This is a genomic window from Pseudomonas sp. SIMBA_067 (assembly GCF_046534675.1).
Lineage (GTDB): Bacteria > Pseudomonadota > Gammaproteobacteria > Pseudomonadales > Pseudomonadaceae > Aquipseudomonas > Aquipseudomonas putida.
In genome coordinates, this window is sequence record NZ_JAWRYH010000011.1 from 161,978 (window position 1) to 206,200 (window position 44,223).

Annotated in this window: 41 protein-coding genes; 20 read left to right on the forward strand and 21 right to left on the reverse strand. The window is 63.4% G+C overall.

Annotation, left to right across the window (positions count from 1 at the left end; genetic code table 11):
• Positions 1–27 precede the first annotated feature (27 nt).
• The 3 genes from SB765_RS22420 to zapE all read left to right on the forward strand — a co-directional run bounded on the left by SB765_RS22420 (position 28) and on the right by zapE (position 2,766).
• Positions 28–345, forward strand: coding sequence for a hypothetical protein (locus tag SB765_RS22420; protein WP_063425292.1), 318 nt, complete (start codon positions 28–30; stop codon positions 343–345).
• Positions 346–367: 22 nt separating this feature from the next.
• Positions 368–1,513 carry a PQQ-dependent sugar dehydrogenase gene (locus SB765_RS22425; RefSeq protein WP_410931968.1) on the forward strand — a complete coding sequence of 382 codons (1,146 nt, stop codon included), beginning with the start codon at positions 368–370 and terminating at the stop codon, positions 1,511–1,513.
• Positions 1,514–1,659: 146 nt separating this feature from the next.
• Entirely contained in the window at positions 1,660–2,766 is a 1,107-nt protein-coding gene (gene zapE / locus SB765_RS22430) for a cell division protein ZapE (protein ID WP_341798093.1), read from the forward strand.
• 80 nt (positions 2,767–2,846) lie between these two features.
• On the opposite strand, the gene SB765_RS22435 is transcribed toward zapE, so the two are convergent.
• The 6 genes from SB765_RS22435 to yegQ all read right to left on the reverse strand — a co-directional run bounded on the left by SB765_RS22435 (position 2,847) and on the right by yegQ (position 8,794).
• Positions 2,847–3,845, reverse strand: coding sequence for an alpha/beta fold hydrolase (locus SB765_RS22435; protein WP_341798094.1), 999 nt, complete (start codon positions 3,843–3,845; stop codon positions 2,847–2,849).
• 75 nt (positions 3,846–3,920) lie between these two features.
• A complete protein-coding gene (locus tag SB765_RS22440) occupies positions 3,921–4,358 on the reverse strand; it encodes a YqaA family protein (protein ID WP_410912093.1) in 438 nt (145 codons plus the stop codon).
• Positions 4,358–4,786: a DUF411 domain-containing protein gene (locus SB765_RS22445; protein WP_410931969.1), complete on the reverse strand. Its 429-nt coding sequence runs from the start codon at positions 4,784–4,786 to the stop codon at positions 4,358–4,360. Before SB765_RS22445 ends, SB765_RS22440 begins: the two co-directional genes overlap by 1 nt.
• Positions 4,787–4,800: 14 nt before the next feature.
• Positions 4,801–5,664 (reverse strand): copper resistance protein B, encoded by an 864-nt coding sequence (locus SB765_RS22450; protein WP_341798097.1) that lies wholly within the window; start codon positions 5,662–5,664, stop codon positions 4,801–4,803.
• A complete protein-coding gene (locus tag SB765_RS22455) occupies positions 5,657–7,378 on the reverse strand; it encodes a copper resistance system multicopper oxidase (protein WP_410931983.1) in 1,722 nt (573 codons plus the stop codon). Before SB765_RS22455 ends, SB765_RS22450 begins: the two co-directional genes overlap by 8 nt.
• A gap of 81 nt (positions 7,379–7,459) precedes the next feature.
• Entirely contained in the window at positions 7,460–8,794 is a 1,335-nt protein-coding gene (gene yegQ, locus SB765_RS22460; protein WP_341798099.1) for a tRNA 5-hydroxyuridine modification protein YegQ, read from the reverse strand.
• 133 nt (positions 8,795–8,927) lie between these two features.
• On the opposite strand from yegQ, the gene SB765_RS22465 reads away from it, so the two are divergent.
• Both SB765_RS22465 and SB765_RS22470 read left to right on the forward strand, forming a co-directional pair.
• Positions 8,928–9,992 (forward strand): AI-2E family transporter, encoded by a 1,065-nt coding sequence (locus SB765_RS22465; RefSeq protein ID WP_410931970.1) that lies wholly within the window; start codon positions 8,928–8,930, stop codon positions 9,990–9,992.
• A gap of 50 nt (positions 9,993–10,042) precedes the next feature.
• Entirely contained in the window at positions 10,043–11,452 is a 1,410-nt protein-coding gene (locus SB765_RS22470; protein WP_410931971.1) for a PLP-dependent aminotransferase family protein, read from the forward strand.
• On the opposite strand, the gene panB is transcribed toward SB765_RS22470, so the two are convergent.
• From panB to SB765_RS22485, 3 genes are all read right to left on the reverse strand, one after another.
• The gene (panB, locus tag SB765_RS22475; protein ID WP_341798101.1) at positions 11,440–12,255 is read right to left on the reverse strand and encodes a 3-methyl-2-oxobutanoate hydroxymethyltransferase; all 816 of its coding nucleotides are present in this window, start codon (positions 12,253–12,255) and stop codon (positions 11,440–11,442) included. The genes SB765_RS22470 and panB overlap by 13 nt on opposite strands.
• A 233-nt stretch (positions 12,256–12,488) precedes the next feature.
• A complete protein-coding gene (phnX, locus tag SB765_RS22480; RefSeq protein ID WP_410931972.1) occupies positions 12,489–13,316 on the reverse strand; it encodes a phosphonoacetaldehyde hydrolase in 828 nt (275 codons plus the stop codon).
• A 34-nt stretch (positions 13,317–13,350) separates the two neighbouring features.
• Positions 13,351–14,457, reverse strand: coding sequence for a 2-aminoethylphosphonate--pyruvate transaminase (locus tag SB765_RS22485; protein WP_410912083.1), 1,107 nt, complete (start codon positions 14,455–14,457; stop codon positions 13,351–13,353).
• Positions 14,458–14,569: 112 nt separating this feature from the next.
• Between SB765_RS22485 and SB765_RS22490 the strand changes: the two genes are divergently transcribed.
• From SB765_RS22490 to SB765_RS22545, 12 genes are all read left to right on the forward strand, one after another.
• On the forward strand, positions 14,570–15,433 hold the full coding sequence (locus tag SB765_RS22490; RefSeq protein WP_410912081.1) for a LysR substrate-binding domain-containing protein: 864 nt from the start codon (positions 14,570–14,572) through the stop codon (positions 15,431–15,433).
• A 57-nt stretch (positions 15,434–15,490) separates the two neighbouring features.
• Entirely contained in the window at positions 15,491–16,525 is a 1,035-nt protein-coding gene (locus SB765_RS22495) for an AraC family transcriptional regulator (RefSeq protein WP_410931973.1), read from the forward strand.
• Positions 16,526–16,682: 157 nt separating this feature from the next.
• The gene (locus tag SB765_RS22500; protein ID WP_410931974.1) at positions 16,683–21,173 is read left to right on the forward strand and encodes an NEL-type E3 ubiquitin ligase domain-containing protein; all 4,491 of its coding nucleotides are present in this window, start codon (positions 16,683–16,685) and stop codon (positions 21,171–21,173) included.
• Between the two features lie 124 nt (positions 21,174–21,297).
• On the forward strand, positions 21,298–22,944 hold the full coding sequence (locus SB765_RS22505; RefSeq protein ID WP_341798107.1) for an AMP-binding protein: 1,647 nt from the start codon (positions 21,298–21,300) through the stop codon (positions 22,942–22,944).
• A 13-nt stretch (positions 22,945–22,957) separates the two neighbouring features.
• Positions 22,958–23,725 (forward strand): SDR family NAD(P)-dependent oxidoreductase, encoded by a 768-nt coding sequence (locus tag SB765_RS22510; RefSeq protein ID WP_341798108.1) that lies wholly within the window; start codon positions 22,958–22,960, stop codon positions 23,723–23,725.
• 11 nt (positions 23,726–23,736) lie between these two features.
• The gene (locus SB765_RS22515; protein WP_341798109.1) at positions 23,737–24,930 is read left to right on the forward strand and encodes an acetyl-CoA C-acyltransferase; all 1,194 of its coding nucleotides are present in this window, start codon (positions 23,737–23,739) and stop codon (positions 24,928–24,930) included.
• A gap of 8 nt (positions 24,931–24,938) precedes the next feature.
• Positions 24,939–26,066: an acyl-CoA dehydrogenase gene (locus tag SB765_RS22520; RefSeq protein WP_410931975.1), complete on the forward strand. Its 1,128-nt coding sequence runs from the start codon at positions 24,939–24,941 to the stop codon at positions 26,064–26,066.
• A 13-nt stretch (positions 26,067–26,079) separates the two neighbouring features.
• Positions 26,080–26,853: an enoyl-CoA hydratase gene (locus tag SB765_RS22525; RefSeq protein ID WP_341798111.1), complete on the forward strand. Its 774-nt coding sequence runs from the start codon at positions 26,080–26,082 to the stop codon at positions 26,851–26,853.
• A 960-nt stretch (positions 26,854–27,813) separates the two neighbouring features.
• Positions 27,814–28,218 (forward strand): TraR/DksA family transcriptional regulator, encoded by a 405-nt coding sequence (locus SB765_RS22530; protein ID WP_341798113.1) that lies wholly within the window; start codon positions 27,814–27,816, stop codon positions 28,216–28,218.
• 178 nt (positions 28,219–28,396) lie between these two features.
• Positions 28,397–28,591 carry a hypothetical protein gene (locus SB765_RS22535; protein ID WP_049276091.1) on the forward strand — a complete coding sequence of 65 codons (195 nt, stop codon included), beginning with the start codon at positions 28,397–28,399 and terminating at the stop codon, positions 28,589–28,591.
• 345 nt (positions 28,592–28,936) lie between these two features.
• Positions 28,937–29,407 carry a hypothetical protein gene (locus SB765_RS22540; RefSeq protein WP_016500631.1) on the forward strand — a complete coding sequence of 157 codons (471 nt, stop codon included), beginning with the start codon at positions 28,937–28,939 and terminating at the stop codon, positions 29,405–29,407.
• Entirely contained in the window at positions 29,404–29,616 is a 213-nt protein-coding gene (locus tag SB765_RS22545; RefSeq protein WP_174371662.1) for a hypothetical protein, read from the forward strand. The genes SB765_RS22540 and SB765_RS22545 overlap by 4 nt, the downstream gene beginning before the upstream one ends.
• Before the next feature lie 12 nt (positions 29,617–29,628).
• On the opposite strand, the gene SB765_RS22550 is transcribed toward SB765_RS22545, so the two are convergent.
• From SB765_RS22550 to SB765_RS22580, 7 genes are all read right to left on the reverse strand, one after another.
• Positions 29,629–29,994, reverse strand: a complete 366-nt coding sequence (locus SB765_RS22550; RefSeq protein ID WP_016500629.1) for a Na+/H+ antiporter subunit G — start codon at positions 29,992–29,994, stop codon at positions 29,629–29,631.
• Positions 29,991–30,269, reverse strand: a complete 279-nt coding sequence (locus tag SB765_RS22555) for a K+/H+ antiporter subunit F (RefSeq protein ID WP_003250109.1) — start codon at positions 30,267–30,269, stop codon at positions 29,991–29,993. The genes SB765_RS22550 and SB765_RS22555 overlap by 4 nt, the downstream gene beginning before the upstream one ends.
• A complete protein-coding gene (locus tag SB765_RS22560; RefSeq protein WP_016500628.1) occupies positions 30,266–30,754 on the reverse strand; it encodes a Na+/H+ antiporter subunit E in 489 nt (162 codons plus the stop codon). The genes SB765_RS22555 and SB765_RS22560 overlap by 4 nt, the downstream gene beginning before the upstream one ends.
• Positions 30,751–32,430 carry a monovalent cation/H+ antiporter subunit D gene (locus tag SB765_RS22565; protein ID WP_410912674.1) on the reverse strand — a complete coding sequence of 560 codons (1,680 nt, stop codon included), beginning with the start codon at positions 32,428–32,430 and terminating at the stop codon, positions 30,751–30,753. The genes SB765_RS22560 and SB765_RS22565 overlap by 4 nt, the downstream gene beginning before the upstream one ends.
• Positions 32,427–32,771 carry a Na+/H+ antiporter subunit C gene (locus tag SB765_RS22570; RefSeq protein WP_003250128.1) on the reverse strand — a complete coding sequence of 115 codons (345 nt, stop codon included), beginning with the start codon at positions 32,769–32,771 and terminating at the stop codon, positions 32,427–32,429. Before SB765_RS22570 ends, SB765_RS22565 begins: the two co-directional genes overlap by 4 nt.
• A complete protein-coding gene (locus SB765_RS22575) occupies positions 32,771–35,686 on the reverse strand; it encodes a monovalent cation/H+ antiporter subunit A (protein WP_341798115.1) in 2,916 nt (971 codons plus the stop codon). Before SB765_RS22575 ends, SB765_RS22570 begins: the two co-directional genes overlap by 1 nt.
• Positions 35,687–35,835: 149 nt before the next feature.
• Positions 35,836–36,786, reverse strand: coding sequence for a DMT family transporter (locus SB765_RS22580; protein WP_410912678.1), 951 nt, complete (start codon positions 36,784–36,786; stop codon positions 35,836–35,838).
• A gap of 83 nt (positions 36,787–36,869) precedes the next feature.
• On the opposite strand from SB765_RS22580, the gene SB765_RS22585 reads away from it, so the two are divergent.
• Positions 36,870–37,433, forward strand: coding sequence for a helix-turn-helix domain-containing protein (locus SB765_RS22585; RefSeq protein WP_049276084.1), 564 nt, complete (start codon positions 36,870–36,872; stop codon positions 37,431–37,433).
• 164 nt (positions 37,434–37,597) lie between these two features.
• On the opposite strand, the gene SB765_RS22590 is transcribed toward SB765_RS22585, so the two are convergent.
• Positions 37,598–38,146: a cysteine hydrolase family protein gene (locus tag SB765_RS22590; RefSeq protein WP_410931976.1), complete on the reverse strand. Its 549-nt coding sequence runs from the start codon at positions 38,144–38,146 to the stop codon at positions 37,598–37,600.
• 141 nt (positions 38,147–38,287) lie between these two features.
• Between SB765_RS22590 and SB765_RS22595 the strand changes: the two genes are divergently transcribed.
• Positions 38,288–38,668 carry an antibiotic biosynthesis monooxygenase gene (locus SB765_RS22595; RefSeq protein ID WP_016500622.1) on the forward strand — a complete coding sequence of 127 codons (381 nt, stop codon included), beginning with the start codon at positions 38,288–38,290 and terminating at the stop codon, positions 38,666–38,668.
• Here the strand turns inward: SB765_RS22595 and SB765_RS22600 are convergent.
• Both SB765_RS22600 and SB765_RS22605 read right to left on the reverse strand, forming a co-directional pair.
• Positions 38,647–39,417, reverse strand: a complete 771-nt coding sequence (locus SB765_RS22600) for an alpha/beta hydrolase family protein (protein WP_410931977.1) — start codon at positions 39,415–39,417, stop codon at positions 38,647–38,649. The two genes, SB765_RS22595 and SB765_RS22600, sit on opposite strands and share 22 nt — an antisense overlap.
• The gene (locus tag SB765_RS22605; protein ID WP_410931978.1) at positions 39,401–40,519 is read right to left on the reverse strand and encodes a DUF3182 family protein; all 1,119 of its coding nucleotides are present in this window, start codon (positions 40,517–40,519) and stop codon (positions 39,401–39,403) included. The genes SB765_RS22600 and SB765_RS22605 overlap by 17 nt, the downstream gene beginning before the upstream one ends.
• Positions 40,520–40,739: 220 nt before the next feature.
• On the opposite strand from SB765_RS22605, the gene SB765_RS22610 reads away from it, so the two are divergent.
• Positions 40,740–42,548 (forward strand): aminopeptidase P family protein, encoded by a 1,809-nt coding sequence (locus SB765_RS22610; protein WP_410931979.1) that lies wholly within the window; start codon positions 40,740–40,742, stop codon positions 42,546–42,548.
• Positions 42,549–42,588: 40 nt separating this feature from the next.
• Here the strand turns inward: SB765_RS22610 and SB765_RS22615 are convergent, their stop codons facing one another.
• Together SB765_RS22615 and rhtA are read right to left on the reverse strand one after the other, a co-directional pair.
• Positions 42,589–42,870 carry a hypothetical protein gene (locus SB765_RS22615; RefSeq protein WP_016500618.1) on the reverse strand — a complete coding sequence of 94 codons (282 nt, stop codon included), beginning with the start codon at positions 42,868–42,870 and terminating at the stop codon, positions 42,589–42,591.
• Between the two features lie 191 nt (positions 42,871–43,061).
• Positions 43,062–43,949 carry a threonine/homoserine exporter RhtA gene (gene rhtA, locus SB765_RS22620; RefSeq protein ID WP_410912683.1) on the reverse strand — a complete coding sequence of 296 codons (888 nt, stop codon included), beginning with the start codon at positions 43,947–43,949 and terminating at the stop codon, positions 43,062–43,064.
• Between the last annotated feature and the right edge of the window lie 274 nt (positions 43,950–44,223).

A 44,223-nucleotide genomic window follows, 5' to 3' on the forward strand; every position in this document is an offset into this window, starting at 1 on the left:
GCGGCATTTTCGTACAGGAGGTGAAGCATGAACCCGACATTGCCCATCCTGGCCCTGGGCCTGGCCTTGTGCCTGCCTGCGCACGCTGCCCCGCAACAGCCTTTGCAGCTTGCCGCTGGCAACAACAACCCCTACAACAGCCCGATCCAGCGCGCCAACCCCAACAGCCGCCAGGGCAGTATGCCGGCCACGCCCCCAGTGCGCGGCCCGTCCACCGACCCGTACCAGCGCACGCCCAGCCTGGACAACCGCGGCATCGGCAACGGCGACAACCTGCGTCGGCAGCAACAAACCCCAAACCTGGAACCGAGCCGGCCGCCCCGCGACAGCACGCGGGCGCCGTGAGCCCATACGGAAGGAATCCTGCATGCCCAGAGCAACCTGGCTAGCTACCCTGACTGCCGCCGCACTCATGCCCCTGCTGGCACAGGCGGCGGCAGAGCAACAGTTTCGCAGCGAAGAAGGCACGTTGACCGTCAGCACCCTGGCCGACGGCCTGCGCAATCCTTGGGCGCTGGCATTTCTGCCGGGCGGCAAGGACATGTTGGTAACCGAGCGCGCCGGCAACCTGCGGGTGGTCAACGCTGAAGGCAAAGTCGGCCCGCCGATCAGCGGCGTGCCCAAGGTCTGGGGCGAGGGCCAGGGTGGCTTGCTGGACGTGGTGCTGTCACCGCAGTTCGACAAGGACCGTACCGTGTACCTGTCCTACGCCGAGGAGGGCAGTGACGGCAAGGCCGGTACCGCCGTCGGTCGTGGCCAGCTGTCCGAAGACCGCGCGCGGCTGGATAACTTCAGCGTGATCTTCCGCCAGCAGCCCAAGCTGTCGGTGGGCAACCACTTCGGCTCGCGCCTGGTGTTCGACCGCGACGGCTATCTGTTCATCGCGTTGGGCGAGAACAACCAGCGCCCCACTGCCCAGGACCTGGACAAGCTGCAAGGCAAGATCGTGCGCATCTTGCCGGATGGCGAAGTGCCCAAGGACAACCCCTTCGTCGGCAAGGACAACGTGCGGCCGGAGATCTGGTCGTTCGGCCACCGCAACCAGCAGGGCGCCGCGCTCAACCCCTGGACCGGCAAGCTGTGGACCCACGAGCACGGCCCGCGCGGTGGCGACGAAATCAACATCCCCGAGCCCGGCAAGAACTATGGCTGGCCGATTGCGACCCATGGCATCAACTACTCGCTGCTGCCGATTCCCGAGGCCAAGGGCAAGCATGTGGACGGCATGGTCGACCCACACCATGTGTGGGAGAAGTCACCGGGTATCAGCGGCATGGCGTTCTACGACAGCCTGACATTCAAGGCCTGGGACCACAACCTGTTCATTGGTGCACTGGCGACACAGGAGCTGATCCGTTTGCAGTTGAAGGGCGACAAGGTGGTGCATGAGGAGCGTTTGCTCGGTGACTTGAAGGCGCGTATCCGCGATGTGCGGGTTGGTCCGGATGGCTACATCTATGTGCTGACCGATGACAAGGACGGCGCATTGCTGAAGGTTGGCCTGGCCGACTGACGCGGTCCCTGTAGGAGCGGCCTTGTGCCGCGATGGGCCGCAGAGCGGCCCCAACAATCTATGCTGCAATGCCGAAGTCCTGGGGCCGCTGCGCGGCCCATCGCGGCACAAGGCCGCTCCTACAGGGACCTGTGTAGAATGCGGCCATGGCCATCACTCCCCAATCCCTTTACCAGCAAGCCCTGAGCACTCAGGGCTACGCTGACGACCCTGCCCAGGCCCGCGCCGTCAATGCCTTGCAGGCCTGCTTCCTGGCTGTCGAGCAGGGCCGCCCCACCCAGGGCATCTACCTCTGGGGCCCGGTCGGCCGGGGCAAGACTTGGCTGATGGACCAGTTCCACCGCTGCTTGTGCGTATCCAGCCGGCGCCAGCACTTTCATCACTTCATGGCCTGGGTCCACCAGCGCCTGTTCCAGCTCAATGGCACCGCCGACCCGCTGCTGGCGTTGGCCCGGGAGCTGGCCGGGCAGATCCGCGTGTTGTGCTTCGACGAACTGTTCGTCAACGACATTGGCGACGCGATCATCCTCGGCCGCTTGTTCCAGGTACTGTTCGACCAGGGCGTGGTGATCGTCGCCACCTCCAACCAGCCACCCGACCATCTCTACCGCGACGGTTTCAACCGCGAGCGGTTCCTGCCGGCCATCGCCGCCATTGAGCGGCACATGCAGGTACTGCCGGTGACGGGCGAGCAGGACCACCGCCTGCACCCCGGTGCAGAGCGGCAGCGCTACTGGGTTGCAGCGACAGGGCAGGCCAGCCCGCTGGGCGAGGTGTTCTGCCAGCTCAGCCCGGATCACACGGGTACTGATCAGCCCTTGGTTATCGGCTCCAGGCAGGTGCAGGTCGTGCGGCGCAGCGAGCAGGCTATCTGGTGTCGCTTCACCGACCTGTGCGAACAACCGCTGGCGGCCATGGAATTCATGGCACTTTGCGACCGTTTTCCGGCCATCCTGGTGTCGGGTATTCCGGCGCTGGGCGGTAAGCAGCAGGCCGGTCGCATTGCGCGTGGCACTGAAGATGGTGCGGCGCGGGTGGTGGCAGGCGACCGTGAGCTACCGGCGCTGTCGCCCAAGGACGATGCGGTACGCCGCTTCATCGCCCTGGTCGATGAGTGCTACGACCGCCGTGTGGCACTGTACCTCGAGGCCGAGGTGCGGCTGGAAGAGCTGTATACGCAGGGGTATCTGGCATTCCCGTACCAGCGGACCTTGAGCCGGTTGCGGGAGATGCAACTGCAACGGTTTGGCTGAACGGTGCAGGGGGCCGCTGTGCGGCCCATCGCGACGCAAGGCCGCTCCCACAGATACCGTGCTGGTCTCGAGCCGCCGTTTTACTTGGCCAGCCACTCGACCAGCGTGCGGTTGAACCGCACGGGTTCTTCGATCTGCGGCGCATGCCCCATGCCTTCGAAGGTGATCAGTTCACCTTTGGGGATCAGCTTGGCCACCTGCGGGCCAAGCACTTCATACTTGCCCAGCTTCGCCTTTACCTCCGGCGGTGCGATATCGCTGCCAATGGCCGTGGTGTCCTTGTCGCCGATCAGCAGCAAGGTCGGCATTTGCAGGTCCTTGAACTCGTGGTACACCGGTTGGGTGAAAATCATGTCGTAGATCAGCGCCGAGTTCCACGCCACCGCTTCATGCCCCGGCCCCTTGTTCAGGCCCGCCAGCATCTGTACCCAGCGCTCGTACTCCGGCTTCCAGCGCCCGGCGTAGTAGGTCTTGCGCTCATACTCGCGCACGCCCTCGGCATCCAGCTTGAGCTCGCGCGCATACCACTGGTCCACCGTACGGTAGGGCACGCCCAGCGCTTTCCAGTCCTCCAGGCCAATCGGGTTGACCATGGCCAGGCGTTCCACCTGCTGCGGGTACATCAGCGCATAGCGGGTGGCGAGCATGCCGCCCGTGGAATGCCCGAGCACGATGGTTTGCCTGATACCCAGCTGTTCGAGCAAGGCATGGGTGTTGTCGGCCAACTGCTGGAAGCTGTACTGGTAATGCGCGGGCTTGCTGGAAGTGCAGAAGCCGACCTGGTCGGGGGCGATGACCCGGTAACCGGCCTTGCTCAGGGCGTCGATGGTGGTTTCCCAGGTGGCGGCGCAGAAGTTCTTGCCGTGCATCAGCACCACGCTGTGGCCGTTGGCTTGGCCTTGTGCGGGGACGTCCATGTAGCCCATCTGCAGGGACTGGCCCTGGGACTTGAAGTCAAAGTGCTTGAGCGGGTGGGGATAGCTGAAGCCTTCGAGCTGGGGGCCGTAGGTAGGCGTTTCGGCGGCGATGGCCGGGCTGCCGGCAAGGCAGGCCAGGGCCAGGGCGGTTGCGCGCAGCATGGGGGCACTCCGTGTAGGGCCATATAGGAGAAGGCGACTTTAGCAGCCAGGCGCGCGCCGGGAACGTGAAAGGTGTTACCAGGCGTGAAACCAGCCCAGGGTAATCATCGCCAGCACCGCATAACGGCCAGCCTTGGCCAGGGTCACCAGCAGCAGGAAGCGCCAGAACGGCTCCCGCATGATCCCGGCGATCAATGTCAGCGGGTCGCCGATCACCGGCATCCAGCTGAGCAGCAACGACCATTGCCCCCAGCGCTGGTAACGCTGCTGCGCGCGCTGCAGTTGGGCAGCGGTGAACGGGAACCAGCGTTTGTCGCGCAGGTGCTCGACGGCGCGGCCCAGCAGCCAATTGACGACCGAACCCAGCACATTGCCCAGAGTGGCCACCAGCAGCAGGGTTGCCCAGGCCTCGGGCTGGCGCAGCAACAGGCCGACCAGCACGGCCTCCGATTGCAGCGGCAGCAGGGTGGCGGCGCCGAAGGCGCTGAGAAACAGCGCCCACAAGCTGAGCATCAGTAGTCGGCTACAACGGTGTCCTGGCCATCCTGGGTGACGCCGATGACCTGGTAGGCATCCTTGTGGTCACCCATTTCCATGCCGGGCGAGCCCATGGGCATGCCCGGTACGGCCAGGCCCTTGAGGTCGCTACGCTTTGCCAGCAGGCGCACCTGCTCGGCCGGCACATGGCCTTCGACGAACTTGCCGTCGATCACCCCGGTGTGGCACGACGCCAGGCGCGGCGCCACGCCCAGGCGCTGCTTGACCGCGCTCATGTTCGGCTCGACGTGGTCGTTGACGGTGAAACCATTGTCACGCAGGTGGCTGATCCAGGCCTTGCAGCAGCCGCAGTTGGGGTCGCGGTAGACGTCGATGGTCTCGGCGGCCTGGGCCAGGCCGGTGATGGCCAGCAGGCCCAGGGCCAGCAGGTGTTTGCGCAGCATGGTGAGGCACTCCTTTAGAAACGCAGGCGGATACCGGCAACCAGGCGGGTCTGGCCCAGGTCTTCGCCGTCTTCGCGGGCCTGGTCGGCACGCGTGCCGTGCAGGCGATTGAAGCTGACCCCGATGTAGGGCGCGAAACCGCGCGTGATCTCGTAGCGCAGCCGCAGGCCCACCTCGCTGTCGGCCAGCCCAGCGCCTTGCTCGCGCCTGGCGTCGTTGCGGCCGTAGAGGTTGGCTTCCAGGTTCGGTTCCAGTATCCAGCGGTTGGTCAGCAGCATAGCGTAAGCGGCTTCCAGGCGCAGCGCGGTCTGTTGCCGCTCGCCGGCGTAGGCGGTGGCTTGCAGCTCCAGGCCATACAGCGGCGTGCCTTGAATGCCGAAGCCAGCCCAGGTCTGGCCGCTGGCGGGCTTGAAGTCCTGGCGCACGCCGGCCACCAGCTCCCACCACGGGCTCACGGCATGGCCCCACAGCGCCTGCACTTCGGCCTTGTGCGTCTTGCCTTGCTCGCGTTCGCCTTCCGTGCGCAGCCACAGGCGGTCGATATCGCCGCCGACCCAGGCCGTGGCGTTCCAGTTCAGCGCACTGTTGCCCTCGAAGTTCTGGTATTCGAGCTTGTCGACGATCACGGCCCAGTTCAGCGCCCGGTCGTGTACCTGGTGCCCAGGCAGTGGCGGGAAGGCGGCGCGGCGGTCGGCGTCGGTGATTGCAGGCAGGGGCGTGCGCGGCGGGCTGGGCGTAGCCGGGCCATGGCTCATGCTTTCATGGTTCATCTGGCCATGGTTCATGTGCGCCATGCCAGCGGCCAGCGCACGTTCGCTGGCGAACAGGGTCAGCAGGGCCACGCCGGCCACGACGCTGCGGTTACGGGTGTCATTCATCGACGCGTACCTCGCGGAACATGCCGGTCTCCATGTGGTAGAGCAGGTGGCAGTGGTAGGCCCAGCGGCCAAGGGCGTCGGCAGTCACCCGGTAGGAACGTCGGCTGCCGGGCGGGATGTCGACGGTGTGCTTGCGCACCAGAAACTGGCCGTGCTCGTCTTCCAGGTCGCTCCACATGCCGTGCAGGTGGATGGGGTGGGTCATCATGGTGTCGTTGACGAGGGTGATGCGCACCCGCTCGCCGTAGGCCAAACGCAACGGCTCGGCATCGCTGAACTTGACGCCGTCGAACGACCAGGCGAAGCGCTCCATGTGGCCGGTCAGGTGCAGCTCGATGTCGCGGGATGGTGTGCGGCCGTCCGGGTCGGGGTAGGGGCTGCGCAGGTCGGCGTAGGTCAGCACGCGGCGGCCATTGTTGCGCAGGCCTATGCCAGGGTCGGCCAGGTTGGCGCGCGGGGCCATGGTCTGCATGTCCACCAACGGGTTGCCGGTTTCACTGGGCGGGTGTTGTTGCATCGCTGACATGGCCGTGTGGTCCATGCCGGCCATGTTGCTGTGATCCATGCCGGTCATGTCGCTGTGATCCATGCCCGCCATGGCGCCCATGCCGCCGTGGCCCATGTCGTCCATGCCCAGCACCGGGCGCTGGTCGGGGGCCGGCACGGGGGCCTGCAGCCCGGTGGCGCGGGCCAGGGTGCCGCGGGCGAAGCCGGTACGGTCCATGCTCTGGGCGAACAGGGTGTAGGCAGGTTGGTCGCCCACGGTCACCAGCACGTCATAGGTTTCGGCCACGGCAATGCGCAGCTCATCCACGCTCACCGGCGTCACCGGCAAGCCGTCGGCGGCGATCACCGTCAGCTTCAGCCCGGGGATACGGAAATCGAAATAGGTCATGGCCGAGGCGTTGATCAGCCGCAGGCGCACGGTTTCGCCCGGTTGGCACAGGCAGGTGAAGTTGCCCTCCGGCGGCTGGCCATTGAGCAGGTAGGTATAGGTGGCGGCGCTGATGTCGGCGAGGTCGGTAGGGCTCATGCGCATGCGCGCCCATGCCGTGCGCTCGGCGACGGTGGGGCTCCAGCCGTTGTCGGCCACGTCATCGATGAAATCGCCGACCGTGCGCTTGTGGTAGTTGTACGCGTCGGACTGTTTCTTCAGGGTGGCCATCAGCTGTTCCGGCGCCTGGTCCGACCAGTCGCTGAACAGCAGCACGTGGTCGCGCTGGTAGTGGTGCGGTTCGGGTTCGCGCGGCTCGATCACGATGGCCCCGTATACTCCGGCCTGTTCCTGCAGCCCCGAATGGCTGTGGTACCAGTAAGTTCCACTTTGGCGCAAGGTGAACCGGTACAGGTAGTCCCCGCCGGGTTCAATGCCGGCGAAGCTCAGGCCAGGTACGCCGTCCATGTTGGCGGGCAGGATGATGCCGTGCCAGTGGATCGAGGTGTCCTGTGCCAGCCGGTTACGCACGCGCAGGGTCACGGTGTCGCCTTCGCGCCACCGCAGCACCGGGCCGGGCAGGCTGTTGTTGATGGTCAGTGCGGTGCGCGGGCGGCCGGTGATGTTGACCGGGGTCTGGCCGATGAACAGCTCGAAGTGCTGGCCGGCCAGGTCCTGGCCTTCGGCGGCCTGGGCCAGCGGGCGCCACAGCCCCAGGCCCGCCAGTGTGGTGGCGGCGCCCAGGCCTTTGACGAAGGTACGGCGGGTGGGGGTGCGCAACATGGCGTGGCCTCATGCGGGGGAGCCACGATGTTCGCTGCAGGCGCCTGTCAGGCAGCTGAGGCGCACATTACAGCATTGTCAGCTTGCCACCTCGTCGGCGCGCAGGTCGCGCATCAGCAGGGCGTAGTCAAGTGCGACCTGCTCCGGAATGGGCAGGTACACCACATGGCCGTCGCCTGGTGCCACGTCGATGGCCTGCTGCTGGCGGTTGCACAGGCGGTGCAGGTCGAAGTGGTAATTGCCACGCGGGGTCATCAGCTCCAGGTGGTCACCTACGGCAAAGCGGTTCTTCACCTTGACCTCGGCCAGGCCTTCGACACGCACGCCGGTCAGTTCACCGACGAACTGCTGGCGCTCCGAGACCGAGTTGCCGCGTTGGTAGTTCTGGTATTCATCGTGCACGTGGCGGCGCAGGAAGCCTTCGGTGTAGCCGCGTTGCGCGAGGGATTCGAGGTTGCCCATCAAGGCGCGGTCGAACGGCCGCCCGGCCACGGCGTCGTCGATCGCCTGGCGGTACGACTGTACGGCACGGGCACAGTAGAAGTGCGACTTGGTGCGGCCTTCGATCTTCAGCGAATGCACGCCCATGCCGGCCAGGCGCTCGACGTGCTGGATGGCGCGCAGGTCCTTGGCGTTCATGATGTAGGTACCGTGTTCATCTTCGAACGCCGGCATTTCGGTGCCGGGGCGGTTGCTTTCCTGCAGCAGGAAAACCTGCTCGGTAGGGGCGCCCAGGCCAAGGGTGGGCTGCACTTCGCGCACGATGTCGCCGGTGGCGTTCTCGGTGGCCGGCGTGGCGTCGTACTTCCAGCGGCAGGCGTTGGTGCAGGTGCCCTGATTGGCGTCACGCTTGTTGAGGTAGCCCGACAGCAGGCAACGGCCGGAATAGGCCATGCACAGCGCGCCGTGGACGAACACCTCCAGCTCCATGCCCGGCACCTGCTGGCGGATTTCCTCGATTTCTTCCAGGGACAGCTCGCGTGACAGGATCACCCGGTTCAAGCCCATTTGCTGCCAGAACTGCACGCTCGCCCAGTTGACTGTGTTGGCCTGCACCGACAAGTGCACCGGCATCTGCGGGAAGTGCTGGCGCACCAGCATGATCAGGCCGGGGTCGGACATGATCAGCGCGTCCGGCGCCATGTCGATGACCGGTGCCAGGTCCTTGAGAAAGGTCTTGAGCTTGGCGTTGTGCGGGGCGATGTTGACCACTACGTAGAAGCGCTTGCCCAGGGCATGCGCCTCCTGGATCCCCAGCGCCAGGTTGGCGTGGTCGAATTCGTTGTTGCGCACCCGCAAGCTGTAGCGCGGCTGGCCGGCGTAGACTGCGTCGGCGCCGTAGGCAAAGGCGTAGCGCATGGTCTTGAGGGTGCCGGCAGGAGCGAGCAGTTCGGGCTTGGCGGTAGGGTTCATGTGCGCACCGGGGCAAAAAGGCCGGGATGCTAGGGGCGATGGACAAGGCGCGTATTGATTTGCGTCAAGTGAGCGCGGCACTTTTGCCCGAGTGCCATGCACTAATCTCTCACAAGCCATGAGAGGAACTGCAATGAACGAAACCACGCTACAGAACAAAGCCCTGGCAGTACTCCTGGCGCTGGTGACCATTGCCTTCTTCTGGATCCTGTTGCCGTACTATGGCGCAATCTTCTGGGCGGTGATCCTCGGCATCCTGTTCGCCCCGCTGCAGCGCCACCTGCTGATCCGCTTCGGGCGGCGACGCAACCTGGCTGCGGCCACGACCACGCTGGTGTGCCTGCTGGTGGCGATCCTGCCGGTGATCATCACCAGCGCGCTGTTGGTCCAGGAGGGCGCCACGCTGTACCAGCGCATCGAAAGCGGGCAACTGGACATTGCCGGTTACGTCGAGCACGGCAAGGACCTGCTCCCGGCATTCGCCCAGCATGGCCTGGACAACATGGGCATGGGCAACCTCGACGGGTTGCGTGACAAGATCACCAAGTGGGCAACCCAAGGTAGCCAGGTATTGGCCAGCCAGGCATTCAGCTTTGGCCAAGGCACGTTCGAGTTCGTGGTCAGCTTTGGCATCATGATGTACCTGCTGTTCTTCTTTCTGCGCGATGGCCCGGAAGTGGCCCGCCGGGTGAGGCAGGCCGTGCCGCTGCCCGAGCACCAGAAACGCCGTTTGCAGCTGAAGTTCAACCGTGTGGTGCGGGCCACGGTAAAAGGCAACGTATTGGTGGCCATTACCCAAGGGGCGCTGGGCGGGTTCATTTTCTGGGTGCTGGATATTCCCAGCGCACTGGTGTGGGCGGTGCTGATGGCGTTCCTGTCGCTGCTGCCGGCGGTGGGTGCGGGCATCGTCTGGGCGCCGGTGGCCGCGTATTTCCTGCTGACCGGGGCAATACTGCCGGGGATTATCCTGACCGCGTTCGGGGTGCTGGTGATTGGCCTGGTGGATAACGTGCTGCGGCCGATTCTGGTGGGCAAGGATACGCGCATGCCGGACTACCTGATTCTGGTGTCGACGCTGGGTGGGCTGGCAGTATTCGGGCTCAACGGCTTCGTGATCGGGCCATTGATCGCGGCGCTGTTCGTGTCCAGCTGGGCGATCTTTGCCGCGACCAAGCCGCAGGTGCAATTGCCACAGTAGGGGTTTACCAACGCGCCAGGGTTGGGTTCAATGCCGTCACAGTCGCCGCCATGGACAACAGCCAGATCGACAAGCCCAGCTACACCTACCAGGCGGTCTACCGCTACTTGCTCGACAGGATCGAGGCAGCGCCCTGCGATGTGGAGCAGCGCTTGCCGTCGCTGCGCGAGTTGGCCCAGCGCCTGAGTGTTTCGGTATCCAGTACCAAGTACGCCTATGCGCTGCTGGAAGACGAAGGGCGGGTGTATGCGCGCCCCAAGCAGGGCTACTTCAGCCGAACCCGCGCGCCCGCCATGCGTGGCCATCACTCACCGAGCCTGCTCGACACGGTGTTCGCCAGTGCCCGTCAGCCGGGTATGCTGGCCCTGGGCAGTGATGCGCCGGCCATGTTGCTGTCGCTGCAACAGCCGCTGATGATGATCGAGCGCGAACTGGCGCGCCAATACCCGCACTCGTTGGCACCGTTGTTCCAGCCGTTCGGTGAGCCTGAGTTGCGCAGCGTGCTGGCCGACCGCTACACCCGCTCGGCGCAGCATTACTGGAGCGCCGATCAGGTGTTTATCGGCGCGGACCTGCGCAGCATCCTCGAATTGTCGTTACGCGCCCTCGACCTGGAGGGCCAGGTGGCGCTGGTGGAGTCGCCCTGCAACTGGGCGGTGCTAAGGCAGTTGCAGGGTGCACGCATGACCATCATCGAAGTGCCATTGGGTGATGACGGGCGTTTCGATCTGCAGCAGTTCCACCGACTGATGTGCGATCAGCCTGTGCGCCTGGCAGTGCTGTCGTCAGCGGCCAACGTGCCGCAAGGTGGCTTGATGCCCGCAGCGGACAAGCAGCAGATTTGTCACTGGCTGGCTGAGCACGCTGTGTGGTTGTTCGAGAACGATGGCTACGGCGAGTTGTGTTTCCACGCGTCAGCGCCGCGCTACCGGGACTTCGCCGACCCTGACCGGCTGCTGGTGTTTTCGACCTTGGACAAGCTGATCGGCGCAGAGGCGCCCTTTGGCTACCTGCTTTGCCGGCAGCATAACGAGCGGTTGCAGCAGCTGTTTCTCGAACGTGCTTTTCGCTTGTCACCGATTCGCCAAAAGGCCATCGCCAAGCTGTTCACCTCGCGCCGGGTCGAGCTGCATGTCAAGCGCTTGCGGCCCATGCTGCGCCAACGCCTGCAGCAGATGAAGGCGCTACTGGACGTCTACGGCCAGGGCTGCCTGCGCATCACCGAGCCCCAAGGCGGGGCCAGCCTGTGGTTGCAGGCGACCCGGCCAGTGGATATGGGCCGGGTCTTCGAGCGGTTGCTGGCGCAGCGCATCGTCATCGCCCCCGGGGAGCTCTTCAGCCAGTGTGGCCTATGGCGCAGCCACCTGCGGCTGTGCTGCACAGTGGACTGGAGCAAGAATATTGCCTCCGCGCTGCAATGCCTTGTCGAGGCGATTCAGGCCGAAGCTCAAACCCCGTAGCAGTGGTGCAAGCCAGGGAACGCCCCGTCGCGCACTTCGTCTGCATAGCGCGTGCAGGCCTCGCGGATCACCTGGCCGACGTCGGCATACTGCTTGACGAAGCGTGGCACGTGGTCACCCCCCAGCCCCAGCAGGTCTTCGGTGACCAGCACCTGGCCATCGCACGCGGGTGAGGCGCCAATGCCAATGGTCGGTTTATCGCTGGCCTGGGTGATGGCGTGGGCCACGGGCTCCGCCACGCCTTCGAGCAGCAGGCTGAAAGCACCCGCGTGCAGGTTCGCCTGCGCATCGGCGCGCAGGGCTGCAGCGCTGTCAGGGGTCAGCCCCTGAGCCTTGTAGCCGCCCATGGCATTGACGAACTGCGGCATCAAGCCGATGTGCGCCATGATCGGAATACCCCGTGCGACCAGGAATTCGACGGTGCTCGCCAACGCCTGGTTGGCCTCCAGCTTGAGCGCATCGCAGCCGGTGCGGGCCAATACCTGGGCGCAGTTGCGAAAGGCTTGTTCGTGGGATTCCTGGTAGCTGCCAAACGGCATGTCGGCGACCACGCAGGCCAGACGGGTGCTGTCGACCACGGCGCGGGTGTGGGCGATGGTCTCGTCCAGGCGCATGCCCAGGGTGGACGGGCGGCCGTAGCCGACCATGGCCGTGGAATCGCCGACCAGGATGAAGTCGACCAGCGGGTCGATCACCCGGGCAATGGAGCTTGAGTAGGCGGTGAGCGAAACGATCTTTTGCCGGCCTTTCATGGCTACCAGTTGCGGGACGGTAAGGCGGCTGGTGCGGGTGTGTGTGCTCATTGGGGGCTGGGCATCTCAGGACAGGGATGGCCCATTTTTGGGAACTTGCAGCGGCAACTCAATGTACAGATCCAGGCTGAAAAGCGACCCAGGTTACCTTCTCGATTCGGCCGGCTTAGCAGCCTTTTGTGGGAGCGGCCCCTCGGATTCAGCCAAAAAAGGTCTGGATCGCTGGGGCTGCTGCGCAGCCCGATCGCGACACAAGGCCGCTCCCACAGAGAAGGTGCATGGCTTCAGAAGGCTTGTGGCATCTCGCCTTTGGCCAGGCGTCGGTTGATGTCGGCAATCACTTCGGGCAGTTCGTTGATGGTGTCGATCAGGTAGTGCGGGCGCGAGCCGGCGAACAGCGCATGGATGCGCTGACGCTCGCTTTCCAGCTGCTCGGCGCTCAGCGCCCGGAAGCCTTCCCAGGTCAGCCCCAGCGCGTTGCCCGAGCACACCAGTGCCACGGTCCACATGCCGGCACGGCGGCCTTCGAGAATGCCAGGCACGGTGTCGTCGACCTTCACGCAGGCCGCCACATCGTCAATACCCAGTGCAATCACGTTGGCCAGGGCCTGGGCTGGCCATGGTCGGCCGTTAGGGGTTTCGTCGGTGGCCACCACGTGGTCGGCCACGTAGCCGTTCTGCGCCGCCAGTTCCACCACCTTGTCCATCACTACCTTCGGATACCCCGAGCACGAGCCGATTTTCAGGCCGTCCTGGCGCAGCCGGGTAAGGGTGTCCAGCGCACCGGGGATCAGTGCCGAGTGCACGGCGATCTTCTCTATCTGCAGCGGCATGAAGCGGTTGTAGATGGCGGTGACGTCGTCGTCGGTCGGCGTGCGGCCGAACACCTTGCGGTAGCGTTCGGCAATTTCCGGCACGTCGCACAGGGTGCGGATGTGGTCCCATTTGCCCATGCCCATCGGGCCACGGGCTTCCTCGATGGACACTTGCACGTCGAACTCGGCAAAGGCCTCGACAAAGATCTGGGTGGGGGCGAAAGAGCCGAAGTCGACCACGGTGCCGGCCCAGTCGAGGATGGCGGCTTGCAGCTGGGTGGGGTTGCTGTAGTTCATGTGCGCTAATTCCTGAATTCGGGTGGGCAAAGGGTCAGATGTCCAGCACTTCCATTTCCCGCAGCACTTCGGCCACGGCATTCACGGCGGCCTGCATGCCATCGGCACCGACCACGCCAATGCAGCCGACGCGGAAGGTTTCGACCTGGGTCAGCTTGCCCGGGTAGAGGATGAAGCCCTTGGCCTTGACCCGCTCGTAAAAGTCCTTGAACTGGTAGCGAGGGTCGTCTGGTGCGTGGAAGGTGACGATGATCGGCGCCTGGATATCGGCTGGCAGGAAGCTGCGCAGGCCGATGGCGGCCATGCCGTCGAGCAGGGTCTTGCAGTTGTCGGCATAGCGTTGGTGGCGTGCAGGCAGGCCGCCTTCTTCGTTGTATTGCTGCAGTGCTTCGTGCAGGGCCGCGACCACATGGGTGGGCGGGGTGAAGCGCCACTGGCCGGTCTTGGCCATGTAGGTGTGCTGGTCGTACAGGTCCATGGCCAGCGAGTGGGCATTGCCCTCGGCGGCAGCCAGGGCGGTTTTTTCGGCGAAGACGAAGCCCATGCCGGGTACGCCTTCCAGGCACTTGCCGGAGGCGGCGATCAGCGCTTCGAAGGGAATTTCGCGGGCATCGATCGGCAGCGCGCCGAACGAGCTCATGGCATCGATGATCAGGCGCTTGCCGTGGCGTTTGATCACCTGGGCGATTTCGGGCAGCGGGTTGAGGATGCCGGTGCTGGTTTCGCAGTGGATCAGTGCCACGTGGGTCACGGCCGGGTCGGCAGCCAGCAGCCTGTCGACATCAGCGGCAGTGGTGGGCTGGTCTTCGGCGGTTTCGAAGGTGCTGTAGGTGCGGCCCAGCACTTTGCAGATCTTTGCCAGGCGCTGGCCATAAGCGCCATTGATCAGCACCAGGACCTTGCCGTCGCGTGGCACCAGGGTGCCGATGGCCGCTTCCACGGCAAAGGTGCCGCTGCCTTGCAGGGGCACGCAGTGGTGGCTGGCGCTGCCGTCGATGATCGCCAGCAGTTGCTCGCAGACGCTGGCAGTCAGCTGGTTGAAGTCACGGTCCCAGGAGCCCCAGTCCACCAGCATGGCTTGGCGGGTGCGGATTGATGTGGTCAGGGGACCGGGGGTCAGCAAGATAGGGGCGTTGCTCATTCCGTTTTTCCTCACAAGCGGTGGAGTGAAACTACGGGGCCTAGGTTGCAATTCGGGCTGTCATCAATCAAATTGTTTGTTGTTATCCCAGCTATAAGTCAGGCCGATAAATATGAACCTGTTCCAGCTACGTGCCTTCGACGCGGTGGCCCGAGAGGGCAGTTTTACGCGTGCTGCCGAGCGCCTGTTCATCAGCCAGCCGGCGGTGACCGGGCACGTCAAGGCACTGGAGGAGCACTACCAGATCACCTTGCTGCGGCGCACCGCACGGCGTGTGGAGTTGACCGAAGAAGGCATCCGCCTGGCGGCCATCACCCGCGCCATGTTTGGCCTGGCCGAAGAAGCGCAGGCCATGCTTGAAGCCAATCGCCAGTTGCTGACCGGGCGCCTGGAGGTGGCAGCCGATGGCCCGCACCGGGTGATGCCGATGCTGGCGCTGTTGCGCGAGCGCTACCCGGGCATCACCGTCAACCTGCGCCTGGGCAATGCCCAGGAAACCCTGGCTGCGTTGCTTAGCGAGCATGCCGACGTGGCTGTGCTGACCGAGATCGAGCCGCGCAAGGGGCTGCATTTGCAAAGTCTTTGTGAGTCTCGCCTGTGTGCCTTGTTGCCGGCGGGGCATGCCTGGGCGAACGATGGGGAAGACTTGCCGTTGGCCGAGTTGCACCAGCAGATCATGGTGCTGCGCGAACCCAGCTCCACCACCCGGCGTACCTTCGACAAGGCCTGTATCAAAGCGGGTGTGCAACCGCGTGTATTACTGGAGCTGGACAGCCGTGAGGCGGTGACCGAGGCGGTGGCCTCGGAGTTGGGTATTGGCGTTGTTTCATCCACTGAAGTGGCCCATGACCCACGGGTGGTCGCACGACCATTATCTGGCGAGGGCCTGATCAACCAACACTTGATTGGTTGTCTGGAGCGTCGTCGAGAATTGCGCCTTATCCAGGCATTCCTGGGGCTGGCGGCGGGGCTGTGATGGCTGTTTTCAGCGTGGCAGCCTAAGATGGCCGGCAACCAGCCGACAGGACCGTCGATGAGCGACAAAGATACCATTTCGATGCAACTGGTGCGCGAAGCGCTGTTGCAGACCTGCCCCGCCGGTGAGCCCGATAGCGGCTTGCTGGCCCGGGCAGGCATTGCCGTTGAACAATTGCACCTGCCAGAGGCGCGGGTCAGTGCCGAGGCCTATGCTCGACTGTGGCGCTTGCTGGCACGGCGCTGCAACGACGAGTTCTTCGCGATGGATCCGCGCGGCCTGCGCAGCGGCAGCCTGGCGTTCATGTGCCGTGCCAGCATGGGTCAGCCGACCTTGGGCGCCGGCCTGGAAACCGCGCTGGCGTTCCTGTCGCTGATGCTCGAAGACATGCAACCCAGCCTGGTGCGCCAGGAAGGCCTGGCTGAGATTGTCATCAACGAACCGCGTGACGAACCGCGCCGCGCATTCACCTATTTCACGTTCTGGATGATCGTGCATGGGGTGGCCTGCTGGCTGGCCGGGCGGCGCATCCCTATCCTGGCCATTGACCTGCGCTGTGCCGAGCCGCCGTTCTGTGACGACTATCGGGTGATGTTTTCGGAAAACCTCTGCTTTGAGCGCCCGCGTACGCGCATGATCATCGCGGCTGATTGCCTGGAACTGCCGCTAAAGCGCAGCGAAGAGGAGTTGCAGCGGTTTCTCGCCGGTGCGCCGGATAATATCCTGGTGAAATACCGTGACCCCGCCAGCCTGGCGCGGCGCATCCGTGATCAGTTGCGGCGCATGGACCCGGCCGGCTTGCCGGATGCCGAAGCCGTGGCTGGCGGGTTGTGCATCTCTCTTTCAACCTTGCGCCGGCGCCTGGTGGAGGAGGGGCAAACCTACCAAGGGCTCAAGGACAGCGTACGCCGCGAGCAGGCCATTGCCTGGTTGTCCGACCCCGCCGTGGGCCTTGGCGAGATCGCCGAGCGGTTGGGCTTTGCCGACAGCAGTTCGTTCTACAAGGCTTTTCGCAAGTGGTTCGGTTGCAATCCGGGGCATTACCGAAGCCTGGTACTGGGGCGACAAGCGTCCGCACAGGAAAAGCCTTGATACGGGATGAAGCTGCGCTGAAAAACGCCTCGCCAGCCCTTCCTCTCGAGGCGGTTCATGCAGACCCTGGGGCCGGTGGCTGAGGTTCCCCCTGATGACGGCGCGTATCAGCTGACAGAGTGGGTGTTCCCCATGTCAACAAAGATCGCCCCCAATCATGGCCAACCCCCCCGAAACCCCTACTGCCCAGACCCCAACGCGCGCCAGCGCAACCGATGCCTTCATCGGCAAGCTGCTGCCCGAATGGTTACGTGCAGCGACCCCGCAACAAATCAAACGCCTGCGCAACCTGTTCAAGGAACACAAGGCCGGGCAGGACAACGTACGCGCAGCCACTCGGGGGCTTGTCCCGCTGCAAACCTTCGCCCTGGACAAGCTTGGCACGTTGCTCAAGGGCCGGCTGCCCGCGGGCAGCAAACTGAACGAGCTTGAATGGCTTGAACCTGAGGGCGGGGTGGTTAGCGACGGCTTTCTCGGTTTTTCCCTGGGGACGATCGAGGTGCGCCAATCCGCGCTGCTGCGTCTCATGCAGAACTTTCCCAGCGGCGCCACGCCGCTACGCGGTGAGTTTGTCGTCAACGGCGGGCGCAAGGTGCTCTATCGCGTCGACGATGCCTTTGTCAAAGCGTGCAGGGACCTGGACACTGGCAGGTTGTATCAAACCCTGATTGATCAAACCTTCAACGCTCAAACGTGCAAGCTGCTTGTCGCGGAGAAGCGGGCGGGGCTCCGGCTGGCTGCTGAGCTGGCAGTGATCCAGGGTGAACTGAACGAGCAGGTGTGTGAGGCGCTGGCCGAGGTGGCGGATGCCAAGCAAAGTGAGGGCCTGCACCTGCAAGGTTACCCAGGGTTGTTGACCATGCTCGGCAAGCCTGTGGCAGATGCCCTGGTGATCCCGTTGCGTGACGCCGCTGGCGAGGCAAGTGGCTGGGTCCTCTATCTTCCCAGCGACCCGTCGCAGGCCCTGCATCACTTCCTCACGCTGGGTCAGATGCATCAGGCCATGGTCAAGCGGCTGAATGCACCTGAATACCAGAGTTACTTTATCCAGTTGATTGCGCTTGAGGACCGTCAGGACTTCGTCCAGCTGCTTCAGACACGTCTCAAAGACCCAGAGCCTGACCTGCAGATGGATGGCACGACTGGCCAGGGTGACGTGTTCGTACGGCTGGTCGAGCAGCAAGTAAAACGGATAAAAAGCGACGCCAGCTTGCTATTGGTGCCGCTGGCACAAGCTGATGCGCGGGCGGCCAAACAGCGCCAGGCAAGCTGGAAGTCGCTGGGCTGGGACGTGGCCAATCTGGCCGGCATGTTTGTCCCTGTGGTGGGTGAGTTGTTGCTGGGGCGAATGCTGGTACAAACCGTTTCCGAGGTCTACGAGGGTGTGACGGACTGGGCGTACGGCCACCAGCATGAAGCGCTGGAGCACCTGCTTGGTGTGGCTGAGACCTTGGCCCAGGTTGCGGTGACGGGTGCGGTGATCGGCGCCACCGGCCATTTCATACGCAGCCGCTTTGTCGATGGCCTTGAGCCGGTGAGGCTGGACAATGGCCAGCAAAGGTTATGGTCCAGCGACTTCACGGTCTACGAGTCGACGCCCGATGAACGCACCCTGGCAGATGATGGCTTGTATGGCAGCGGTACACGCCGCTGGATGCGCAGTGGTGATCGCTACCATGAGGTTCATCGCCCGCAGGCGGAGGGGCCGTGGCGGCTGCGTCATCCACGCGGTGATGAAACCTTTGGACCGGTCGTGGAATTCAATGGAGAGCGCAGTTGGCATGTACGGTCGGCGCGCCCGCAGACTTGGGATGACAGCGCCCGCATGCTCGATACGTTGTGGCCGTTCCAGGCACTGCTGAGCACCGAACATGCACAGCAGATCGTACACATGGCGGGCATGAACAAGGACATACTCCGCGGCCTGATAATTGAGAACCGCCCGCTGCCGGTTACCCTGCGCGAGACCTTGCGGCGTTTCGATGCCAACACCCGTATCGAGGCGTTCTTCACATCGCTTGGCGATGCATCGGTGGTGGGGGGGGATGCCGAGATCCAGGCGTGGTGCCTGGCCCGGCCTGGAATGACGGGCTTGGATCCGGCCGCCCTCAAAGCCGCTTTACTGCAGCAGCAACCCCAGCTGGAGGGGCCTCTGCTGCAGCATCTGACCCGGGTCAGGCTGCCGGATGACCCCGTAGCCAGGTTGGTCAAGCGTGACTTCCCCCACTTGCCTGACGCCTATGTCGCAGAGGTCGTGGCCGAAGCCGATAACGCCCAGGCCAAGCTTTCCAGGCTCGGCAGGCTGTCTGTGAAGATGGCGACCAAGGCGCGCTTCTTGTCGCAGGTGGCGCGGCTGGACCGGGCAGTGCAGGGCGTGTTTCTAAGCAGTGCTTACACAGACGAGGCCGGGGAACTGGTGATCAACCTGCTGTCGAGGCTGCCCAACTGGCCTTCGCAGCTCGGAGTGGAGTTACGCGACGGCTCGCCCTACGGTCGTTTGCTGACCCGGTTGTCGGCCATGTCGACCGAAGGTGAAACCGTGTCAATGGTCCATGTCCACGGGCGTTTTCGCTTGTTCGATGGGCAGGGCTACGAACATTCCGCGGAAGTCGCCGAACCAGGCACGATCTTTCAGGCCCTTGCCGCTCTGTTGACGCCCGAACAGCTTGGCCGAATGGGGTTGCCCGCTGAGCAGCCTGCCGCGCTATTGCGTGCCAAGCTCCAGGCCTTGGTGCCCGACACGCGCACCGCCCGCCTGCACCTGCTCGGATGGCGTGAGCAAGCCCCGTGGTTCAACCCGGGCCAGCGTTTGACCAATGGCAGGGTCGGCTATCTGCTGAGCGGCCGCGGCGAAGCCGGTACCGGCCTGCTGCAGCTGTTGCGCGCCCGCCTGGGGGTACTGTACCGAGGGCTCGGTGACGTCGAGCTCGAGCAAGAGGCTGTACGGCTGCAAGGCTTCGGTGATCAGGCATTCCAGCACCTGCTTGATCTGGAGGATAGCTACAACCGATTGGATCGGGCACTCAACCAATGGTATGGCAGCGAATTGAACGAGGCCCGCCAAACGTGCCGAAAGGTTGTCGCTGACAGCATTCGCAGGGCTTGGCGTTACCAGGGCGAACAGGTTTACGACAGCGAAGGAAACACCATTGGGCAGCGCCTCAGGCTGGAGGGGCCAAGCATCACGACACTCCCGTCATTGCCGTTGTCGGTGGACTTCCCACGCCTCGTTTCATTAGTCATCAACGACACCGCGGTCACCGTTGTACCGGTGGACTTCCTCCACGGCCTTACGGCCCTGACCGAGGTGAACCTCGTCGGTAACCAGCTATCTGCAGTACCGATAGGTATCGCCTACCTTATCGAACTGCGCACCTTACGCCTGGCGCGTAACAACATTCATTTGAACATTAGCTCCATCAGCGCAATCAACCGCCTCCCACGGCTGGAAGCGGTAGACCTGAGTTACAACCCATTGGGGCAATATCCTGTGCCCTACAACCAGCTGTCTCATTTGCGTGAGCTGGATTTGCAGCATTGCCGGCTGGGCGTCTGGCCGAGTGGCCTCGAACACTGCAGCTCGCTTGAAAAAGTGAACCTGAGTGGTAATCACCTGAAGGTAATACCGGAAGTTGTCCTGAGGATGCCGCAGTACTTTCGACACATATTCGTGGTGATGGGCAACCCCCTGAGCACGTATGACGTGCAGCGCCTGTATGCCTTCGATGTCATTCTGGAAGAGGGTGTAATGCCTTCGCCGTCGTTGAAAGGGCTGCAACGGGCACGTTCGCTTTGGGTGGGTGGTAGCGAGGCCAGCACTTTGGAGGCGCGAGGGCGGCAGTGGGATGAATTGGCAGGCATGCCTGACAGCGTCGGTTTGTTTGCGCTGGTTGAGCAGTTGGAACGCACTACCGACTATGTCAACGCCAGCGAGAACTTGCGGGGCAACCTGTGGACGCTGTTGGATGCCTTGTGCAGCAATACGGCTTTGCGTTTGGAAGTGTTCGCCGAGTTGCGCCCCCCGTTCGGCTCGATCAACCGCGTCGTTCGCCGCTTCAGCGATTTGCTAAAGCAGGCAGCGATTGCCCAGGCTGAAAACAACACCTCACCTGATCGCGGTAATCAATTGCTCAATCTTGGGCGGGGGTTGTTCCGCCTGGAGCAAGTCGAACGACGTGCCACTGCCGAAACAGCCCGACGCGCAGCCCAGGGGCAGTTTGTTGACGACGATACCATCGACACGATCAACCTGTATTTCCGAGTCAAGCTGCACGAGGTACTGCAGTTGCCCTTCCAGCCGCAGACCATGGATGCCAGCGAAACGGCGGGGGTTAGCGATGCAGCGATTGCGCAGGCGTTGCGTCAAGTCAAGGATGCTGAAACATTGCTCAACGTCTCGCGTAGTCTTGCACAGCGGGAGTTCTGGCAGCGTTACCTGCGCGAACGGAGCAGCGAGTACTTCACCAACCTGGAGCGTGTCTATTGGGACCGCGTACAGCTTTTAGAGCAGCAACGTGCTGAACTTACTCCCGCTGAAGTCACCCAGCGCCTTGACGACCTGGTCATCGAACGCGACCAGGACGAGCGAGCCCTGTTGGTGCGCCTGACTCACCAACTGTTATATAGCAAGGAGCGCGGCCAGGCCTGAGGCCGACAGCGGCCAAACCGGTCATCCAGATTGACAACTTTGGCCATTGCCGCCGCGGTTGAGCGGCGCGAACATCATCGGACTTATGGTTCAACTCCAAAAACAATAAACCAGGAGTCCGACGATGCGTGATTACGCCGAGGCCGCTCGAGCGTTCGACCCTGCCCAGGCCGCTAGCGCGGCGCTGCATGGCCACCTCGAAGCCCTCAATGCCTGTGTCGAATGCTGTGACCGCCATGCCGGTGACGGCAAGCTGGCGCTGATCCACGAAGACCGCGATGGCAACAGCGCACGCTACAGTTTCGATCAGCTCAAGGCACAGGCGGCCCGCTTTGCCAATGTGCTCAAGGCGCAGGGCGTGGGTGCAGGGGACCGGGTGGCGGGCCTGATGCCGCGTACTCCCGAGTTGCTGGTCACCATTCTCGCCACCTGGCGTCTCGGTGCGGTCTACCAGCCGCTGTTCACCGCGTTCGGCCCCAAGGCCATCGAACACCGCCTTGAACAGTCCCACGCCCGCGTTATCGTCACCGACAGCCACAACCGTGCCAAGCTGGACGAGGTGCAGGCCTGCCCATCGATCATCACGGTCAAGGCCCGCAGTGGCGAGCTGGATTTTCAGCAATGCCTGGATGCTGCCTCACCGGTATGTGAACCGGTCATGCGCTCGGGCAACGACCCGTTTCTGCTGATGTTCACCTCCGGCACCACCGGCCCGGCGAAACCCCTGGAAGTGCCATTGCGTGCCATTGTCGCGTTCCAGGGTTACATGCGTGATGCCATCGACCTGCGCCCCGAGGACAACTTTTGGAACCTGGCCGACCCGGGCTGGGCCTACGGCCTGTATTACGCCGTCACCGGCCCATTGTCGCTGGGCCATGCCACCACCTTCTACGATGGCCCGTTCAGCGTTGAAAGCTGTGCCCAGGTAATCGACAAGCTGGGTATCACGAACCTGGCTGGCTCGCCCACGGCGTATCGCTTGTTGATTGCCGCGGGCAAAGCGTTTTCGGCACCGATCAAAGGTCGCCTGCGCGTGGTCAGCAGTGCCGGAGAACCGCTCAACCCGGAGGTGATCCGCTGGTTCGCCGAGGAACTGGACGTGACCATTCACGACCACTACGGCCAGACCGAGTTGGGCATGGTGCTGTGCAATCATCATGGCCTGTTGCATCCGGTGCACCTGGGCTCGGCAGGCTTCGCCATCCCCGGCCATCGCATCGTGGTGCTGGATGCCCAAGGTAACGAACTGCCAGCTGGCCAGCCAGGCATCCTCGCGGTTGACCGCGAGCAGTCGCCCTTGTGCTGGTTCGCCGGCTACCACGGCCAGGCGACCAAGGCCTTCGTCGGTAAGTATTACCTAAGCGGCGACACGGTGGAGCTGAACCAGGACGGCAGCATCAGTTTCGTTGGCCGCAGCGACGACGTTATCACTACCTCCGGTTACCGAGTCGGCCCGTTCGATGTGGAAAGTGCATTGATCGAGCACCCGGCGGTGATCGAGGCAGCGGTGGTTGGCAAGCCGGACCCCGAGCGTACTGAGCTGATCAAGGCCTTCGTGGTTTTGGCCAACGGCCATGTGGGCAGCGTCGAGCTGGAAGAAACCTTGCGCCAGCACGTGCGCCAGCGCCTCTACGCGCATGCCTACCCCAGGGAAATCGAATTCGTCAGCGAGCTGCCCAAGACCCCGAGCGGCAAGCTGCAACGCTTCATCCTGCGCAACCAGGAAGTCGCCAAACAACAAGCGCAACAGGCCACCCCTGCCAGCGTCTGAAAGGAAACCGATCATGCACATAGCCAATAAACACTTCATCGTCAGCGGCGCCGCCTCCGGGTTGGGTGCTGCCACTGCGCAGATGCTGGTCGAGGCCGGCGCCAAGGTAATGCTGGTCGACCTCAATGCCCAGGCCGTCGAGGCCAAGGCCCGTGAGCTGGGTGACAACGCCCGCTTCGCCGTGGCTGACATCAGCGACGAGCTGGCCGCCCAGGCGGCCGTTGATGCAGCCGTCAGCGCCTTTGGCAGCTTGCAAGGGCTGGTCAATTGCGCCGGCATCGTGGGTGCCGAGAAAGTGCTGGGCAAGCAAGGTCCGCATGGCCTGGCCAGCTTCGCCAAGGTTATCAACGTCAACCTGGTCGGCAGCTTCAATTTGCTGCGCCTGGCCGCTGCAGCCATGGCTGAAGGGGCTGCCGATGAGGCCGGCGAGCGTGGCGTGATCATCAACACCGCCTCCATCGCTGCCTATGACGGCCAGATCGGCCAGGCTGCCTACGCTGCCTCCAAGGGCGCGATTGCCAGCCTTACCTTGCCGGCCGCGCGCGAACTGGCACGCTTCGGCATCCGCGTGATGACCATCGCCCCGGGCATCTTCGAAACGCCGATGATGGCTGGCATGACCGAGGAAGTGCGTGCTTCGCTGGCTGCCGGCGTGCCGTTCCCGCCACGCCTGGGGCGCCCGCAGGAATACGCTGCGCTGGCCCGTCACATCATCGAGAACAGCATGCTCAACGGCGAGGTGATCCGCCTCGACGGTGCACTGCGCATGGCTGCCAAGTAAGGAGAGCGAACATGACCCTCGCCAATGATCCGATTGTTATCGTCAGCGCCGTGCGCACGCCCATGGGCGGCCTGCAGGGCGACCTGAAAAGCCTGACCGCGCCACAACTGGGCAGTGCGGCCATTCGTGGTGCGGTGGAACGTGCCGGCATCGATGCTGCCAGTGTCGAGCAAGTGCTGTTCGGCTGCGTGCTGCCGGCTGGCCTGGGCCAGGCGCCGGCACGCCAGGCGGCACTGGGGGCTGGGCTGGACAAGCACACCACCTGCACCACCCTGAACAAGATGTGTGGCTCGGGCATGCAGGCCGCGATCATGGCCCATGACCTGCTGCTGGCCGGCACCGCAGACGTGGTGGTGGCGGGGGGCATGGAAAGCATGACCAACGCCCCGTACTTGCTGGACAAGGCCCGTGGCGGCTACCGCATGGGCCACGGCAAGATCATCGACCACATGTTCATGGACGGCCTGGAAGACGCCTATGACAAAGGCCGCCTGATGGGCACCTTTGCCGAAGACTGCGCCCAGGCCAATGCTTTCAGCCGCGAAGCGCAGGACCAGTTCGCTATCACCTCGCTTACCCGTGCCCAGGACGCGATCAGCAGCGGCCGTTTTGCCGCCGAGATCGTGCCGGTGGAAGTCACCGAGGGCAAGGAAAAGCGCGTTATCAAAGATGACGAGCAGCCGCCCAAGGCGCGCCTGGACAAGATTCCGCAGCTCAAGCCCGCCTTCCGTGAAGGTGGCACGGTGACCGCAGCCAACTCCAGCTCGATTTCCGACGGCGCTGCGGCGCTGGTACTGATGCGTCGCTCCGAAGCCGACAAGCGGGGCCTTGATGCACTGGCAGTCATCCACGGTCACGCGGCCTTCGCCGACACCCCGGCGCTGTTCCCGACCGCGCCGATCGGCGCCATCGACAAGCTGATGAAACGCACCGGCTGGAGCCTGGCCGACGTCGACCTGTTCGAGATCAACGAGGCCTTTGCCGTGGTCACCCTGGCGGCCATGAAACACCTTGACCTGCCCCACGACAAGGTCAACATCCACGGCGGCGCCTGCGCCCTTGGCCACCCGATCGGCGCTTCGGGCGCACGCATCCTGGTGACCCTGCTCTCGGCCCTTCGCCAGAACAACCTGCGCCGCGGCGTGGCGGCCATCTGCATTGGCGGCGGCGAGGCCACGGCCATGGCCGTCGAATGCCTGTACTGAGGTGAACCATGCTGGTAACTGACGAGCAACAACAGATAGCCGATGCGGTACGCGCCTTTGCCCAGGAACGCCTGAAACCATTTGCCGAGCAGTGGGACAAGGAACACCGCTTCCCCAAGGAGGCCATCGATAAGATGGCGGGGCTGGGACTGTTCGGCATGCTGGTCCCGGAACAGTGGGGCGGCAGCGACACCGGTTACGTGGCTTACGCCATGGCCCTGGAAGAAATCGCCGCTGGCGATGGTGCCTGCTCGACCATCATGAGCGTGCACAACTCGGTAGGCTGTGTACCCATCCTGCGTTTTGGCACCGAGCAGCAGAAGGCGCAGTTCCTTACCCCCCTGGCAAATGGCGCGATGCTGGGTGCCTTTGCACTCACCGAACCGCAGGCTGGCTCCGATGCCAGCAGCCTGAAGGCCCGAGCGCGCCTGGACGGTGACCACTATGTGCTCAATGGCAGCAAGCAGTTCATCACCTCCGGGCAGAACGCCGGGGTAGTGATCGTGTTTGCCGTGACTGATCCCGAGGCCGGCAAGCGCGGGATCAGCGCCTTTATCGTGCCCACTGATTCGCCGGGCTACCAGGTAGCGCGGGTGGAGGACAAGCTCGGCCAGCACGCGTCGGACACCTGCCAGATCGTCTTCGACAATGTGCGTGTGCCGGTGGCCAACCGCCTGGGCGCAGAAGGCGAGGGCTACAAGATTGCCCTGGCCAACCTTGAAGGCGGGCGCATCGGCATCGCCTCGCAGGCTGTGGGCATGGCCCGTGCGGCGTTCGAAGTGGCGCGGGACTATGCCAATGAGCGGCAAAGCTTTGGCAAGGCGCTGATCGAACACCAGGCCGTGGCCTTCCGCCTGGCCGACATGGCGACGAAAATTGCCGTGGCCCGGCAGATGGTGCTGCACGCCGCCGCACTACGTGACGCCGGGCGCCCGGCGCTGGTGGAAGCGTCCATGGCCAAGCTGTTTGCCTCGGAAATGGCCGAAAAGGTCTGTTCGGATGCCTTGCAGACCCTGGGCGGTTATGGCTATCTGAGTGACTTTCCGCTGGAGCGGATCTACCGCGACGTTCGGGTTTGCCAGATCTACGAAGGCACCAGCGACATTCAGCGCATGGTCATTGCGCGCAATCTTTGAAGGAGCAGACTGCATGGCATTCGAAACCATCCTGTTGGACATTCACGGCAAGGTCGGGCTGATTACCCTCAACCGCCCGCAGGCACTGAATGCGCTGAACGCGCAGATTGTTGGCGAGATCAACCAGGCTCTGGACCAGCTCGAGCGTGACCCGAACATCGGCTGCGTGGTGCTTACGGGTTCGGCCAAGGCCTTTGCCGCTGGCGCCGACATCAAGGAAATGGCCGACCTGCAATACCCGCAGATCTACGTCGATGACCTGTTCAGCGACGCTGACCGCATTGCCAACCGGCGTAAGCCGATCATTGCTGCGGTATCCGGCTTCGCCTTGGGCGGCGGCTGCGAGTTGGCGATGATGTGTGACTTTATCCTTGCCGCGGACAACGCCAAGTTCGGTCAACCTGAAATCAACCTTGGCGTGCTGCCGGGCATGGGCGGCACCCAGCGGCTCACCCGCGCGGTGGGCAAGGCCAAGGCCATGGAACTGTGCCTGACTGGCCGCCTGATGGGTGCCGAAGAGGCCGAGCGTGCGGGCCTGGTGGCGCGCATTGTGCCGCAGGCGGAGTTGGTGGAAGAGGCGCTGAAAGTGGCGGCGACCATTGCCAGCAAGTCGATTCCGGTGAGCATGATGGTCAAGGAGAGCGTCAATCGCGCGTTCGAAGTTACCCTTAGCGAGGGCGTGCGCTTTGAGCGTCGGGTGTTCCATGCGGCGTTCTCTACCGAAGACCAGAAAGAAGGCATGGCCGCATTCATCGCCAAGCGCGAGGCGCAGTTCAAGAATCGCTGATCAGACTCGGTTCGTGCCGTTGCCGTTGCCGTTGCCGTTGTTTTTGCTTTTGCTTTTAAGCGCGCGGTAGTTCAGGCGACGCAGATTGCGACTTCAGGAGGCCGAGCGCAGGGCTTGCGAAGGGAGGTGACGGGCATGGATGCCCGTCAAGCGCTGGGCCCCAGGATGGGGCCTGCAGCGCGGTCCTCCCGGGAGCAACCCTGGAGCGAGGGGACCCCGGAGCGTAGCGCAGGGGCCGGATGATGGGAGCGGACGGCTTTGGTTACTTTGGCCAAGATGTAGAGACCAAAGTAACCCGCCGGAAGGGCGGAAAGGTGACTCAGCGCCACCTGCGCGAATGGATGTCTGCACTGTGTTAAGGCCCACCCCCAAACATCAAGGGCTTCTGCGGCGGTTTTGAAACGGAGAACAGTCCGTTTGCGATGGCGACGCTAACTCACCTTTTCGCCCTTACGGCGAGTCACTTTTTGTCAAACGCGACAAAAAGTAACCAAAAAACGCTGCGCTCCCATCATCCGGCCCCTGCGCTGCGCTCCGGGGTTCCCTCACTCCGGCCTCGCTCCCGGGAGGACCGCGCTGCAGGCCCCATCCTGGGGCCCAGCGCTTGACGGGCATCCATGCCCGTCACCTCCCTTCGCAAGGCCTGTGTTCGGCCTCCTGAAGTCGCGAAGATCAAGATCAAGATCAAGATCAAGATCAAGATCAAAAGCCGGCGATATGGCCGCAGCCAGAAATACTGTTCACTACTGGCTATGCAGCAGAGCTGGGGTGCCGACCGGCGGATTGTAAGCACGGGAAGCAAATTTGCACCCGATTGCAGTTGCTCCACGCGACGTGGCGCCTTAGACTGCCGCCCCCTGAGAAAGAGTGCCGGTTGGCGCTTGAAAATTTCCGCTGCCGATGCCAAGGCGTCGGCGGCACCCGAATCGCCCCAATGCACATTTTTTCATAGAGAAATCGATGACCAAGGAACAGTTGCTGGCCATGTCGGCCGATGACTACATGAACGCTGACCAGCTGGCTTTCTTCACTGGCCTGCTGCAGTCGATGAAAGTCGAAACCCATGAACGCATCGAGCTCAGCCGTGCCACCATCGAAGGCCTGGACACTCCGTCGGACCCTGCCGATGTGGCGTCGGTCGAAGAAGAGCGTAGCTGGCTGGTCAATGCCATCGAGCGCGACCAGCGCCTGCTGCCTCAGCTGGAAATGGCGCTGGACCGTATCTCCGACGAGAGCTTCGGCTGGTGCGATGACAGCGGTGAGCCAATTGGCCTGAAGCGCCTGCTGATCAGCCCGACCACCAAGTACTGCATCGAAGCGCAAGAGCGCCACGAGCAGCTCGACCGCCACCAGCGCCAGGTATAAACCCGCGCGCGGTGCCAAGCCCCACGGAGCAATCCCTGGGGCTTTTTGTGTTTTTTGCTGATACCGGTTTTGTTGTCCCGAACGTAACAGTGCTGTACCGCGAAGCGCTGTTTTCTCCCGGCGGGCAGGCGTATCATAACGCTATCGTTAGGGTGCTAACTAAGTGCCGGAGGGCATGATGAATAGCCGGGTCGATGTAGCTGTGATGATAGGTTCGGGTGTGCCAGCCACCTTGCAGGCGCTGGGTAAACGCATCTGTTGGGTGGTGCTGGTCAATGGCGAGCGTCGGGGCACCGCCTTCGCCACGCGTGCAGAGGCACTTGAATGCCAAGCTGCCTGGCAGCAGCAACTGAAGAAAGGCCTGGCCGCCTGAAATTGTTTTTTGCCTCTCGACGGGTTTCGGTGTTTTCGGGCATATTTGTCCTACGGTAATACGCACATGGATGCCAGGGCTTGTCTACTTGCAGGCTCACCCCCATGGTTGCGTTTTCTGGTAAGTGATCTCAGGCATCACGCTTCCCAAGTCGGGAATGAGCCAAACGCCTTCGTTTGAGGGCGAATCTGGCAAACCAGAGTAAAGATTCCTGCACGCTGCATCGTCAGCGGGCACAGACATTTCGCATATCGCTTTATTACTCTTTTCGCCTATCGATAAGAAATGGCCGTGCCTCCCCGAGCTTGGGAGAGGGCGGGTTGTAACCGGTTGAGGATTACTTCATTGGCAGTCAGCACACTTGATACCCATGCGTTGTTCGCCTTAGGCGACTTGCGCGGTAAATTGGCCCAGCTGTTCCAGGGCCGCTTTATCTACGTTACCGAACAAACACCCGAAGGCCTTTACATGGCCGAAATCGACACCGAAGAAGCATTGGTGGTCGATGACAAGCAGCGCCTTGAATTGAAAGTCGGCGATCACTTCCGCGCTGCGGTGTTGCCCAGCCGTGAAGGTGGCAAGCTGGAAATGCGCTTTCGCGAAATCAAACTGAATGTGTATGGCGTGGGCGATTACGCCTTCGTTTCGGTACCCGAAGGTGAGGGCATCGTGTTGCGCGAGGGGCATGGCGTGATGCTGGTTTTCGCCGCGCAACAGCAGGTTCAGGAAGGCTTGGGCAAATTGCTAAAGGCGGTGACCGGCAAGGTTGCCAAATGGCGCAAGGGCGAGTTGACCACCTTCAAGGCCAGTGAATGACCGACAGTGGCGATGCGCCTGTCACGCGTGTCGAGTTTCATCGACAGCACCAGGCAGATGCCGTGGCCGAGGCCGAACGTTTGCTGGCCAGGCGTGGGGAGCTGCAAGGCGCCTGGTTGCACTGGGTGGCGGGTGAGTTGTACCGGCTCGGTCCGCCCCCTTATGCCGCCATGGTACGGCGGGAGCTGCAGCGCCTCAGCCAAGGGTGAGGCGGCGGCCCTTCAGTTGCCCCGGTCGCGGCCGCTGCTGACTTCTTCAGGCACTGGCTCTTTCGACATGCGCTTGCGAAACAACGCCGCCCGGGCCAGCAGCAGCGTGGTCACTGGCACGGTGATCGACAGCAGGATGGGAATCAGCCAAGCGTGCAGTACCGGTGCTTCCTTGAGCCATGAGAAGTAGATGATCGAAGCCAGCGCTACGCACCAGGCGCCAATGGTCGACGCCAGCGCTGGCGGGTGCATGCGCTGGAAGTAATCCTTCAGGCGCACCAGGCCTATCGCTCCGACCAGCGCGAACAGGCTGCCGGTCAGCAGCAGCGCGGCGGTGACCACTTCCAGCCAGAAGGGCAGTACCAGGGTTTCGGTCATTCGATCACCTCACCGCGCAGCAGGAACTTGGCCAGGGCAAACGAGCCGACGAAGCCGAACAGCGCAATTAGCAGGGCACCTTCGAAGTAGGTGTCACTGGCATAACGGATACCCAGCACCAGCATGGTCAGCATGGCCAGGATGTACAGGTAGTCCAGCGCCAGCACCCGGTCCTGGGCGGACGGGCCACGGAACAGCCGGATCAGCGCCAGGCCCATGGCCAAGGCGAAGATGAACAGGCTGGCAAGGACAGCATTGGCGAGCAGGCCTGTCATTGGAATATCTCCATCAGCGGGCGTTCATAGGTGTCCTTGAAGTGCTGGATAAAGGCCGCCTCATCGTCCAGATCGAACACATGCAGCAGCAATACGCTGCGGTCCAGCGCCAGCTCGGACCAGACCGTGCCGGGCACGACCGTAGTGATCATCGACAGTGCCGCCAGCCCATGTGCATCGTGCAGGGCCAACGGAATGTGCACGAACGCCGAGCGTGGTGGTTGCTTGCCAGCACGCAGCACGCCACGGGCAACCAGCAGGTTGGACAGGATCACATCGATGCCTACGCGGCCTATCAGCCGGGCGATGACCATTGGTCGACGCACGTGGGCATGCTGTGGGCGCAGTGGCGCCATCAGCAGTGGCGCCAGCACGCCAAGTGCGGCGCCCAGCAGCAGGTTGCCGGGGCTGACCGAGAGGTTCAGCAGCAGCCACAGGCCGAACAGCGAAACCGATAGCAGCGGGGCGGGGAACAGTCGGTTCATGGCTGCACCTGGATGTCGAGCGAGGTGGGGCCAGGAATCGGCCGGGCGGCCATCACGGCTTCAATGTAGGCATCGGGGGCCTGCAGGCTGGCGGCAGTGTCCTGGGTGTAGCGCAGCAATGGCTCGGCCTTGAGGCTGAGGATGATGCACAGGCCGAGCAGGATGACGATGGGCAGACACTCATAGCGGCGCAGCACCGGCGACGGGCGCTCCTCGGGCTTCCAGAAGCGCTGGATGCCGACGCGGCCGAAGGCGATCAGCGAGGCCATGCCGGACAGTATCAGCAGCGCCACCAAGCCCCAGCCCGCCGCACTCAGCGGCTGCTCGGCCGGCACGCCAAGACCCTGCGGGTTGAACAGTGCGCTGATCAGGTTGAGCTTGCCGACGAAGCCTGACAACGGCGGCATGCCGATGATCAGCAAGGCGCAGGCGATGAAGCTGAGGCCGAGGAAGGCCATGGTCCACGGGATGATCTGGCCGATCACCACCTTCTGCTCGTCGTCGAGGTTGATGCCCTTGGGTGGGTGCAACGACTCCAGCGGTGGCGGCATGGCGTCTTCCTCTTCGTCCAGCGGCACTTCGTTGGCCGAGCGCGAGCGTTCGACCAGTTCGGCGAGCAGGAACAGCGCGCACAGCGCCAGGGTCGAGTTGACCAGGTAGAACAGCGCCGCACCCGTCAGCGCCGATTGGGCAAAGCCGACGGCGCCAAGCAGGGTGCCGGCCGAGACCAGGATGCTGAGCGCCGCCATGCGTTCCAGGCGTTGTGCCGCCAGGATCGACACTGCTGCCACTGCCAGGGTGACCAGGCCACCGTACACCAGCCATTCGCCACCGAAATGCGCCGAGGCCCCAGCCTGCCCGGAGAACAGCAGGGTCCACAGGCGCAGCAGGGCGTACAGGCCGACCTTGGTCATGATGGCGAACAACGCAGCTACCGGTGCGCTGGCCGAGGAGTAGGCGGGCACCAGCCAGAAGTTCAGCGGCCAGATACCGGCCTTGACCAGGAAGGCCATGGCCAGGATTGCCGCACCGGCATGCAGCAGGCCACGGTCGGCCTCCGGTACCAGTGGGATCTTCAGCGCCAGGTCGGCCATGTTCAGGGTGCCGGTTACCCCATACAGCATTGCCGCGCCGATCAGGAACAGCGACGAGGCGAACAGGTTGATGGCGATGTAGTGGAGGCCGGCACGTACCCGTGCACGCCCCGAGCCATGTAGCAGCAAGCCATAGGAAGCTGCCAGCAGCACCTCGAAGAATACGAACAGGTTGAACAGGTCGGCGGTGAGAAAGGCGCCGTACAGGCCCATCAGCTGAATCTGGAACAGCGCATGGAAGCTGGCCCCGGCCCCGTCCCAGCGGGCGCGGGCAAACAACAGGGCGCTAAAGCCGATGATCCCGGTGAGGGTCAGCAGCAGCGCCGACAGGTGGTCCACCACCAGGACGATCCCGAACGGTGCAGGCCAGTTGCCCGGCAGGTAGACGCCGATCGACTCCGCCTGGCCCTGGGTGCGCACCCACAGCAGCAGGCTCACCGCGACGGCCAGGCCGGCGAAGGTCGACAGCAGGTTGAGGCGGGCCTTGATATGCCGGTGTTTTTCCCCCAGCAACAACATCACGGCTGCCGTTAACAGTGGCAGCAGGATGGGCGCGACAATCAGTTGGCTCATGCCATTCATTCGTCACGCTCCCGGCCATCCACGTGGTCGGTGCCGGTCAGGCCGCGCGAGGCCAGCAACACCACCAGGAACAGCGCGGTCATGGCAAAGCTGATGACGATGGCCGTCAGTACCAGGGCCTGGGGCAACGGGTCGGTGTAGTGCAGCAGGTCCTGGGTGACGCCATCCTTGATGATCGGTTCCTTGCCGATGAACAGGCTGCCCATGCTGAAGATGAACAGGTTCACGCCGTACGACAGCAGGCACAGGCCCATGATCACCTGGTAGGTCCGCGGGCGCAGGATCAGCCACACCCCCGAGGCGGCCAGCACGCCGATGGCGACTGCAATGACTTCTTCCATCAGGCGGCTCCTGCTTGGCTGGTTTTCGATGAATTGCCCGGGCGGTAAGCGCGCACCGACTGGTGCGCCAGGGCAGTGAGGATCAGCAGGGTCGAGCCGACCACCACGGTGTACACGCCAACATCGAAGAACAGCGCGCTGGCCACGTGCACATCACCGAGCAACGGCAGGTGCAAGTGGGCGGTATGGGTGGTCAGGAACGGGTAGCCCAGCAGCATGGCACCGACCCCTGTCAGGGTGGCGCACAGCAATCCGGTACCCATCCAGCGCAGTGGGCGCAGGCTCATCTGCGCCTCTACCCACTGGGTGCCAGCCACCATGTACTGCAGGATGAACGCCACCGACATCACCAGGCCGGCGACGAAACCGCCACCTGGCTGGTTGTGGCCACGCATGAACAGGTACATCGACACCAGCAGGGCGATGGGCAGCAGCAGGCGCACCAGCACCGCAGGCACCATCATGAAGCCCAGGGCGGTGTCGGTGGCATGCCGCGGGTTGATCAGGTCGGTGACCACATCAGGCGCGAGCTGGCGTTGTTGCGCCGGCAACTGCATGCTTTCTTTCGGCGGGCGGAAGCGCCGCAGCAGGGCGAACACGGTCAGCGCCACGGCCACCAGCACGGTGATTTCACCGAGGGTATCGAAGCCACGGAAGTCGACCAGCATGACATTCACCACATTGGTGCCGCCGCCTTGGGGCAGCGCCCGGCTCAGGTAGAACGAGGAAATGTCGTTGGGCGTCGGCCGGGTCAGCATGGCGTAAGACAGCACGGCCATGCCGCCACCCACCAGCACTGCCAGTAGCAGGTCGCGCAGGCGACGCATGCGCGCGCGTTCCAGGCTGCCCGGTAGCGGCGATACGCCTTCGATACGCCGTGGCAGCCAGCGCAGGCCCAGCAGGATCAGCACCGTGGTGACCACCTCCACCACCAGCTGGGTCAGGGCCAGGTCGGGAGCGGAGAACCAGACAAAGGTAATGCAGGTCATCAGGCCGCAGACACTGACCATGATCAGTGCCGCGAGGCGGTGGTACTTGGCCTGGTAAGCGGCGCCGATGGCGCAGGCAATGGCGATCAGCCACAGCGCGACGAACACGCCCGAACCCGGAATCTTGGGCCGGTCGCCCCAGCTGAGCCCGCCGTAGAGCATGGGCGTGAGGCCGGCGAGGAAGGCGGCGAGCACCAGCATGAACAGTTGTGACTGAAGGCGGCGGGTGGTGAACAGGCGCTCGACGTGCCGGGCCAGCAACATCAGGTGCACCTGGCCGTGCTCGAACAGGCGTTTGCCATTGAAACGTTCGATCACCGGTGGGTACGGGAAGCGGCCCAGGCGCAGTTGCTTGCGCAGCAGCAGGTACAGCACGATGCCGCCGCTCATGGCCACCAGGCTCATGATCAGCGGCGCGTTCCAGCCATGCCAGATGGCCAGGCTGTACTCTGGCAGGGTACCGCCTACTACCGGAAGGGCTGCGGCGGCCAGCAGCGGGCCGACCGACTGGGCGGGGAAAATGCCCACCACCAGGCAGGTGAGTACCAGCAGTTCGACCGGCGCACGCATCCAGCGTGGTGGTTCGTGCGGGGTGTGGGGCAGGTCCTGCGCAGTGGGGCCGAAGAACACATCTACGGTAAAGCGCAGGGCATAGGCCACGCTGAAGGTACCGGCCAGTGTGGCGATCACCGGCAGCGTTGCTTCGACCCAGGCGGTAGAACTGATGAACACCGTTTCGGCAAAGAACATTTCCTTGGACAGGAAACCGTTCATCAGCGGCACGCCGGCCATGGAGGCGCTGGCCACCATGGCCAGGGTGGCGGTGTAGGGCACCAGGCGGATCAGGCCGCTGAGACGGCGGATGTCACGGGTGCCGCTCTCGTGGTCAATGATGCCGGCGGCCATGAACAGCGAGGCCTTGAAGGTGGCGTGGTTGAGGATGTGGAACACCGCCGCGACCGCGGCCAGCGGGCTGTTCAGGCCCAGCAGCAGGGTAATCAGGCCCAGGTGGCTGATGGTTGAATAGGCCAGCAGGCCTTTGAGGTCGTTCTGGAACATGGCGGCGAAGGCGCCGAGCAGCAGGGTGAGGGCGCCGGCACCGCCGACGATCCAGAACCACTCTTCGCTGCCCGACAGCACCGGCCAGAAGCGCGCCAGCAGGAACACCCCGGCTTTGACCATGGTGGCAGAGTGCAGATAGGCCGATACCGGGGTGGGCGCTGCCATGGCATGGGGCAGCCAGAAGTGGAAGGGGAACTGTGCGCTTTTGCTGAGGGCGCCGATGAGGATCAGGGGCAGCAGCACCGGGTACAGCGCATGCTGGCGGATGGTGTCGCCGGCAGCCAGGACCTTGTCCAGGTCATAGCTGCCGACCACATGGCCGAGCAGCAGGGCACCCACCAGCAGGCACAAGCCACCTGCGCCGGTCACCATGAGCGCCATGTAGGCGCCACGCCGGGCGTCTGCGCGGTGGTGCCAGTAGCCGATCAGCAGGAAGGAGAACAGGCTGGTGAGTTCCCAGAAGAACACCAGCTGGATCAGGTTGCCGGAAATGACCAGGCCGAGCATGGCGCCCATGAAGGCCAGGAAGAAGGCGAAGAAACGCGGCACCGGGTCCTGTGGCGACATGTAGTAGCGCGCATACAGCGACACCAGCGTACCGATGCCCAGCACCAGCAACGAGAACAGCCAGGCAAAGCCGTCCATGCGCAGTACCAGGTTCAACCCCAGGCTGGGCAGCCAGAGGAATTCTTCGCGAATCACGCCCCCGTGGGCAATTTGAGGGTACAGCAGTGCTACCTGGACGGTGCCGACCAGGGCCACGAGCCCGGCGAGAATGGACTCGGCGTTACGTGCGTTGTGCGGCAGCACGGCTGCCAGGCAACTGCCCACGAACGGCAGAAGCAATAGCACTATCAATGACATAGGGGCCTATTCTGGAGAAGTTTGCAAAGATCATACGTGCCGGGGAAGTGATCACCAACACGCAAGCTGTCGCAGAATCCTACAAACAGGCTGTGACAAGCTGTTTTTTTATAACAGTTTTTTACAAAGCATAGTCGCTGTTGTCATCTTTACAGGCCGGTCTGGCGCTCGCCTTCACTCTGGACGTCCTGTGCTTCGACGGTTTCGCGGGGGCGGCGTACCTTGAGTTCGCTGACTACCACCGCGATCACGATCAGCAGGCCACCGAGCAGCGCCACGCCCGGCAGGCGTTCGCCGGCGATGCGCCCGACGATCCCGGCCCACACCGGTTCACCGGCATAAATGAGGGTGGCGCGGGTGGGCGAGACCGACTTCTGCGCCCAGTTCATGGCCACCTGGATCACCGCGCTCATGGCACCCAGGCCTATTGCGCTGGCCAGCAGCAGCCAAGAAAAGTCGGGGATGCGCTCCTGGGTCGGCACGATCATCAGGAACGCCAGCAGCGAAGCAGTCGCCAGTTGCACCACGGTGACCCGGCGCACATCGACCTGGCCGGCGTAACGGCTGATCAGGATGATTTCGGCGGCGATCGCGACGGCGCTGACCAGGGTAACCACCTCGCCCTCGCTGAAGTGCAGGCTGCCGCCTTCCGGCCCGGCCAGCAGCATCAGGCCGATGAATGCCAGGCAAATGCCGATGCTGGGCATCAGGCCAGGCCGGCGGCCCAGCACCAGCCACTGCAACAGCGGCACGAACGGCACGTACAACGCAGTGATGAACGCCGACTGGCTGCTGCTGATGGTCTGCAGCCCCATGGTTTGCAGGCCGTAGCCGAGCATGATCGACACGCCTATCAGCATGCCGGCCTTGAGCTCGGTGAAGGTCAGCCCGGGCAACGCCCGCGCCGAAACCACGCCCACGAACAGCGCTGCCGCAGCGAAGCGCAGGCCGACGAAGAACATCGGGCCGCTGACGGTCATTACGTTATGCACCAGCAGGAAGGTGCCGCCCCACAACATGGTGATGAACACCAGCACCAGTTCTGCCTTGCTCAGGCGGAAGGTAACGGCGGGCGTGGGTGTTTTGCGGGCCTGGCTCATGGTCTTGCGCACTCGGAGGGGGCGGCGCACAATCGCCGCAAAGTGGGCAGTATACTGCGCAATCTCTACCAGTGAGCAATATAGTGCACAAAGATACTTCGCATCGGGCATCGGTGCTGCAACATGTAAGCCTCAACGTACGCAGCCTGCGCCATGCTTCCGGGTTGAGCCAGACAGCGTTGGCCGAGCGCTCAGGGGTCAGCCGGCGCATGCTGGTGGCAATCGAGGCGGGCGAGAAGAATGTCAGCCTGACCACCCTCGACCTGATCGCCGAAGCCTTGGGGGTGGCTTTCAGCACCTTGATCCAGGCACCGGACCAGCGTGACCCCGGGCGCATCGAGGAACTGGCCTGGGCCGGTGAATACCCGCAGAGCAAGGCCGTGCTGCTGGGTAGCAGTGCGGCACGGCGTGAGGTGGAGCTTTGGGAGTGGACCCTGGCACCGGGCGAGTGCTATTCCAGCGAGGCTGATGCCGAAGGCTGGAGCGAGCAGATCTATGTGGCAGAAGGGCAACTGACGCTGGTCATTGAAGGGGTTGAGCATCGGCTGCTGGTGGGGCAGTTCCATGTGTTCCCTAGCAACTGCCAGTATGCCTACCGTAACGATGGGGTGGTGGCAGTGCGTTTTGTGCGTAATGTGGTGATCTGAGTTTGCAAGCGTTGGGGCTGCTGCGCAGCCCATCGCGACAAAAGGCCGCTTCCACAGGGATCGCTAACGGTTCTTGCTTGCGCGTTACCTGTGGGAGCGGCCTCGCCGGGGCGTCGGACCGGTCGGAAAGGGGCGCAAAGCGCCCCCCATAGCTTTGATGCCGATCAGTTCTTCAGCAGCTCATCGGTCTTCACCACCGACGCATAGGCAAACGCCAAGGCTGCCATCGCCGAATCATGCACCTGCGCCGCCGGCACCTGCTTGCCGTCGAACTCCAGCGGCAGGGTAGCGCAGGCATCGTGCGCCACGGTCACCGTGTAGCCCAGGTCGGCCGCGGCACGGGTAGCGGCATCGATGCACATGTGGCTCATGCTGCCAACGATGGTCAGGGCTTCCACGCCATGTCGGTCCAGCGTGCTCTCAAGGTCGGTACCGAGGAAGGCGTTGACCTTGTGCTTGAGCACCACCGGCTCACCTGCCACCGGCTCGACCTTGGCGTGGATGGCCGCACCCTGCGAACCGGGTGCGAAAAATGGCGCATCGGCGCTGTCGAATTCATGCCGCACATGGACCACCAGGTCGCCGCGCTGGCGTGCCGCCGCCAGCAGCCGGGCGGCGTTGTCGGCCGCCTTGTCGGCGCCATCGAGGGTCCACTTGCCGCCTGGGAAATAGTCGTTCTGGATGTCGATGATGATCAGCGCCTGCTTGCTCATGCTGCCTCCTGTGGCAGTAGTTGTCGGGAGACGTTAGTTATAGGCTGTTTGCTCGGGCAGAAACCACTTGACCTTGACTTTGCTTGAGGTTTTACCCTGCTCGGCATCGCCAAGCATGCGTCCGTAACCAGGAGAACGTCGATGTCGGCAAACCCTCATGCGCTGTGGTTCACCCAGATGATCGAATACGAAGTGCCCAGCCTGTGCCAGCAAGCGCTGGCCCAGGCGCTGGTGGCGCGCAGCGAGGCGCTGGCCACGCGCTGCGAAGGGCTGCAGGGTGTCAGCATCCAGGCCAGTGACGATGGCAGCCGGGTGTTGCAGTACCTGCAATGGCAATCTCGCCAGGCGTGGGCGGCGGCGGCCGTGCACTTCGTCGAGGAGTCTTTCCTTGAACTGCTGGGCCAGCATCAGGCGCGGGGCGTCAACTTTGCCGCCTACCAGACCTTGCGCAGCCTGGTGCGTGGCGCTGATGGTGGCCTGCAGTGCGAGGTGGGTGAGCCTCAGGCATACCAGGGGGCGTAGTGCGGGTAGCGGTCCAGGCGGGCACCGATCACCATTTCGCTGATCCACGCCGCCAGGATCGAACTGTAGGCTTTCTGGCTCGCTTCGCTGGACAACGCGTGGTCGGCACCGTCGACGATGCGATGGGTAAGGGAGTGGGCGCTGACGAATGCCGAACGGTAGCTCATCAGCGTACTGTGCGGCACGTAGTCGTCCTGCTCGGACTCTACCAGCAACACATCACCGGCGAATTCTGCGCACGCCGCCAGCGCGCGATTGTCTGCCGGGCCCAGCGATTGCTGGCGGTAGGCGTTCAGGCGTTGGCGGTCGAGGGTTTGCTTGGGGATGTTCCATTCGTCGTCCCAGTACATGGCCGGCACCCGCAGGGCCAGCCATTTGACTGGCCGTTCGCGGGTCAGCAAGGTTGCCAGGTATCCCCCATAGCTGCTGCCGATGATGGCGATGGCACTGCTGTCTACGGCCGGATGGCTGAGCAGCCGGTCGTAGGCCACCAGCAGGTCCTGCAGGTTCTGTTCGCGGGTGACCGTCAGGCGTTGGCTTTCGGTTTTTTCGTGGCCGCGCAGATCGAAGGTCATGCACACGCAGCCCAGCCCGGTGATGTGCCGGGCACGGGCCAGATCACGCTGCTGGCTACCGCCCCAGCCGTGGACGAAGAGGATGCCCGGCATCTTGCTGCCAGGGCTGACCAGGGTGCCGACAATGCTGTCGTTGTCGACTTGCAGTTCAACGGTTTCACTCTGAACGGCCATGTTCGCGAATCCGTGCAAATTTGCTGAGTTGTCCGAGTTCACTGTCGTTTCCTTGGTAGAAGAGGGTGGCGTCAGCGGGCAGGTCGGGGGTGCCGAACACTTCATGGGTGGATGCACGCACCCGCTGCAATGCCGGGTCATCGGCAAATGCCTGCAGGGCCAGCAGCTCGGCACTGCTGGCACCGCCCAGGCGCCAGGATTGTTCGAGCACGCCGCTGCGCAGGTGGCCCTGGGGGGTCAAGCCGCGGGCGATGTCGTAGTTGCGCCGCGAGGCGATGAAACCGGGGAAGTGTTGCTCGGCGGCCTGCTCGTAGGCGATCGCCTGGTTGATGGCCAGGCGCACGTAGTCTTCCAGTGGTAATTGCAATAGCGCCTGGTAATCGCCACGTACCACCACCAGATCGGAGCCGCCGTACACCTCGGTGCCCTGATGGTCACGGGTCAGTTGCTGGGTGCCGTGATAGCTGCAGGTCAGGCCGGCGACGCGCACCTGGCCGACGCTGAAGGTTTCTACATCGCTCAAGTCTTCTTCGAGCACCAGCCCCCACAGCGCCAGCATCTGGTCATCCATGCCCGCCAGCAGAGGCTCTAGCGCGTCCGCACTGGTGATGACCTGCTGCCCCCGGCCTGCGCAGGCCAGCACGGGCTTGACCCTCAGGGGGCCGTCGAGCAGCAGCAATTGTGCGGCGCTGCGCGCATCGGCTTTACTGAACACGGTATAGCCGCGCAGCAAGGCGTCGCTTGCCTGTCGGGCGAAGTCGTCGGTCCAGCCCGGCGGGAAGCTGGCCCCGGCTGGTAGTGGGTGGGAGATTGCCTTGGTCGCCATGTAGGGGTGTGGCACCAGGCCGCCGAACAGGTCCTGCTCGCTGCGAATGCCCAAGGTGGCAGGGTGCTTGGGATCGACGAGCGTTTCGGTAGGTAGGTAATAGTAGTTATCAGCGGCGGTGGGTGCATGATCGGGATGGACGTGCTGGCATCCCAGCAGGCCGGCCAGGCCATCGGCTAGCTTCAGGTGCACGGCATGCTCATGGTCAGGCGTATGTTCGCGGGTATCGAGCAGCACTACGCCGGCTTTCGGTGCGCTGGCACTGGGCATGGTCATTTGCCTGTGTGCAATGAATGTACTGTGTCTGAAGCCGGTGTCCTGGGGAAGTTCAGCGGAACTTGATCGGTGGTCCTGGCCCTTTTGTAGGAAGCGTCCTGTTGGCACAGGGCGTGACGGGCAATGCATGCCGTGTCCTGGTCTTCCCGATTGCAGGGCTCTGGCGGCTGTTCCATTATCAGCGCATTGGATCAACCGTGATGTAGCCGCAGGAGAGCGCATGAACGTCCAGACCACCCTTGAACAAAGCGTGCCACAGCGCCTGGCGCATGTGCGCCAGGCCATGGCAGCAGGGGGCATCGATGCCTTGCTGGTACCTTCGGCCGACCCCCACCTTTCCGAGTACCTGCCCGGTTACTGGCAGGGGCGCCAGTGGCTTTCGGGTTTTCACGGCTCGGTCGGCACGCTGGTAGTCACGCCCGCTTTTGCAGGGTTGTGGGTCGATAGCCGGTACTGGGAGCAGGCGGATCACGAGCTGGCCGGTAGCGGTATCGAACTGATGAAGCTGCTGCCCGGCAAGCCCGGGGCGCTGGAGTGGCTGGGTGATAATGTCGAGCCCGATGGCAACGTCGCGGTGGATGGGGCCGTCATGGCGCTGGCGTCGGCGCGCCAGCTGGGTGAGCGGCTCAAGGCCCGTGGGGCAAGGCTGGTGACCGACAAGGACCTGCTAGCCCAGGTCTGGGTAGGGCGCCCGGCGCTGCCCGCCAACCCGGTGTATCAGCACTTGCCGCCGCACGCCACGGTAAGCCGGGCGGAAAAGCTCGCGCAATTGCGCCGGGGCATCCAGGCCAAAGGGGCTGACTGGCACTTTATTGCAACTCTGGATGACATCGCCTGGCTGTTCAACCTGCGTGGCAGTGATGTTTCGTACAACCCGGTTTTCCTGGCCTTTGCCTTGATCAGTCAGCAGCAGGCCATTCTGTTCGTGGGCCAGGACAAGGTGGACGCGCATTTGCGTCAGGTGCTGGCGGTGGACGGCATCGAGGTGCGCAACTATAGCGAGGCAGGCAACGCCCTGGCTGCTGTTCCGGTGGGGGCGCGGTTGTTGGTGGACCCTGCCCGTGTCACCTGCGGCCTGCTGGGGAACCTGGCGGCAGAGGTGGTGCTGGTCGAGGGGCTCAACCCCACCACCCTGAGCAAATCCTGCAAAGGTGACGATGACCTGGTGCATATCCGCCATGTCATGGAGCAGGACGGTGCGGCCTTGTGCGAGTTCTTCGCCTGGTTCGAGGCCAACCTTGGCCAAGAGGTCATTACCGAGCTGACAGTTGACGAGCAATTGAGTGCCGCACGTGCCCGGCGCCCGAACTTCGTGTCGCTGAGCTTTTCGACCATTGCCGCCTTCAATGGCAATGGCGCCATGCCCCATTACCGTGCCACCGAGCAGTCGCATGCGGTCATCGAGGGTGATGGCTTGCTGCTGATCGACTCTGGCGGGCAATACCTGGGTGGCACCACCGACATCACCCGTATGGTGCCAGTCGGTAGCCCCAGCCACGCACAGAAGCTGGACTGTACCCGGGTGCTCAAGGGCATGATCGCCCTGTCGCGTGCCACTTTCCCGCGAGGAATACTGTCGCCGTTGCTCGACGCCATTGCCCGGGCGCCAATCTGGGCTGACCAGGTCGATTATGGCCACGGTACCGGGCATGGTGTTGGCTACTTCATGAACGTGCACGAAGGGCCCCAAGTGATTGCCTACCAGGCGGCACCTGCACCGCAGACCGCGATGCAAGCGGGCATGATCAGCTCGATCGAGCCGGGTACGTACCGCCCGGGGCAGTGGGGTGTCCGTATCGAGAACCTGGTGGTCAACCGTGAGGCGGGCAAGAGTGCCTTCGGCGACTTCCTGCGCTTCGAGACCTTGACGCTGTGCCCCATCGATACCCGCTGCCTGTTGCCCGAGCTGCTGGCCAAGGAAGAGGTGGAGTGGCTGAACGGCTATCACGCGAACGTGCGTGAGCGTCTGGCACCGCTGCTCAAGGGTGATGCGCTGGCCTGGCTGCAGGTGCGTACCGCGCCCCTGTAAGGGCAAATGAAAAAGGGCAGCCTGTGAGCTGCCCTTTTTTCTACTTGCAGATGACGATCATGCTGCGGCTGGTGTAGCCCGCCGGGTTGATGCCGAACAAGTAATCACCGGCTTCTTCATCACTGTCACCAGAGCGGGCGATGACCCGGTATCCGCGCGTGCTGCAGGAGCTCTCGGCCTTGCTGTAGCAGTTGTCCCATGAGGAGGAAAGGCCGGAGCAATTGATATGCAGGCCCTTCTTGCCCCTTTTGACCTCAGTCTTGGCTGTAGCGGCACATCCAGCAATAGCCAAGATGGCCAGGATGAGAAAAATACGTTTCATTCCTGTCCTTAAATGCAGGGCGGATCAGCTGCCTGGCCCTGTCGTTATCGCTTCGCTTCTTCCTGAAAATATTCCCAGCGTCCGTGTTCGGTCCAGTAAATAGCGCAAAGATGATGATTCTGTGACAGCTTAATCAGCGAGACGGGCGGCTACAATCACTAATCCTGTCTCAAATGAAAATATTTCTCATATCAGTCTGCTGCAACAGCCGGTGTGGGCTCCTTGCGCATGGACAAGGTAGTGCCAACCGACGCGGCGATGATTGCCCCGATCGCCAGCCATTGGGTGAGTGTCAGCACCTCGCCGAGGAACAGCAGGCCGGACAGTGCGCCGAACGCTGGTTCGATGCTCATCAAGGTGCCGAAGGTGCGTGCCGGGATACGCGTGAGGGCAACCATTTCCAGGCTGTAGGGCAGGGCGGTGGACAGTACCGCAACGGCCAGGGCCATGGGGATCAAGGCAGGTGTGAGCAGAGCGCTACCGGCGTGGGCGATACCGATGGGGGCGACGAACAGGGCGGCGACTACCACCCCCAAGGCTGCACTCTGGATACCGTGCTCGGCCCCGGCGCGTTGCCCGAACAGAATATAGAGGGCCCAGCATACACCTGCGCCCAGGGCGTAAGCAGCGCCCACCGGGTCGAGTGCCTGGCCGCTGTGGCCAGCTGGCAGCAACAGCAGCAGGCCGGCGATGGCCAAGGCAATCCACAGGAAGTCGATCGGCCGGCGCGAGGAGAAGATCGCCACTGCCAACGGCCCGGTGAACTCCAGGGCCACGGCGATGCCGATCGGTACTGTTTGCAGGGCCATATAGAAGAGGAAGTTCATCCCGCCCAGTGCCATGCCATAGATGACCACGTTGCGCAGGGTGGCGGCGGTCATGCGTACCCGCCATGGGCGCAATATAAGCAGCATGATGATGCTGGCGAAGATCAGGCGCAGGGTGGTGGTGCCTTGTGCGCCAATGATGGGGAACATGCTTTTGGCCAGGGAGGCACCGGACTGGATCGATGCCATGGCGATGAGCAGCAAGCCGATCGGGAAGAGAGTGGCGGCCAGGCTGCGGGGCTGGGTGTTCATTTAGGTGCGGCGATCCTTGGGCGGGGTAGGGGTGAGCAATATAGTGCGCAATTGCTGGGGCGCGTGATAGCCCTCAAGTGGATTAGCCACAAATATTTCAAATCATTGAAATTAAAGGTTGACCTGCGTAATGACCGCCCTATAATGCGCACCATTCCAACGGGGTAGCGAAGTAAAGCTAGCCACCCGGTTGAGTCAAGTGTTTGAAGCTAAACGAGTTTCTCGCAAAAAACTTCAAAATAAACGCTTGACAGGCTCTGAGGAAAGCGTAGAA

Excerpts from the sequence above, each read along its gene's own strand:
- SB765_RS22575 (WP_341798115.1), bottom strand. The coding sequence starts at position 35,686 with ATGTCATTGATAGTGCTATTGCTTCTGCCGTTCGTGGGCAGTTGCCTG.
- SB765_RS22515 (WP_341798109.1), top strand. The coding sequence starts at position 23,737 with ATGACCCTCGCCAATGATCCGATTGTTATCGTCAGCGCCGTGCGCACG.
- phnX (WP_410931972.1), bottom strand. The coding sequence starts at position 13,316 with ATGAACTACAGCAACCCCACCCAGCTGCAAGCCGCCATCCTCGACTGG.
- SB765_RS22520 (WP_410931975.1), top strand. The coding sequence starts at position 24,939 with ATGCTGGTAACTGACGAGCAACAACAGATAGCCGATGCGGTACGCGCC.
- SB765_RS22610 (WP_410931979.1), top strand. The coding sequence starts at position 40,740 with ATGAACGTCCAGACCACCCTTGAACAAAGCGTGCCACAGCGCCTGGCG.
- SB765_RS22510 (WP_341798108.1), top strand. The coding sequence starts at position 22,958 with ATGCACATAGCCAATAAACACTTCATCGTCAGCGGCGCCGCCTCCGGG.
- zapE (WP_341798093.1), top strand. The coding sequence starts at position 1,660 with ATGGCCATCACTCCCCAATCCCTTTACCAGCAAGCCCTGAGCACTCAG.
- SB765_RS22420 (WP_063425292.1), top strand. The coding sequence starts at position 28 with ATGAACCCGACATTGCCCATCCTGGCCCTGGGCCTGGCCTTGTGCCTG.
- SB765_RS22445 (WP_410931969.1), bottom strand. The coding sequence starts at position 4,786 with ATGCTGCGCAAACACCTGCTGGCCCTGGGCCTGCTGGCCATCACCGGC.
- SB765_RS22525 (WP_341798111.1), top strand. The coding sequence starts at position 26,080 with ATGGCATTCGAAACCATCCTGTTGGACATTCACGGCAAGGTCGGGCTG.
- SB765_RS22600 (WP_410931977.1), bottom strand. The coding sequence starts at position 39,417 with ATGGCCGTTCAGAGTGAAACCGTTGAACTGCAAGTCGACAACGACAGC.
- SB765_RS22465 (WP_410931970.1), top strand. The coding sequence starts at position 8,928 with ATGAACGAAACCACGCTACAGAACAAAGCCCTGGCAGTACTCCTGGCG.
- SB765_RS22535 (WP_049276091.1), top strand. The coding sequence starts at position 28,397 with ATGAATAGCCGGGTCGATGTAGCTGTGATGATAGGTTCGGGTGTGCCA.
- SB765_RS22615 (WP_016500618.1), bottom strand. The coding sequence starts at position 42,870 with ATGAAACGTATTTTTCTCATCCTGGCCATCTTGGCTATTGCTGGATGT.
- yegQ (WP_341798099.1), bottom strand. The coding sequence starts at position 8,794 with ATGAACCCTACCGCCAAGCCCGAACTGCTCGCTCCTGCCGGCACCCTC.
- SB765_RS22485 (WP_410912083.1), bottom strand. The coding sequence starts at position 14,457 with ATGAGCAACGCCCCTATCTTGCTGACCCCCGGTCCCCTGACCACATCA.
- SB765_RS22425 (WP_410931968.1), top strand. The coding sequence starts at position 368 with ATGCCCAGAGCAACCTGGCTAGCTACCCTGACTGCCGCCGCACTCATG.
- SB765_RS22605 (WP_410931978.1), bottom strand. The coding sequence starts at position 40,519 with ATGACCATGCCCAGTGCCAGCGCACCGAAAGCCGGCGTAGTGCTGCTC.
- SB765_RS22450 (WP_341798097.1), bottom strand. The coding sequence starts at position 5,664 with ATGAATGACACCCGTAACCGCAGCGTCGTGGCCGGCGTGGCCCTGCTG.
- SB765_RS22545 (WP_174371662.1), top strand. The coding sequence starts at position 29,404 with ATGACCGACAGTGGCGATGCGCCTGTCACGCGTGTCGAGTTTCATCGA.
- SB765_RS22570 (WP_003250128.1), bottom strand. The coding sequence starts at position 32,771 with ATGGAAGAAGTCATTGCAGTCGCCATCGGCGTGCTGGCCGCCTCGGGG.
- panB (WP_341798101.1), bottom strand. The coding sequence starts at position 12,255 with ATGAGCACACACACCCGCACCAGCCGCCTTACCGTCCCGCAACTGGTA.
- SB765_RS22470 (WP_410931971.1), top strand. The coding sequence starts at position 10,043 with ATGGACAACAGCCAGATCGACAAGCCCAGCTACACCTACCAGGCGGTC.
- SB765_RS22595 (WP_016500622.1), top strand. The coding sequence starts at position 38,288 with ATGTCGGCAAACCCTCATGCGCTGTGGTTCACCCAGATGATCGAATAC.
- SB765_RS22580 (WP_410912678.1), bottom strand. The coding sequence starts at position 36,786 with ATGAGCCAGGCCCGCAAAACACCCACGCCCGCCGTTACCTTCCGCCTG.
- SB765_RS22530 (WP_341798113.1), top strand. The coding sequence starts at position 27,814 with ATGACCAAGGAACAGTTGCTGGCCATGTCGGCCGATGACTACATGAAC.
- SB765_RS22500 (WP_410931974.1), top strand. The coding sequence starts at position 16,683 with ATGGCCAACCCCCCCGAAACCCCTACTGCCCAGACCCCAACGCGCGCC.
- SB765_RS22555 (WP_003250109.1), bottom strand. The coding sequence starts at position 30,269 with ATGACAGGCCTGCTCGCCAATGCTGTCCTTGCCAGCCTGTTCATCTTC.
- rhtA (WP_410912683.1), bottom strand. The coding sequence starts at position 43,949 with ATGAACACCCAGCCCCGCAGCCTGGCCGCCACTCTCTTCCCGATCGGC.
- SB765_RS22550 (WP_016500629.1), bottom strand. The coding sequence starts at position 29,994 with ATGACCGAAACCCTGGTACTGCCCTTCTGGCTGGAAGTGGTCACCGCC.
- SB765_RS22440 (WP_410912093.1), bottom strand. The coding sequence starts at position 4,358 with ATGCTCAGCTTGTGGGCGCTGTTTCTCAGCGCCTTCGGCGCCGCCACC.
- SB765_RS22560 (WP_016500628.1), bottom strand. The coding sequence starts at position 30,754 with ATGAACCGACTGTTCCCCGCCCCGCTGCTATCGGTTTCGCTGTTCGGC.
- SB765_RS22490 (WP_410912081.1), top strand. The coding sequence starts at position 14,570 with ATGAACCTGTTCCAGCTACGTGCCTTCGACGCGGTGGCCCGAGAGGGC.
- SB765_RS22590 (WP_410931976.1), bottom strand. The coding sequence starts at position 38,146 with ATGAGCAAGCAGGCGCTGATCATCATCGACATCCAGAACGACTATTTC.
- SB765_RS22565 (WP_410912674.1), bottom strand. The coding sequence starts at position 32,430 with ATGAATGGCATGAGCCAACTGATTGTCGCGCCCATCCTGCTGCCACTG.
- SB765_RS22505 (WP_341798107.1), top strand. The coding sequence starts at position 21,298 with ATGCGTGATTACGCCGAGGCCGCTCGAGCGTTCGACCCTGCCCAGGCC.
- SB765_RS22435 (WP_341798094.1), bottom strand. The coding sequence starts at position 3,845 with ATGCTGCGCGCAACCGCCCTGGCCCTGGCCTGCCTTGCCGGCAGCCCG.
- SB765_RS22495 (WP_410931973.1), top strand. The coding sequence starts at position 15,491 with ATGAGCGACAAAGATACCATTTCGATGCAACTGGTGCGCGAAGCGCTG.